This is a genomic window from Paenibacillus sp. SJS-P3 (genome assembly GCF_056711585.1).
The window spans coordinates 1497844-1555022 of sequence record NZ_CM160043.1; the positions used below are offsets into that span (position 1 = coordinate 1497844).

General features: G+C 60.3%; 54 protein-coding genes (2 of these 54 only partly in view). 41 read left to right on the forward strand and 13 right to left on the reverse strand.

Translation table 11 applies throughout. The features are described from left to right. The 4 genes from ilvB to AC06G8_RS06850 form a co-directional block, all read left to right on the forward strand. On the forward strand, positions 1–137 hold the 3' portion of the coding sequence (gene ilvB, locus AC06G8_RS06835; RefSeq protein WP_447664950.1) for a biosynthetic-type acetolactate synthase large subunit. Its footprint begins 1612 nt before the window's first position; only the last 137 of its 1749 coding nucleotides appear in the window; its start codon lies beyond the left edge, outside the window; the stop codon is at positions 135–137. Next, positions 134–625, forward strand: a complete 492-nt coding sequence (gene ilvN, locus AC06G8_RS06840; protein WP_480284809.1) for an acetolactate synthase small subunit — start codon at positions 134–136, stop codon at positions 623–625. The genes ilvB and ilvN overlap by 4 nt, the downstream gene beginning before the upstream one ends. Positions 626–858: 233 nt before the next feature. After that, positions 859–1851, forward strand: a complete 993-nt coding sequence (ilvC, locus tag AC06G8_RS06845; RefSeq protein ID WP_447664915.1) for a ketol-acid reductoisomerase — start codon at positions 859–861, stop codon at positions 1849–1851. A 157-nt stretch (positions 1852–2008) separates the two neighbouring features. After that, on the forward strand, positions 2009–3553 hold the full coding sequence (locus tag AC06G8_RS06850) for a 2-isopropylmalate synthase (RefSeq protein WP_447664916.1): 1545 nt from the start codon (positions 2009–2011) through the stop codon (positions 3551–3553). 119 nt (positions 3554–3672) lie between these two features. Here the strand turns inward: AC06G8_RS06850 and AC06G8_RS06855 are convergent, their stop codons facing one another. Further along, the gene (locus AC06G8_RS06855; protein WP_480285397.1) at positions 3673–3933 is read right to left on the reverse strand and encodes a GNAT family N-acetyltransferase; all 261 of its coding nucleotides are present in this window, start codon (positions 3931–3933) and stop codon (positions 3673–3675) included. A 114-nt stretch (positions 3934–4047) separates the two neighbouring features. Between AC06G8_RS06855 and leuB the strand changes: the two genes are divergently transcribed. From leuB to AC06G8_RS06960, 21 genes are all read left to right on the forward strand, one after another. Further along, a complete protein-coding gene (gene leuB, locus AC06G8_RS06860; RefSeq protein ID WP_447664917.1) occupies positions 4048–5124 on the forward strand; it encodes a 3-isopropylmalate dehydrogenase in 1077 nt (358 codons plus the stop codon). A gap of 257 nt (positions 5125–5381) precedes the next feature. Beyond that, positions 5382–5930: a peroxiredoxin gene (locus AC06G8_RS06865; protein ID WP_480284810.1), complete on the forward strand. Its 549-nt coding sequence runs from the start codon at positions 5382–5384 to the stop codon at positions 5928–5930. Positions 5931–6146: 216 nt separating this feature from the next. Continuing rightward, positions 6147–6617: a hypothetical protein gene (locus AC06G8_RS06870; protein WP_480284811.1), complete on the forward strand. Its 471-nt coding sequence runs from the start codon at positions 6147–6149 to the stop codon at positions 6615–6617. 5 nt (positions 6618–6622) lie between these two features. After that, on the forward strand, positions 6623–6838 hold the full coding sequence (locus tag AC06G8_RS06875) for a hypothetical protein (protein ID WP_447664920.1): 216 nt from the start codon (positions 6623–6625) through the stop codon (positions 6836–6838). A gap of 139 nt (positions 6839–6977) precedes the next feature. Next, the gene (locus AC06G8_RS06880) at positions 6978–7403 is read left to right on the forward strand and encodes a hypothetical protein (RefSeq protein ID WP_447664921.1); all 426 of its coding nucleotides are present in this window, start codon (positions 6978–6980) and stop codon (positions 7401–7403) included. A 117-nt stretch (positions 7404–7520) separates the two neighbouring features. Continuing rightward, the gene (gene sigI, locus AC06G8_RS06885) at positions 7521–8336 is read left to right on the forward strand and encodes an RNA polymerase sigma factor SigI (protein WP_480285398.1); all 816 of its coding nucleotides are present in this window, start codon (positions 7521–7523) and stop codon (positions 8334–8336) included. Beyond that, the gene (locus AC06G8_RS06890) at positions 8333–9592 is read left to right on the forward strand and encodes an anti-sigma factor domain-containing protein (RefSeq protein ID WP_480284812.1); all 1260 of its coding nucleotides are present in this window, start codon (positions 8333–8335) and stop codon (positions 9590–9592) included. The genes sigI and AC06G8_RS06890 overlap by 4 nt, the downstream gene beginning before the upstream one ends. Before the next feature lie 171 nt (positions 9593–9763). After that, entirely contained in the window at positions 9764–10183 is a 420-nt protein-coding gene (locus AC06G8_RS06895) for an ATP-binding protein (RefSeq protein WP_447664923.1), read from the forward strand. Then, complete coding sequence (locus AC06G8_RS06900; protein WP_447664924.1) at positions 10183–11556, forward strand: ATP-binding protein; 1374 nt, start codon at positions 10183–10185, stop codon at positions 11554–11556. The genes AC06G8_RS06895 and AC06G8_RS06900 overlap by 1 nt, the downstream gene beginning before the upstream one ends. Before the next feature lie 75 nt (positions 11557–11631). After that, on the forward strand, positions 11632–13161 hold the full coding sequence (locus AC06G8_RS06905) for a leucyl aminopeptidase (RefSeq protein WP_480284813.1): 1530 nt from the start codon (positions 11632–11634) through the stop codon (positions 13159–13161). A gap of 150 nt (positions 13162–13311) precedes the next feature. Beyond that, positions 13312–14274 (forward strand): aldolase catalytic domain-containing protein, encoded by a 963-nt coding sequence (locus AC06G8_RS06910; RefSeq protein ID WP_447664926.1) that lies wholly within the window; start codon positions 13312–13314, stop codon positions 14272–14274. A 316-nt stretch (positions 14275–14590) separates the two neighbouring features. Further along, complete coding sequence (locus AC06G8_RS06915) at positions 14591–16246, forward strand: response regulator (protein ID WP_480284814.1); 1656 nt, start codon at positions 14591–14593, stop codon at positions 16244–16246. Between the two features lie 8 nt (positions 16247–16254). Beyond that, positions 16255–18063, forward strand: coding sequence for a histidine kinase (locus AC06G8_RS06920; protein ID WP_480284815.1), 1809 nt, complete (start codon positions 16255–16257; stop codon positions 18061–18063). Next, positions 18056–19027, forward strand: coding sequence for a substrate-binding domain-containing protein (locus AC06G8_RS06925; RefSeq protein ID WP_480284816.1), 972 nt, complete (start codon positions 18056–18058; stop codon positions 19025–19027). The genes AC06G8_RS06920 and AC06G8_RS06925 overlap by 8 nt, the downstream gene beginning before the upstream one ends. Positions 19028–19267: 240 nt before the next feature. Continuing rightward, positions 19268–20314 (forward strand): galactose ABC transporter substrate-binding protein, encoded by a 1047-nt coding sequence (locus AC06G8_RS06930; protein WP_480284817.1) that lies wholly within the window; start codon positions 19268–19270, stop codon positions 20312–20314. 230 nt (positions 20315–20544) lie between these two features. Beyond that, positions 20545–22056 (forward strand): sugar ABC transporter ATP-binding protein, encoded by a 1512-nt coding sequence (locus AC06G8_RS06935; protein ID WP_480284818.1) that lies wholly within the window; start codon positions 20545–20547, stop codon positions 22054–22056. A gap of 31 nt (positions 22057–22087) precedes the next feature. Continuing rightward, positions 22088–23131, forward strand: coding sequence for a galactose/methyl galactoside ABC transporter permease MglC (gene mglC, locus AC06G8_RS06940; RefSeq protein ID WP_447664953.1), 1044 nt, complete (start codon positions 22088–22090; stop codon positions 23129–23131). A gap of 811 nt (positions 23132–23942) precedes the next feature. After that, positions 23943–24872, forward strand: a complete 930-nt coding sequence (locus tag AC06G8_RS06945; protein ID WP_480284819.1) for an amidoligase family protein — start codon at positions 23943–23945, stop codon at positions 24870–24872. Continuing rightward, positions 24842–25177, forward strand: a complete 336-nt coding sequence (locus tag AC06G8_RS06950; protein WP_480284820.1) for a hypothetical protein — start codon at positions 24842–24844, stop codon at positions 25175–25177. The genes AC06G8_RS06945 and AC06G8_RS06950 overlap by 31 nt, the downstream gene beginning before the upstream one ends. Before the next feature lie 82 nt (positions 25178–25259). Beyond that, on the forward strand, positions 25260–25862 hold the full coding sequence (locus tag AC06G8_RS06955; RefSeq protein WP_480284821.1) for a hypothetical protein: 603 nt from the start codon (positions 25260–25262) through the stop codon (positions 25860–25862). A gap of 28 nt (positions 25863–25890) precedes the next feature. Next, positions 25891–26016 (forward strand): hypothetical protein, encoded by a 126-nt coding sequence (locus AC06G8_RS06960; protein ID WP_480284822.1) that lies wholly within the window; start codon positions 25891–25893, stop codon positions 26014–26016. Between the two features lie 123 nt (positions 26017–26139). On the opposite strand, the gene AC06G8_RS06965 is transcribed toward AC06G8_RS06960, so the two are convergent. Beyond that, positions 26140–26451 carry a hypothetical protein gene (locus AC06G8_RS06965; RefSeq protein ID WP_480284823.1) on the reverse strand — a complete coding sequence of 104 codons (312 nt, stop codon included), beginning with the start codon at positions 26449–26451 and terminating at the stop codon, positions 26140–26142. A 191-nt stretch (positions 26452–26642) separates the two neighbouring features. Between AC06G8_RS06965 and AC06G8_RS06970 the strand changes: the two genes are divergently transcribed. Beyond that, positions 26643–28094 (forward strand): VWA domain-containing protein, encoded by a 1452-nt coding sequence (locus tag AC06G8_RS06970; RefSeq protein WP_480284824.1) that lies wholly within the window; start codon positions 26643–26645, stop codon positions 28092–28094. Here AC06G8_RS06970 and AC06G8_RS06975 read toward each other — a convergent pair. Genes AC06G8_RS06975 through AC06G8_RS06995 form a run of 5 tightly spaced genes read right to left on the reverse strand, consistent with a single transcriptional unit; the run spans position 28075 to position 33492 of the window. Further along, the gene (locus AC06G8_RS06975; protein WP_480284825.1) at positions 28075–28917 is read right to left on the reverse strand and encodes an ATP-binding cassette domain-containing protein; all 843 of its coding nucleotides are present in this window, start codon (positions 28915–28917) and stop codon (positions 28075–28077) included. The two genes, AC06G8_RS06970 and AC06G8_RS06975, sit on opposite strands and share 20 nt — an antisense overlap. Before the next feature lie 18 nt (positions 28918–28935). Further along, complete coding sequence (locus AC06G8_RS06980; protein ID WP_447664939.1) at positions 28936–29781, reverse strand: hypothetical protein; 846 nt, start codon at positions 29779–29781, stop codon at positions 28936–28938. Beyond that, the gene (locus tag AC06G8_RS06985; protein ID WP_083688442.1) at positions 29765–30352 is read right to left on the reverse strand and encodes an RNA polymerase sigma factor; all 588 of its coding nucleotides are present in this window, start codon (positions 30350–30352) and stop codon (positions 29765–29767) included. The genes AC06G8_RS06980 and AC06G8_RS06985 overlap by 17 nt, the downstream gene beginning before the upstream one ends. Before the next feature lie 3 nt (positions 30353–30355). Further along, positions 30356–32620: a hypothetical protein gene (locus AC06G8_RS06990; RefSeq protein ID WP_480284826.1), complete on the reverse strand. Its 2265-nt coding sequence runs from the start codon at positions 32618–32620 to the stop codon at positions 30356–30358. Then, on the reverse strand, positions 32611–33492 hold the full coding sequence (locus AC06G8_RS06995; RefSeq protein WP_480284827.1) for an ATP-binding cassette domain-containing protein: 882 nt from the start codon (positions 33490–33492) through the stop codon (positions 32611–32613). Before AC06G8_RS06995 ends, AC06G8_RS06990 begins: the two co-directional genes overlap by 10 nt. Before the next feature lie 518 nt (positions 33493–34010). Here AC06G8_RS06995 and pxpB point away from each other — a divergent pair. Beyond that, complete coding sequence (gene pxpB / locus AC06G8_RS07000) at positions 34011–34769, forward strand: 5-oxoprolinase subunit PxpB (RefSeq protein WP_480284828.1); 759 nt, start codon at positions 34011–34013, stop codon at positions 34767–34769. Between the two features lie 155 nt (positions 34770–34924). Here the strand turns inward: pxpB and fabF are convergent, their stop codons facing one another. Continuing rightward, entirely contained in the window at positions 34925–36253 is a 1329-nt protein-coding gene (fabF, locus tag AC06G8_RS07005; protein WP_480284829.1) for a beta-ketoacyl-ACP synthase II, read from the reverse strand. Between the two features lie 127 nt (positions 36254–36380). Here fabF and AC06G8_RS07010 point away from each other — a divergent pair, with 127 nt between their 5' ends. The 5 genes from AC06G8_RS07010 (at position 36381) to AC06G8_RS07030 (ending at position 40563) form a co-directional block, all read left to right on the forward strand. Next, the gene (locus AC06G8_RS07010; RefSeq protein WP_480284830.1) at positions 36381–37268 is read left to right on the forward strand and encodes a helix-turn-helix transcriptional regulator; all 888 of its coding nucleotides are present in this window, start codon (positions 36381–36383) and stop codon (positions 37266–37268) included. 302 nt (positions 37269–37570) lie between these two features. Then, positions 37571–38602: a 5-oxoprolinase subunit C family protein gene (locus AC06G8_RS07015; RefSeq protein ID WP_480284831.1), complete on the forward strand. Its 1032-nt coding sequence runs from the start codon at positions 37571–37573 to the stop codon at positions 38600–38602. A 29-nt stretch (positions 38603–38631) separates the two neighbouring features. Then, complete coding sequence (locus AC06G8_RS07020; protein ID WP_480284832.1) at positions 38632–39195, forward strand: MOSC domain-containing protein; 564 nt, start codon at positions 38632–38634, stop codon at positions 39193–39195. 113 nt (positions 39196–39308) lie between these two features. Further along, positions 39309–40127 (forward strand): LamB/YcsF family protein, encoded by an 819-nt coding sequence (locus tag AC06G8_RS07025; RefSeq protein ID WP_480284833.1) that lies wholly within the window; start codon positions 39309–39311, stop codon positions 40125–40127. Continuing rightward, entirely contained in the window at positions 40117–40563 is a 447-nt protein-coding gene (locus tag AC06G8_RS07030; RefSeq protein ID WP_480284834.1) for a gamma-glutamylcyclotransferase family protein, read from the forward strand. The genes AC06G8_RS07025 and AC06G8_RS07030 overlap by 11 nt, the downstream gene beginning before the upstream one ends. A gap of 49 nt (positions 40564–40612) precedes the next feature. Here the strand turns inward: AC06G8_RS07030 and AC06G8_RS07035 are convergent, their stop codons facing one another. After that, positions 40613–40771, reverse strand: coding sequence for a hypothetical protein (locus AC06G8_RS07035; protein WP_447665014.1), 159 nt, complete (start codon positions 40769–40771; stop codon positions 40613–40615). A gap of 29 nt (positions 40772–40800) precedes the next feature. Further along, on the reverse strand, positions 40801–41337 hold the full coding sequence (gene comJ, locus AC06G8_RS07040; RefSeq protein WP_480284835.1) for a competence protein ComJ: 537 nt from the start codon (positions 41335–41337) through the stop codon (positions 40801–40803). A 687-nt stretch (positions 41338–42024) separates the two neighbouring features. Between comJ and AC06G8_RS07045 the strand changes: the two genes are divergently transcribed. The 4 genes from AC06G8_RS07045 (at position 42025) to AC06G8_RS07060 (ending at position 46175) form a co-directional block, all read left to right on the forward strand. Then, positions 42025–43701 carry a copper resistance CopC/CopD family protein gene (locus AC06G8_RS07045; RefSeq protein ID WP_480284836.1) on the forward strand — a complete coding sequence of 559 codons (1677 nt, stop codon included), beginning with the start codon at positions 42025–42027 and terminating at the stop codon, positions 43699–43701. 18 nt (positions 43702–43719) lie between these two features. Next, positions 43720–44586, forward strand: a complete 867-nt coding sequence (locus AC06G8_RS07050; protein ID WP_480284837.1) for a sensor histidine kinase — start codon at positions 43720–43722, stop codon at positions 44584–44586. Between the two features lie 44 nt (positions 44587–44630). Continuing rightward, positions 44631–45368 carry a response regulator gene (locus AC06G8_RS07055; RefSeq protein WP_480284838.1) on the forward strand — a complete coding sequence of 246 codons (738 nt, stop codon included), beginning with the start codon at positions 44631–44633 and terminating at the stop codon, positions 45366–45368. A 120-nt stretch (positions 45369–45488) separates the two neighbouring features. Next, on the forward strand, positions 45489–46175 hold the full coding sequence (locus AC06G8_RS07060; protein WP_480284839.1) for a YcnI family copper-binding membrane protein: 687 nt from the start codon (positions 45489–45491) through the stop codon (positions 46173–46175). Positions 46176–46462: 287 nt separating this feature from the next. Here AC06G8_RS07060 and mraY read toward each other — a convergent pair whose 3' ends face one another. Next, the gene (gene mraY / locus AC06G8_RS07065; protein WP_480284840.1) at positions 46463–47413 is read right to left on the reverse strand and encodes a phospho-N-acetylmuramoyl-pentapeptide-transferase; all 951 of its coding nucleotides are present in this window, start codon (positions 47411–47413) and stop codon (positions 46463–46465) included. 722 nt (positions 47414–48135) lie between these two features. Between mraY and pheS the strand changes: the two genes are divergently transcribed. From pheS to zapA, 4 genes are all read left to right on the forward strand, one after another. Next, positions 48136–49170 (forward strand): phenylalanine--tRNA ligase subunit alpha, encoded by a 1035-nt coding sequence (pheS, locus tag AC06G8_RS07070; RefSeq protein WP_447662229.1) that lies wholly within the window; start codon positions 48136–48138, stop codon positions 49168–49170. Between the two features lie 13 nt (positions 49171–49183). Beyond that, positions 49184–51625 carry a phenylalanine--tRNA ligase subunit beta gene (gene pheT, locus AC06G8_RS07075; RefSeq protein WP_480284841.1) on the forward strand — a complete coding sequence of 814 codons (2442 nt, stop codon included), beginning with the start codon at positions 49184–49186 and terminating at the stop codon, positions 51623–51625. A 235-nt stretch (positions 51626–51860) separates the two neighbouring features. Then, positions 51861–52061 (forward strand): hypothetical protein, encoded by a 201-nt coding sequence (locus AC06G8_RS07080; RefSeq protein WP_480284842.1) that lies wholly within the window; start codon positions 51861–51863, stop codon positions 52059–52061. 148 nt (positions 52062–52209) lie between these two features. After that, complete coding sequence (zapA, locus tag AC06G8_RS07085) at positions 52210–55107, forward strand: cell division protein ZapA (protein WP_480284843.1); 2898 nt, start codon at positions 52210–52212, stop codon at positions 55105–55107. 151 nt (positions 55108–55258) lie between these two features. Here zapA and AC06G8_RS07090 read toward each other — a convergent pair whose 3' ends face one another. Both AC06G8_RS07090 and AC06G8_RS07095 read right to left on the reverse strand, forming a co-directional pair. Continuing rightward, positions 55259–55642, reverse strand: a complete 384-nt coding sequence (locus AC06G8_RS07090; protein WP_048747421.1) for a cupredoxin domain-containing protein — start codon at positions 55640–55642, stop codon at positions 55259–55261. A 151-nt stretch (positions 55643–55793) separates the two neighbouring features. Beyond that, the gene (locus AC06G8_RS07095) at positions 55794–56150 is read right to left on the reverse strand and encodes a phage holin family protein (RefSeq protein ID WP_447662225.1); all 357 of its coding nucleotides are present in this window, start codon (positions 56148–56150) and stop codon (positions 55794–55796) included. A gap of 152 nt (positions 56151–56302) precedes the next feature. On the opposite strand from AC06G8_RS07095, the gene AC06G8_RS07100 reads away from it, so the two are divergent. Beyond that, on the forward strand, positions 56303–57179 hold the 5' end (the start) of the coding sequence (locus tag AC06G8_RS07100; RefSeq protein WP_480284844.1) for an endonuclease MutS2. Its footprint extends 1487 nt past the window's final position; only the first 877 of its 2364 coding nucleotides appear in the window; it begins with the start codon at positions 56303–56305; the stop codon falls past the right edge of the window.

Here is a 57179-nt window from a genome sequence, read left to right on the forward strand (position 1 = left end):
AAGCGGCCTGGAAAGAAGCGCTCGCGCATCCCGGTCCTGCAGTCGTGGAATTCGTTGTCCGCAAGCATGAGAATGTATTCCCGATGGTAACCCAGGGCAACACCATTGACGTCATGCTCATGGGGGATGAAGAATGAACCGCAAATACACCATCGCCGTACTCGTCAACAACCAGCCTGGAGTCCTGCAGCGCGTATCCGGATTGTTCGGACGCCGCGGCTTCAATATCGAAAGCATTACGGTAGGCGCAAGCGAAGAGCCGGGACTGTCCCGCATGGTCATCGTCACCGGCGGAGACGACAAGCTGCTCGAGCAGGTATCCAAGCAGCTCTACAAGCTGATCGACGTCATCAAGGTCGTCGATGTGAGCTCCAATCCGATGGTTGAGCGGGAGCTGGCCTTGATCAAGGTCACCGCCGAGCCGTCCGCGAGACCGGAAATTCTCGGAGTGGTCGAGACATTCCGCGCTGCGGTCGTCGATATCGGACCGAGCACTCTCATCGTTCAAGCCGTCGGGGGACCCGACAAGATCGACGCGATGATCGAGCTGCTGCGCCCCTACGGCATCCGCGAGCTCAGCCGCACCGGCGTAACCGCAATGAATCGCGGAGCTGCCAGATCATAGTTTGAATTTTTTGATAAGTTCGACAATGAACCTATAATGCTATAACTTTTACCTATAAAGCCCGCTTTGAGCGGGAGTTTAGGGAGATCGACGACAAAGCATGTTCTGGCCCCTGCAACAGAGAGAACCTAAGACTCAGCATGAACTAGCTTTAGCAAAAGCCAGCTTTAATGCGTCATCTCTTTAAACACCCGCTCAAAGGGGTTTCAATCCAAAGGAGGCATCATCTCATCATGGCGGTTAAATTATTCTACGAAAACGACGCGGACCTCAGTGTTCTGCAAGGAAAAACGGTAGCGGTAATCGGATACGGCAGCCAAGGTCACGCTCAGGCCCAGAACCTGCGCGACAGCGGCGTCAAGGTCGTAATCGGCCTGCGCGAAGGCAAATCCGCCGACAAAGCCCGCAATGACGGCTTCGAAGTCGTACCCGTGGCTGACGCGACCCGCAAGGCGGACGTTGTCCAAATCCTGATGCCGGACGAAACGCAAGCCCAGGTTTACAACGACGAGATCGCTCCCAACCTCAAAAAAGGCGCGGCTCTGATGTTCTCCCACGGCTTCAACGTCCACTTCGGCCAAATCGTGCCGAGCAAGGACACCGACGTGCTGCTCGTCGCTCCTAAATCCCCGGGCCACATGGTTCGCCGGACGTACGTGGAAGGCTTCGGCGTTCCCGGACTCATCGCCGTCGAGCAAGACGCTACGGGCAACGCTCAAGCCATCGGCCTCGCTTACGCGAAGGGCATCGGCTGCACGCGCGCCGGAGTATTCGAGACTTCCTTCCGCGAAGAGACCGAGACCGACCTGTTCGGCGAGCAGGCCGTTCTCTGCGGCGGTACTTCCGCCCTGGTCAAAGCCGGATTCGAAACGCTGGTTGAAGCCGGCTACGCACCCGAGATGGCTTACTTCGAGTGTCTCCACGAGCTGAAGCTGATCGTCGACCTGATGTATGAAGGCGGCCTTGCGTCCATGCGCGATTCCATCTCCAACACGGCCGAATACGGCGACTACGTCACCGGACCCCGCATCGTGACCGACGAGACGAAAAAAGCGATGAAGGAAGTTCTCTCCGACATCCAGCAAGGCAAATTCGCACGCGACTTCATCCTTGAGAACAAATCCGGGCGCGCGATGCTGACGGCTACCCGCCGCAACGAATCGGAGCATGCGATCGAGAAGACAGGCGCGCAGCTCCGCGAGCTGATGCACTGGATCAAGAAGTAAGGAACGAGTATCAGAAGCGCCTCGCCCAGCGCAGGCGCATCCATAGAATCGGACTTGTCCGCTTCGCACAGGCCGCGCGCTTCTTCCCCAAGGAAAGAGGCGCGTTCGCTCTTAAAAGGAATAAGTCCGCATATAATCAAGAAACGGAGGTGCCGGCGTGCGCAAAATCTATATTTTCGATACGACGCTTCGCGATGGCGAGCAGTCGCCTGGAGTCAACCTGAATACCAAGGAAAAGGTGGAAATCGCCCTTCAGCTCGAAAAGCTGGGCGTGGACCGCATCGAGGCGGGTTTTCCGGCCGCGTCGCCAGGGGATCTGGCCGCCGTGCAGGCCGTGGCCGCAGCAGTCAGGCAGGCAACGGTCATCGGTCTTGCCCGCGCGGTGGAAAAGGATATCGACGCTGCCTGGGAAGCTCTCAAGGACGCGGCCGACCCTTGCATCCATATCTTCCTTGCGACCTCGCCGATCCACCGGAAGCATAAGCTGAAGATGGAGAAGGAGCAGGTGCTGGCAGCGGCGGACAAAGCGATCCGCTACGCGAAGCAGCGCTTCTCCAAGATTGAATTTTCGCCGGAGGATGCGGGCCGCACGGAGCTGGACTTCCTGTGCGAAGTGACCGAGATGGCGATCAAGGCGGGCGCTACCGTCGTGAACATTCCCGATACGGTCGGGTATATGACTCCTGCCGAGTTCGGCAATATCTTCAAGACGCTGAAGGAAACCGTACCTGGCATCGACGGCATCCAGCTCAGCGCCCACTGCCATGACGATCTCGGCATGGCGACGGCGAACGCTCTGGCTGCCATCCTGAATGGAGCCGACCAGATCGAGGGCACGATCAACGGCATCGGCGAGCGCGCCGGCAACACGGCGATCGAAGAGGTCGCGCTGGCGCTGGAGACGAGAGCGGCGCTGTTCGGCGCCAAGACCGGGCTGCAGCTCAAGGAAATCGCGCGCACCAGCCGTCTGGTCAGCAAGCTGACCGGCATGGTCGTTCCGGGCAACAAGGCGATCGTCGGAGCGAATGCTTTCGCGCATGAGTCGGGCATCCATCAGGACGGCATGCTGAAGGAGAAGACGACGTACGAGATTATTTCTCCGGATACGATCGGCGTGAAGGAGTCGAAGCTCGTCATGGGCAAGCACTCCGGCCGCCATGCGTTCCGGGAGAAGCTGATCGATCTCGGCTACGAGCTGGAGGACGAAGCCTTGAATGCGGCCTTCGCCAAATTCAAGGACCTCGCCGACCGCAAGAAGAACGTGACGGACGAGGATCTGCTGGCGATGCTCGAGGAGAAGCTGGTCGATACGCCGGAGATCTATGCCCTGGAGACGGTGGAGGTCCACTACGGCAACCGCTCTACGCCGAAGGGCACGGTCTCGATCAAGGTCGAGGAGCAGGGCGTGCAGACGCGCACGGCGGAAGGCAACGGCTCCGTCGACGCGCTGTTCAACGCGATCGACCTCTTGACCGGAGAATCGGTCGAGCTGGAGGACTACTCCATCAAGTCGGTTACCCATGGCAAGGACGCGCTCGGTGAAGTTCACGTCGTGCTGCTGCAGGATGGCGTGTCTGCCCAAGGGCGCGGAGTAAGCACGGATATTCTTGAAGCGAGCGCGCGCGCCTACGTGGATGCGCTGAACCGCCTTATCGAGAAACGCAAGGCGCCGGGCCGCCGCGACCGGATGAGCCTGATCTGACGTTTGCTGAACGGCAATTAGGCAAATAGCGCCTGCCCATCGGGGCAGGCGCTATTTTTGCGCGTGGCTTCAGAAGCTTTTTTGAAAAGAAGCCGTCAGCTGCTTTTGAAAATAAGCTCTCAGCTGCTTTTGTCCGCTTTCACCTTCGCGTAGACGCACATATCCCGCCATTCGCTCCTGTCCGCCGACAGCACGCTTTGCTGCAGGATGCCTTCGAGGCGGAAGCCGAGCTTCTTCGGAACCGCCCGGCTCCGCGCATTGAGTCTGTCGCAGCGGATCTCGAGGCGCCGGGCTTCCAGGTGGAGGAAGGCGAAGCCGCATATGGCGGCTACCGCTTCGGTCACGAACCTATTGCCGGCGCGGCGGCTGGCCGACCCTATAGGTTATGCCTATCAAACCGATAGCTATCATATCTTGGAGCCTAATAGCGCGATGTGGTACAACTGTTGATAGTGATTATCAATCGTTGATAAGAAGACGGGAGCGTGCCCACTATGGCAGAAGTAAAAAAAATCGCGGTGATCGCGGGCGACGGAATCGGACCGGAAGTCGTCGGCGAAGCCATCAAGGTGATCAAGAAAGTCGAAGAGCTGTACGAATACCGCTTTGAATTCGAGCATGGCCTGTTCGGAGGAATCGCCATCGACGAGAAAGGAACTCCGCTTCCTCAGGAAACGCTGGAAATCTGCCAGAAGGCGGATGCCGTCCTGCTGGGCGCGGTAGGCGGACCGAAATGGGACAACAACTCCAAGGAGCTCCGTCCGGAAACCGGACTTCTCGGCATCCGCAAGGCGCTCGGGCTCTTCTCCAACATCCGCCCGGCGACCGTGTTCGACTGCCTGAAGGATGCCTCGACCTTGAAGCCGGAAGTGCTGGAGGGAACCGACCTGATCGTCGTGCGCGAGCTGACGGGCGGCATCTACTTCGGCGAGAAGTTCCGCCGCGAAGGAGAGCATGGCCAGGAGGCGGTCGACACCTGCGTGTACAACGTGCAGGAGGTGGAGCGGATCGTGCGCCAGGCGTTCGATATCGCCATGACGCGCGGCAAGCGCCTTGCCTCCGTCGACAAAGCCAATGTGCTGGAGACTTCCCGCCTCTGGCGCGAGGTCGTGAACCGGATCGCGCCGGAGTATCCGGAGGTGGAGCTTGAGCATGTGCTCGTCGACAACTGCGCCATGCAGCTGCTTCGCCGTCCGTCGAGCTTCGACGTCATCGTGACGGAGAACATGTTCGGGGATATCCTGAGCGACGAGGCTGCCATGCTGACGGGTTCCATCGGCATGCTGAGCTCCGCTTCCCTCGGCGAAGGCAGCTTCGGCCTGTACGAGCCGGTCCACGGCTCGGCGCCTGATATTGCCGGACAAGGCATCTCGAACCCGATCGCGACCATTCTCTCCGTCGCGCTCATGTTCCGCCTGACATTCGGCTATGCGGACGCGGCGCAGGCGATCGAGGACGCCGTCAAGGAAGTTCTCGACGCCGGCCACCGCACAGGCGATATCGCTGTGGACAAATCCAAAGCGATCGGAACGGAAGAGATGGGACGCCTTATTGTAGAAGCGATCCGCTGATCCCGTCTTACAGCATGGTAGAAAGAAGATCCTCAGATCTTCCCCTGATGAGATGAATAGAAACAAAATTTCACAAGCATGTTTGCAAGATAGAAACGGATAGAAACAGGAATCATGAATTCTACCTTGCTATGTCAATTAAGTAATAATCATTTCAATCTAATATTGACTATGTTCTGATGGAATGATATCATCTTGTTTGGACATGACAAGAAACTACACCGCACGCTTTACGCGTCAAGGAGGAAATTAGACTTATGGCAGAACGTTTGGTTGGCCGCCCGGCCCCTGATTTCACGATGGAGACCGTTGACGGTCAAGGACAGCAATTCGGCAAGGTATCTCTTTCCGACTACCGCGGCAAATGGCTGGTATTCTTCTTTTACCCGCTTGACTTCACTTTCGTATGCCCGACTGAAATCACTGCTCTGAGCGATGCGGCTTCCGAATTCACGAAGCTGAACACCGAGGTCCTCGGTGTATCCATCGACAGCATCCATAGCCACAAAGCTTGGATCAACACGCCTAAGAACGACAACGGCCTGGGCAAGGTGAACTTCCCGCTTGCTGCCGATATCACGAAGCAAGTATCCCGTGACTACGGCGTCCTGATCGAAGAAGAAGGCGTCGCGCTGCGCGGTCTCTTCATCATCGATCCGGAAGGCGAACTGAAATACCAAGTCGTCAACCACAATGACGTAGGCCGCAGCGTAGAAGAAACGCTTCGCGTCCTTCAAGCGCTCCAATCCGGCGGTCTTTGCGCGATGAACTGGAAGCCAGGCGACAAGAACCTCGTCACGAACTAACTTTCAAAAGCAGACAAGCCAGGGCGGCCGCCCTGGCTTTTTTTATTTTCACTTACGTCCCGCCTCGCTCATTATAGAATTAGATTGCGCCTATATGGGTTAATATGGATATCGAGTGCTTATTTGAGTATAGTTGAAGATAGAACAGGTCATCCAATCGAGCCTTTTCAACGTCTTTCTATATATGAACCTTGTAATCAGGAGGAGGCGGGCAGCTTGCATTCAGAACCGGCCGAACCGAACGGCACCTATTCCGCTCGGCATGCCGATGGTACCGAAGCGGTCCGAAGCGGCTTGGAACGCGTCAGGGAAATGCTGGCCAAAACCGAACAGTTGAAGGAAGCAGCAGATGAAAGAACCCGCCGCATGGAGCAGTTGACCCAAAAAGCCTCGGAGCTGCTTGGAGCTTTGAGAGAGGGAGCGGAGACGTTGAAGGCTGCTGAAAAGGCTGCATCGGAAGAAGAGGTCATGCTGCCGGCCGGCGGAGCGGACAAGCCGGCCATGGGCATGGCTCCGAAAAGCGGCGGACTGGACGAAGCGGCAGGAATCGAGGAGCTCGTGCGGGCTATTACGGGTGAAATCCGCGAGCTTCAAAGGGAACGGATGCCTTTTTTGACCGAGGCTGCGTCCGGCGGGCGCCAGGCGGTTAAAGATAACCAATACAATGATTGGACAGGGAGGAAATGACTATCATGCCGGACTACAACCGAGAAGAACCGAAGCCGGAGATCGCCCCTCCGGCCTCGCCTGAAGTCGAACCGCCAAAAGAGCCGGAGATTCGGCCCGAGCCTTCCGCTCCGGAGATTCAACCCGGCACTCAGCCGGTTCCGGAGATTCCGGACTTGCCGTCCGAACCGGGACCGCTGCCGGATTCGCCGGCGGAAATCCCGCCGCCAAATCCGCTTTGAGCGGAATTAGCGGCAATGGATCAACGGGGGACGCAGGAATGATGCGGTGCCGCATCGAATACAATAATTTCCATACTTGTTGCGAAGAAACCGAAGCGAGGAAGGTATAGCCCAAAGGCAGTTCAAGGAGGGAAATAACATGAGTTTCTGCTGTGGAGCAAGCATGATTGGAACAAAAGGCACGCTCAGGCATTACCGGACTCACATCCATAACGTCCCTATTTTGTTCTGCCCGGTTTGCCATCGTGTGGATATTCATTATATGATAGAGAGTGAATATGAAATATTGGCTGAATATGCGCATGGCGACGGAGTGACGGAAGTCGACTTCCAGGATTACGTGGACCAGAAAGGAAAGTCCATCTTCGAGAACTGCGTCAACCATGATCATGAGGATCCGATGGACATGGTGGCCAGCCAGATCGATATGGCTCTGGACCTGCTCAGCTTTTCCAAGCAGCTCGGGGACCACGCATGGGAAGAAGAGCTGAAGAAGCGGCTGGCGATTTTGAATCTTCGCCGCAACAAGCTCAAAGCCAAGCGGGCTTCCGAAGGATTCTGCTGACCGATGCCATTCAATGCCTCCTGGATGCAGGAGGCATTTTTTATTTCAATCCACTCCCATTAACGGAGCGTTGCCTCCGAATGATATAGACAAAGCGAGGTGCAGCCCTTGCTGCTGATGCTGTTCAAAAGATGGCTTGGGCTTTCAGTCAGGCGCAAAGAGGAGTCCGGGCACAATGCGGACCCGCTGAACCGGCTGATCAAGCAAGCGCAGGATGGGGATAAGGCAACCCGGGAACGGCTGATTGCCGACTACCGGCCCTTTATCCTGAAGGTCACAAGCCGATTCTGCAAGCGATATATCGATCCTTCCCGGGATGACGAGTTCAGCATTTCGCTGATTGCATTCGATGAAGCGATCAGCCAGTTCTCGCCGGAATCCGGCCGTTCGTTCACGGGATTCGCTGAGACGGTCATCCGCCGCCGGCTCATCGATCATGTCCGCAAGGAACAGCGGCATATCCGCTCGCTGCCGGCAGGCTCCTTCCACATGGAGGAAGAAGAGGAGACGTTTTATTCCCATGCGTTCAACAGGCAGGCGGTTCTCCGCTTCAATCAGGATCAAGACGCAGAGGAGAGGCGCCAGGAAATCATGGAGTTCACGGCAGAGCTGGCCTCGTACGGAATCCGATTCGCGGATTTGGCGGAAACATCTCCGAAGCATGAGGATTCCCGGATTCTTCTGCAGGGAATCGCGGCGAAGCTGGCTAAGCAGGACCGTTTGTTCAGCATCCTGCTGAATACCCGGCGGCTGCCGGTCAAGGAGCTTACAGAAATATCCGGCGTGTCGCGCAAGACGATCGAGCGCAACCGGAAGTATTTGATTGCCGTATCGCTGCTCGTCCACGGGCGGTATCCCTATTTGAAGCATTATATCCATCTAGAAGCGCTCAAGGAGCAAATTAAGAAGAAGGCAGGAGGGACAAGGCTGTGAGCAGCAGAGGCATCGTCATGGAGGCCAGAGGCAACAAGCTGGTCGTGCTGACGCAAGAAGGCAGCTTCCGGAAAGTGAGGCGGCTCGGAGACGAGAGAATCGGCCAAGAGATCGTCCTTACGGCACAGCGGAAGCTGCTGAGAATGCCCAAGGCCGTCATTCCCGCTGCCGTCATTCTGATTCTGATCGCCCTGCCTGCCTTCTGGGCGGCGCGGGCCGAGGCTCATCCGGTGGTCGCTTACCTCAGCCTGGATGTGAATCCCAGCTTTGAAATCGGCGTGGACCGCGAACTGAACGTGCGCATGCTGGAGGCGATGAACGATGATGCCCTTCCATTCGTGAAAGGACTTCATTACGAGGGGCTTCCTGCCGCGAAGGTCATGGAGCTGCTTGCCGGAAGGCTGGCGGAATCTTCCTATCTGGGCAGCGGCGGCGGAGCGGAAGTCATACTGGCCGGAGTCAAGCTGGATGCGGGAGCGGGCAATGCGGTGGCGCTGCTGAGCCGGCAGGCCGAGCAGGCGCTGCTGAGCGCAGCCGGCTCCGCCCAAGCTTCCGGAATGCATGTCACCTCGCTGGAGTCCACCGAGGCGGTTCGGGAGGAAGCGGCGGCCAAAGGCTTGTCCACGGGCAGAATGACGGTGTATCTTCTGGCCAAGAGCCAAGGCTACAATGTCAGTCTGGATCAATTCCGCAGCGGGGCGATTCAGAAGGTTCTCTCTTGGGACGGAGGCGTGGACGCTTTGGTCAGCGACAGCCAAAAAATCGGCAGCGAGAAGCTGCAGGAGCAGCTTGAACGCGAGAAGAAGGCGGCTGAGACCGAGCTTCCTACCGCTTCTCCCGCACGAAAGGCATCTCCAGCCCCTCAGGAGCGGCCTGCCGGCGCAGCTGTCCGCCAGCATTCGGCCAAGCCAGCAGCGTCTCCTATGCCGTCAGCAAAGGCATTCAATCAGGATTCAGCCGGAGCAGGGGAGAGAGCGGGCGCCGAGCGGATTCGCGATCCAAAACAGCGGGCGGAGCATCGGCAGAGCGGAGAGCATAAATCGTACGGCGGCGATCTGGAACGGAAGCGCCTCGAGGCTGAAAAGCTGCTGAAGGAAAAAGCTGAAGCCGCTCGCGCAAGACTGGATGACAAGGCGCGCAAAGCATGGGAGAAACGAAAAGCGGAGATTGAGGAAGCCTTGAAGCGCCGGCATGAAGAAATGGATCGGCATGCCGGACAGCAGCGCGGCCATAAAGAGCAGCGCAAACCGAATTGACCCCGTGTTGGAAGCTTGCTCGACCACTATCCTAATGTTTCCGAAACTAGCAATATTCGACATTATTTCCGATTGACACTGATATTAGCGAAACCTATGATAAATGTACGAATACGACGGCTTGAACACGTATCCAAGCATCCAGAATGGAACGGGGGGCGGGACTCGTACATGGAGATGGAATTGTTCAACATCAACAATGTCAAGGATGCCATCAAGGCTCGCCAGAGAGGCAGAGAGCTTGCGAGGGATCTCGGTTTCGGGATCATCGACCAGACGCGGATCGCGTACGCCATATCGGAATTGTCAGGCTGTTTCGTGGAAATGCATCAAAGGAGCCAAATGCTGATGGGACGGGTAAGGGGCGATTCCGGAGAAACCGGAATGGAATGGTCCTTGATCGGCAGCAGCGATTTTTCCCCCGAGATGGAGGAAGAATGGAGATCGCTCTGGTCCGAGGAATGGGATATGGCCATTACCCGCCGAGTCGGCATCTGCATCACTTTCCGCAAGTGGCTGCCTCCCTCCTACTACATGGACTCTACGCCGGTGCAGCTTCAGCTGTTCGCCACAGGAGAGGAGCAGAGTTAATGCAGGCAATTCGAAAGCGCTATTTTCCGGCGCTTGCCGAATACATCCGCAGCGGTAGTGAGGCTTCGCTTTACCAGGCTACGGAACTTGGGAAGACCTTTCACAATATCGGCCCCGAAGAGGTCATAGCCGTCCATGAAGAATGCATGCGCAACATCGTCCTCAACGTGGAGTCGGAGGAAGCGCTGGAATTGTACAACCGGTCTTTTCTTTTTTTGATCGAGCTGATGGTCGCTTACCGATTCAGGCATCAGCAGGAGCGGACGCCGGATCAGAGGTACACGGAGATGCGGGAGATGCTCTCCCGCTCCTATCGTTCCTTCGAGAGGGTCAAGAGCAAGTATGAGAATGTCCTGCAGCATATGGACAGCGGAATCGCCTTGTTCGACAACGACAACATGCTGACGTTCATGAATCTGCAGATGGCGAGATTCCTGGATGTCCCCCGCAAAACCTTGATCGGCTGCAGCATCCTGGATATATTGAGGCATCAGCAGCTGAGCCGCACGACGAGGCGGCTGCTGGTGAGGCTCTACCGGGAAATCATCCTTCGCCGCAACAAATACTTCGAGTTCCAGGACAGCGGCGGACGGCATCTGCTGATCACGGCCACCTCCAGCGAGCAGCTGGACGGCGATTATCTGATCAGCATGAAGGACGTGTCCGAGTACAAGCAGATCGAGCAGACGGCATACCAGAACGACAAGCTGGCGATGCTCGGCAAGATCGCCGCATCCATCGCGCATGAAATACGCAATCCCCTGACCTCGATACGGGGATTCATCCAGCTGCTCCGGCCTCATCTGGTCGAGCTGGGCAAAGAAGAATACGCCAAGATCATGGTGGCCGAGATCGACCGGGCCAACGACATCATTTATGAGTTCCTCAACTCCTCCAAGCCTACGGCGCCGATGAAGCAAACCATATCCCTCACATCCTTGCTCAAAGAAGTAAGCCTGCTCAGCGAGAGCGAGGCGCTCCTGCACAATTGCGAGATTTACCTGGAATCGCATGAAGTCGACATGCTGGTCTCCATCGACGTCAAGCAGATCAAGCAGGTCGTTCTCAATATATTCAAGAATGCGATGGATGCCATCGGCGAACTGAACGGGGAGAGGCCCGGAAGGATCGACGTGGTGCTGCGAAGACAAGCCGGATTTGCCGAAATCACCGTCAAGGACAACGGCAAAGGAATGGATCGTTCGACGCTAAACCGTCTGTTCGATCCTTTTTTTACGACCAAGGAATCCGGTACGGGTCTCGGCTTGTCGGTCAGCTATCGAATCATCCGCAACCACGGCGGAACGATCCGCGTCACGAGCTCGGCCGGTGAAGGCACGGTGTTCACCGTTTATTTGCCAATCGCAGAGTAAGGGCTTAAAATCGGGAGGATACAAGCTCCCGGTTTTTTGCCGTCCGGCAGCCGGGTCAAGGAAAGGATGACAACAATGAAAATCAAGTTGAAATATACGGAGCATCAATCCAAACAGGATTGGGAGCTGATCATTCGGCCGGTGGATGCTGCCGGCCTGCAGGATGAGAATCACGCAACCGCCGCCCGGGAGGAAGCGGATCCGCTCTCGATTCCGGCCATTCAGCAAGCGGTTCAGGCACTGGCGTCCAAAGGCCTGCTCAAAAGCGGCCAGTCCGGGCAGACGATGCCTCTTCTCGGGCTGCATCCGGCAGACAGCGCGGCATTCATCGGCTTGTCCTCCGGCACTCTGGACGCGGACGACATCCGCCGCCTCGGAGCTCAGGCTTCCAAGGAAGTCCGTTCCAGCCGCGCCTCTGCCGCAAGGCTGCTCGTAACGGCCCAGCTGTACGGCGGAACAAGCGGCTGCACGACAGCCCTAGCCGGCCAGGCTCTGGCGGAGGGCATCCTGCTCGGGGCCTATGATCGGACCAAAACGACGGGAACTCCCAAGGAGCAGGCTTCAGCGGAGCTGGCTGTCTATCTTCCCGATGGCGTCGATTCCGGTCTGCGGAAGGAGTGGGAAGCGGGCGTCCAAAGGGGCATTGTCATGGCCGAAGCGGTCGCCGAGGCGAGGGATCTCGTGCATCTTCCGGCGAATGAGCTGATTCCGGAGGCGCTCGCCGAGCATGCTGAACGTCTTGCAGCCGAATACGGCCTGGACTGCGAAGTCATCGACGAGTGGAGCGCCCTCGAGCAAGGCATGGGAGGACTGCTCGCGGTAGGCAAGGGAAGCCAGCATCAGCCGCGAATGATCGTGCTCCATTATGAGGGCGATCCGGGCAGCGAGGAGAAATGGGGCCTCGTCGGCAAAGGGGTCACCTTCGATACGGGCGGCTACTCCTTGAAGCGGATAGCGGGAATGGAAGACATGATCATGGATATGGGCGGGGCTGCAGCCGTGCTCGGAGCGATGCGCATCATCGCGATCGAGAAGCCGAAGGTCAACGTGGTGGCGGTCATTCCGGCAGCGGAGAACATGATTTCCGACCGGGCTTTCAAGCCGGGAGACGTCGTGACGATGATGAACGGCATGACCGTAGAAATCGTCAATACCGATGCGGAAGGACGCATCGTGCTGGCGGACGGCCTTACGACAGCGATTCGGCGGGGAGCGACGAAGCTTGTGGATGTCGCGACGCTGACCGGCGCAGTCGTGGCCGCTTACGGCGATATCACCTCCGGCATCATGGGCAACGACGACGAGCTGCTGAGCGGCTTGCAGGAAGCCTCCAAGCGGTCCGGCGAGCGGGTATGGCCGCTGCCGGCCTATCCGGAGTACCGGAAGCAGCTCGATTCCGAGGCTGCCGACCTGAAGAACAAAGGCGGCAGCTACGCTGCGGCCAGCATCGCCGGCATGTTCATCGGGGCTTTCGCGGAAGAGAAGCCGTGGATTCACATCGACATTGCCGGTACGGCGTGGATCAGCCGCGCACGCGGCTGGGAAACCAAGGGCGCGACCGGAGTCATGACACGGACGCTTGCGGAGCTGCTGCTCCGAGCATAGTTCTGCACATCCGCATTGCACATCGATACGTGTCGGCGGTCGGAGTCGCCTCAATCGGGATGCCAAGAACGGGACGCGGTTTGCCTTTGCGTTCTTTACCGTTTTCCCGTATTATAGTAAGAAAGTTTATGATGAAGGAGTTCTGTGCCCATGTCTTCCAAAAACAGCATCAGCAAAATCGTCGACTGCACGGTTCGCGATGGAGGTCTTGTCAATAACTGGGATTTCAGCATTGAGTTTGTGCAAGATTTGTATCGCAGCCTGGATGAGGCCGGCGTTGAATATATGGAGATTGGATATAAGAATTCGCCCAAGCTGCTCAAGGGTGCCGACTCTGCCGGCCCTTGGCGCTTCCTGAATGATGAGTTCCTGCGCAAAGTCATCCCGAACAAAGGGAATACGAAGCTGTCGGCACTCGTGGATATCGGCCGAGTGGACGAAGCGGATATTCTGCCGCGCGTCGACAGCATGCTGGATCTGATCCGCGTCGCCTGCTACATCCAGGATGTGGACAAGGCTCTCGAGCTCGTGTCCTTGTTCCATGAACGCGGCTACGAGACGACGCTCAACATCATGGCGCTGTCGAACGTCATGGAAAATCAGCTGATCGAGGCATTCGACGCCATCCGCGAAAGCGTCGTCGATGTGGTCTACGTCGTGGATTCGTACGGCAGCCTCAAGCCGAACGACATGGCCTACCTGATCGACAAATTCAAGCAGCATTTGCCGAACAAGAAGCTGGGCGTGCATACGCACAACAATCAGCAGCTTGCTTTTGCCAACACGCTGCTCGCTGTCGACAAAGGCGTGGAATTCCTCGACACCTCCGTATACGGCATGGGCCGCGCCGCCGGCAACTGCAACACGGAGCTGCTCGTGTCGCATCTTCCGAATACGAAGTACGAAGTGCGCCCCGTGCTGGAAATGATCGAGAAGCATATGCTTCCTCTCCGCGAGAAGGAAGAGTGGGGCTACATCATGCCCTACATGATAACCGGCCTGCTCGATGAGCATCCGCGTTCCGCGATGGCGCTGCGCAACTCCGACAACAAGGACAACATCGTCGATTTCTACGATCAGCTTACAACGCCGGAGATTCTTCATTCCAAGTAATTTCCCGATAGGGCTATGCGATTTCCGTGCTGTTTGAGGAGGAAATGGCTGGCCCCGATGGATGAGGCAATGATTTGCAGGGGCAGCAGCCCGCTTGTGCTTTCATGACGAAAGCGCAAGCGGGTTTTTTTGTCTATCCTCCGCGCTAACACGACATATCCGAGCCTTGGCAGCGGCCTTCATGCCGAAAAAGAGGAGATTTACAGCCGTGGAATAACCTGATATCTTGATGAAGCTTCCCTGAGGAGCTTGCATAAGGAAAATGAGAGCGGCTTCATGACCTAAGGAGAGCCGCATGCCATAAGGAGGAATCAGGATGTACCGCGTATTGCTGGCCGATGACGAAGCCGACGTAAGGGAGGGCTTGCTGAGCGAGATCGATTGGGAGGCCTGCGGATTTACCGTAGCGGGGACGGCAGAGAACGGCCTGGAAGCGCTTGAGCTTGCTCAGCGCCTGGAGCCTGATGTCGTCATTACAGACATCCGGATGCCGTTCGTCGACGGGATGGAGCTGGTCCGCAGGCTGAAAACCGAATCGCCCCTTGTCAAAACGGTTATCCTGACCGGTTATGACGAGTTCGACTACGCCCGGCAGGCCGTCTCTCTCAGCGTAGACGAATATTTGCTCAAGCCGTTCTCGGCTGCGAGCTTGACCGAGCTTCTGCATAAGCTGCAAACGCGCATGGAGCTTGAAATCGCGGAGCGGGAAGACATGCGCAAGCTCAAGGAGCATTATCATACGAGCCTTCCCTTGCTGAAGGCCAACTTCCTCTCCTCCTTGCTGCACCGAAAGCTTCCGGAGCCGGTCATCCGGGATAAGGCCCGCCATTACGGCTTGAGCCTGGAAGGAGAGGGCTGCTCCGTTTCGGTCATCAGTCTGGACAGCGCCGGAGTGGAGGCGGAGCTGCCTGCTCCTGAGGTCCAATCGCTGCGAACCTCTCCTGATGTCGATCTCAAGCTGTTCGCCGTCCTCAATATTGCCGGGGAAATATGGGAGGGCAGGGAGTTCGGAACTGCGTTCATCCATCAGGACCATGTCGTTCTGCTTGGCTTCGGCAAGACGGACGAGTCCTGGAAAGAGAAGCTGCAGAACGCGCTGGAGCATATCGTCCGCAGCGTCGAGCACTATCTGCGCATGCCCGTCACGATCGGATCAGGAGCTGCCAAGGGCCGGCTGAGCGGCATCAAATCATCGTACGACGAGGCTCTGCTTGCTCTTGACTATCGGCTCGTGCCGGGCGCCGGCCGCCTTCTGTTCATCGAGGACGTGGAGAGGCGAGGCTCCTCTCCTCTGCTTCTCGATGAGCTGCGGCAGCAGGCGCTGTCCCGCTGCCTGAAGGTTGGAACCTCGGAGGAGCTGGAGGCCGTTCTCGAGACGATCTTCGGGGAAATCAAGGCGGAGCATACTTCGAGCGGCATCCAGCTCTACTTGAGCGAGGTGCTGACGACGGTCTGGCGCACCGCCCAGTCTTCCGACGTCGACATGGAGGATGTGCTCGGCGCCGGCTTCCAGCCCTATGCCGAGATCGTCCGGATGACCGGGCTGGCCGAAGCCCGGCGCTGGATAACGGAGATGTGCGGGGCCGTCATGGGCCGAATCTCCGGGAAGCGGCAGCATGCCTACCGCGATCTGATCGAAGAGGCGATGTCCTTTACACGGGAACGCATTCATGATTCGGATCTGTCGATTCCGATGGTATGCTCCCATCTTCATATCAGCGCCGGCTATTTCTGCGGCTTGTTCAAGAAGGAGGTCAAGCTGACCTTCCTCCAATACGTCATGCAGCTGCGCATGGACAGGGCACAGGAGCTGCTTCGCACGACGGAGCTCAAAGCGTTTGAGATCGCCGAGCGCATCGGCTTCTCCGAGCCGAATTACTTCAGCTTCTGCTTCAAGAAACATACCGGCAGCACGCCGAAGGAATACCGGAGCCGGATCAAGGACGCCAGTCCGTCCGGACAGGAAGGATGAGGGGCGGAATGTTCCGGCCGGAAATGCCGGGCTGGATCAAGCAGAAGCTGCGAAAATCGCGGGTAAGCAGCATCCAGTCCATCGTGATCTGGTCCTTCTCCATCATGATCGTGGTCGCGATTACGACCGTCGCCGTCCTTCTCCATGAGAAATTTTCGGCTTCGACCGAGCGAAGCGCCTTTCTTGCCGCCAGGCAGACGGTAGACCAGGTCAGCTACAACCTGGAGGACTATATCAGCGGCATGGCCAGCTTTTACAGAGCGATTGAGGTCAACATGCTGAAGAACGGAGAATGGGACGGCCAGCAGGTGGACAAGCAGCTGGACACGCTGATGGGCAGCCGCGACGACATCGTCTCGATCACGCTGTTCGACAGCGGCGGCAAGCTGCTCAAGAACCGTCCAGCTGCAGCTCTCAGGCCGAGCGCCAACGCGACCGGCCAGGGATGGTTCCAGGCGGCGATCCGGGTGCCGGATCATCTCAGCTTTTCGCTCCCCCATATCCAGAATCTATATAAAGGCTCCTACCAGTGGGTCGTATCCATGAGCAAGCGGATCACCGTCGTCCGCGACGGCCGGCCGCAGGAAGTGATCCTGCTCGTGGACATGAACTTCAAGCAGATCGACGAGCTGTGCAGCCGGATCAGCCTCGGCCATCGCGGATATGCCTATATCATCGACGAAGGCGCAGGCAACATCGTGTACCATCCCCAGCAGCAGCTCATCTATATGGGGCTCAAAAGCGAGAATGTCGAGCAGGCGCTCGTCGCTTCTTCGGACTATGTGGAGGATATGAACGGAAACAAGCGACTCATCACAGTCAAATCCGTCGCCAATATCGGCTGGAAAATCATCGGGGTATCGTACATGGACGACATCCTGACGAGCCGCGAGGAGGTCAACCGCTATCTCGTACGCGTCGTGGCCGGCGTTCTTGTTCTCGTCGTGCTCGTCAGCATGCTGCTCGCGATGTCCATCGTCCGTCCCATCAAGCGGATGGAGCGCACGATGCGGGCCGTGGAGAGGGGCAACTTCGACGTGGAGCTGCCGGTCGAGGGGCCGCTTGAGGTGGAGCGCCTGTCCCGCCGGTTCAACCTGATGATCCATAAAATCCGCCAGCTGATGAAGCAGATCGTCCAGGAGCAGGAATCCAAGCGCAAGCATGAGCTGGAGGCGCTGCAAGCCCAGATCAATCCCCATTTCCTGTACAATACGCTGAATTCCGTCGTCCGCATGGCCGCGATGAGCCGCGGAGAAGAAGTCGTCACGATGATCACCTCGCTCTCCAAGCTGTTCCGGATCAGCCTGAGCAAGGGGAAAAATGTCATTTCGGCTCGCGACGAGCTTGAGCACGCCCATCATTATCTGGTCATCCAGCAGATGCGTTTCGGCCGCAAGTTCCGGTTCTCCATTACCGCTTCCGAGGAAGCGGAAGCCTGCATGACGCCGAAGATCGTGCTGCAGCCCTTGATCGAGAACGCGATCGAGCATGGTCTGGAATATTCCGTAGAGGAGGGAACAATCGACATCTCCGCGGACGTCGAGGACGGGATGCTCGTGTTCAGGATCGAGGACAACGGAGCCGGGATGGATTCCGTCAAAGCAGCCTTGCTGCTGCACGGAGCTTCCGTGCCGGATGCAGGGCGCGAGCCTTCGGCGACGGGCAAAGGCTCCGGAGTGGCGGTGAGGAACATCCATGACCGCATCCGGCTGTATTATGGAGCGCCGTACGGCCTGGAATTCAAGAGCGAGCTGGAGGAAGGAACGGTCGTATGGGTCCGGATGCCGGCGATCAAGGAGGTCGATGATCATGAATAGACGTTTGGCAGCGGCGGGCGGGTGGCTGGCCATGCTCATGCTGACTGCCGCCGCCTCGGGCTGCGCGGGCGCCGCAAGCAAGGAGAAGCCTGCCGAAGCACATATCGCGCTCATCGCTCCGCAGAGAAGCGGGGCGCTTGCCGATTCCATCCGGCTTGGGGCGGAGGCGGCGGCGAAGGAATACGGCAGCCAGCTCCTGTATCTGGACGCCAACGTCAGCGACTCCGGCGAGGAGGGCCAGCTCAAGGCTGCGCAAAGGGCGATCGCCCAGGGCGCGTCGGTCCTTCTGCTTGACCCCGACAGCGAGCAGCAGCTCCGGCTCATTGCCGAGGAAGCGGGCAAGGCGGGGGCGTCGGTCGTGACGCTGAACGACACCTACCCGGTCGAGGGAGTCGCGAGCAGCATATCCATCAACAACCGCGAAGCGGGAAGGATGGCCGGCGAGGCGATGGCGGAGCTTCTGCATGGCAATGGAATCGTTTCGCTGCTCGGCTCGGATTCCGAGGCTCCGGGATATGAGCAGCGGGAGCTGGGGGTCGTGGAAGCTTTGAGCGGTCATAAAGGAATAACGGTGCATACCGGCTATTCCTGCGGAAATTCCCCGGACGGCTGCGCCGAAGCGGCGCGATTGCTGATGGAGCAGGCTGACGGCGTAGTGGCCCTGCAGGAGCAGGGAGTGCTCAGCACCGCGCAGGAAACAGTCAAGCGGGGGCTGGCCAGCCGCGTCAAGATCGTCGGCTTCGGCAGCGAGGTTCCTCAGCTGGAGCTGCTCCAGGACGGAATCATCGACATTCTTGTCGTGCAGAGCGGATTCAACGCCGGGTACCTCGGCATGCAGCAGGCGCATGAGCTGTCGGGAGGCGGCCATGTCGACCGCACCGTCACTCTGGATACGAAGGTCGTGAATCCGGACAGCATGTTCTGGATGGACAATCAGAAGCTTCTGTTCCCTTTCGTAAAGTGAAAGGAGAACTCCTGATCCGGATACGCCGCGATCGGAGGGCTCATCATCCTGCCGAGAAATCCATTCGGATCCGAGCCGAATCACATGAAGATTTTGATAAAACAGATGAAAATCTTCTATTCGAATCTTCTGCAAACCCTTTCATAATAAAGAGGAGAACAGCGGCCGCAAGGCATTCCTGCGGGAGGGAAGCGGACGCGAGCCTCAATCAAGCTTATTCGAACCGGGAGGTCAAAGGATATGAAAAAAAGAGCGACACTGGCCATAGTGATGGCTGCGGTCATGGTTACGGCTGCGGGCTGCGGCTCGAACAACAACAGCGGCAGCGACGCCGGAAGCGGCAACGGAGGCGGCGACAAGCCGAAAGTCGGCGTGGCGATCTATAAGTTCGACGATACCTTCATGACCGGCGTCCGCAACGCGATGACGAACGCGGCCAAGGACAAGGCGGAGCTGGATATCGTGGACAGCCAGAATGCCCAGGCGACGCAGAACGATAAAGTGGATCTGTTCATTTCCAAGAAATACAAGGCTCTGGCGATCAATCCGGTTGACCGCACGGCTGCCGGCGTCATCATCGACAAAGCCAAGCCGGCCAACATCCCGGTCGTCTTCCTGAACCGGGAGCCGGTCGCCGAAGACATGAACAAATGGGATAAAGTCTACTACGTCGGCGCCAAAGCCGAGGAATCGGGCACGCTGGAAGGCCAGCTCATCGTCGACTACTGGAAAGCCCATCCGGAAGCGGATAAGAACAAGGACGGCATTCTGCAGTACGTCATGCTGCAGGGCGAGCCTGGGCATCAGGATGCCGAGCTGCGCACGAAGTATTCCATCCAGGCTATCGAGGACGCGGGCATCAAGGTCGAGAAGCTGGAGCAGGATACGGCGATGTGGGACCGCACCAAAGGCCAGGATAAGATGCAGACTTGGCTCGCAGCCCGCGGCGACAAGATCGAAGCGGTTCTCGCGAACAATGACGACATGGCCCTGGGCGCGATCGAAGCCCTCAAAGCAGGCGGCTACTTCACAGGCAGCAAGTTCATGCCGGTCGTAGGCGTGGATGCGACGGCCCCGGCCATCCAGGCGCTGCAGGACGGCTCCTTGCTCGGCACGGTGCTCAACGACGCCAAAAACCAAGGCGCGGCTACGGTTGCGCTGGCGACGGCATTGGCCAAAGGCGAGACGCCTACGAAGGACAACACGGGCTACGACATTACGGACGGCAAATACGTCTGGATCGCCTACAAAAAGATCACCAAGGACAATGTAGCCGACGCTCAGTAATTACGCGTCTCCATGCAGGAAATAGAAACGCGAAGGGCTCGCGGCTTGAACAAGCGGAGCCCTTTTGCTCTCTTGACGGGAGGTTATCCCGAACGGCCGATTTCGGCGAGAAGACGTGGTCGTCCTTTGCCGTCTTGCTGGCGGAGCCGTTCGGAGCCGTCCCCACCAGGCTGGCTATGGCCGCTGCTGGCCCGCGCCAGAAACTAGAACGCAATCAAGGAGGTGCAGCGATGATCAGCTCACCCTATTTGCTCGAAATGAGAGGCATATCCAAAGCCTTCCCCGGCGTGCAGGCGCTCGACAAGGTCAACCTCAAGGTTCGGCCCGGCACGGTGCATGCGCTGATGGGAGAGAACGGAGCCGGCAAATCCACCCTGATGAAATGCCTGTTCGGCATCTACAAGCCGGATGAAGGAGAAATTCTCCTCGGCGGCGAGAGGGTGGATATTCCCAACTCCAAAGCTGCTCTCTCGCACGGAGTGTCCATGATCCACCAGGAGCTTCATCCCGTTCCGCATCGCGACGTCATGGAGAATATTTGGCTGGGCCGTTTTCCGATGCACTGGTTTTTCTTCGTGGACCACAGCCGCATGCTGCGCGACACGAAAGAGCTGCTGCAGGATTTGAACCTGGACATCGATCCCTATGCGTTGACCGGGTCGCTGTCCGTATCCAAAATCCAGTCGCTGGAAATCGCGAAAGCCGTCTCCTTCCATTCCAAGGTCATCGTCATGGACGAGCCGACCTCTTCCTTGACGGGCAACGAAGTCGAGCAGCTGTTCGAGATCATCAACAAGCTGAGGAGCCGCGGCGTTTCCATCATTTATATCTCGCATAAAATGGAGGAAATTTTGCGGATCTCGGATGAAGTCACCATTATGAGGGACGGCAAATACGTCGGCACCTGGGATGCCGGCGAACTGACGACGGATCTGATCATCAGCCGCATGGTCGGCCGCGATCTGAGCGAGCGGTTCCCGGAGAGGTCGAATACGCCATCGTCGGTCATTCTGAAGGCCGAAGGGCTGACCTCCTCCAATCCGATGTCGTTCAAGGATGTAAGCTTCGAGCTGCGCCGAGGGGAAATCCTCGGAGTCGGAGGCCTGGTCGGCGCCCAGCGCACGGAGCTGATCGAAGCGTTGTTCGGCCTGCGGCATCTCAAGACGGGCACGATCTCCATCGACGGCAAGAAAGTGGCCATCAAATCCCCGGCTGACGCCAAAAAGCATAAAATCGCGCTCCTCACCGAAGAGCGCCGCACGACCGGCATTTTCCCGGTGCTATCCGTCTACGAGAACACGATTGTCGCCAACATGGGGCGCTACCGCAACGCCTTCGGCCTCATCGACGAGAAGAAGGGACGCAGGGAGGCGGCTGAGAATGTCGCCCGATTCCGTACGAAAACGCCGAACGTGGACACGCAGATCCGCAACCTGTCCGGCGGCAACCAGCAGAAGGTGCTGCTCGCCAGATGGCTGCTTACCGATCCGGATATCCTGCTGCTCGATGAGCCTACCCGCGGCATCGACGTCGGGGCCAAATTCGAAATCTACACGATCATCGCCGAGCTCGCGAAGCAGGGCCGCAGCATCATCATGATCTCCTCGGAGATGCCGGAGCTGCTCGGAATGTCGGACCGGATCATGGTCATGAGCGAGGGCCGGATGACCGGCATTCTCGACGGCCGCAAGGCAACCGAACAGGAAATCATGCGCCTCGCCGCGCAGCAGCGGATGGCTTAGCAGAAAGGAATGAACGACTATGAGCACGCAAATGAATACTCCAGCCAAGAAACCGGCCGGTCGGGCCGTCCTTGACTACCTGAAATATCTCGTCACGCAGAGAGCGATCTTCCTCGTCCTGATCCTGCTGGTCGTGGCGATCGCGATCATGGACCCGAACTTCCTCGCCTACTCGACTCTGCGGGATATTCTGCAGCAGAATTCCACCCGGGCGATCATCGCTCTTGGAGCAGGCTTCATCCTCATTACAGGCGGCACCGACTTGTCGGCGGGACGGGTCGTCGGCCTCACGGCTGTCGTCTCGGCATCCATGCTGCAGATGGACAAATACGCGAGCAAGTTCTATCCGAACCTGCATGAAATTTGGGTCGGCTGGCCAATTCTCATCGGCATCCTGGCCGGCGTGCTCGTCGGCTGCGTCAACGGCTTCATCATCGCCAAGCTGAAGGTGCCGCCATTCATCGCTACCCTCGGCACCATGGTGGCGGTGTATGGACTCAACTCGCTGTATTTCGACAGCGATCCCAACAATTCGCAGCCTATCGCCGGCTTGCGGGATGACTTCAAGAAATTAGGCTCCGGTTATATCGACTTCGGAGGCGGCTACACGCTGCCGTACATTGTCCTGATCGCCATCGGGATCGGTGTCATCTGCTGGGTTCTGTTCAACAAAACACGGCTGGGCAAAAACATGTACGCCATCGGCGGCAACGTCCAGGCCGCGCATGTATCGGGCATCAACGTTGCCCGCAACCTGATTTTCATTTATGCGATCGCCGGCGCCTTGTATGGCGTAGGCGGCGTCCTTGAGGCGGCCCGCACCGGCGGAGCGACGAACAACACCGGCAACATGTACGAGCTGGACGCCATCGCGGCCTGCGTCGTCGGCGGCGTATCGACGGCCGGCGGCATCGGCACCGTGCCGGGCATCATGGCCGGCGTCCTCATCTTCGGCGTCATCAACTACGGCCTCACGTTCATCGGCGTCAGTCCGTACTGGCAGCTCATCATCAAAGGACTGATCATCGTTGCGGCGGTCGCTTTCGACATCCGCAAATATGTAGCGAAACGCTAATCGAAGTTCGACAATGGAGAACATGGAAACGGCAGCCCTCGGCTGCCGTTTTTGCATATGGAGATGAACAAGGACTTTACTCTTGCAGAGCAGGCTGGGACGAAAACACGATGGCCATGATAGGCGCTCCGAATGGTATAATAAGGGAAAAGGCGATTTCTGCGCAGCAGATCACCGCGGAGGGGAGCGATGAATTGCGAAGAGTAGAGAACTCAGCGGCTGTGTACAGCAGCAGATTCAAGAAAACAGGATCGCAGCTGCCCTTTTCTGCAGTCTTGCCCTATTTTTGCTTAGCGGTAGTATAGGGTTTAAGATTTGGAACGCTCATGAAAGGTATGCCTTCGAAAATGGACTCCGGTCGGAGTTATTCCGGGGGACAACGAAGGGTTTCCACAAAAGGAATCCTGGCTGGCGTCAGCCAAGATGGCGGCACGACGATGACTCATCCCAACCGCTCTGACATCTATTCGATTACGTCCCTCGTATGTTGATATTCATAGTTTTCCTTTTGCTGTCTCGGTTTTCTTTTGCTTGCTGATCTCCTTGTATGCGGGAATCATGGGAATCCGGAGCAAAAATAAACTTTTGCAGCTGGGACCGAAAACCGCGAGGAATTCAATTGGGACGCAAAGAATCCTTTAGGGATCACGACTTCACAAAGGGCTGGAAAGCTCGATAAAAAAAGACTGCTTCTTCATCCAGTCAGGAGGAACGATCGATGACTAGAGACAAAATCCCTCGTTAATCTCGAGGCCCGCCTTCTTTTTTGGTTCTCTTTTCTGCCGGAGGGTCAAAAAAGGAGGAGCATAGGATGAGAACGAACGAGGTCATTCATTGGAAGGATTTGCGCTTCGGAGTCGAAATCGAATTTGTCGGAGGCAGGCCGCAGGAGCTGGAGCTGCTTCCGGGCTGGATCATGTCGCTGGACGAGAAGCAGATCGACGAGACGGGCATGAAGTCGGGCAGCGAGCTGAAGCCGCCGCCGCTGCGCTGGGAGGACCGCGGCCAGATCCGCATCATGCTGGATCGGCTGGCCGCTCAAGGCGCCGCCGCGAACTGGAGCTGCGGACTCCATGTCCATGTGGAGCTGGCCGCATACGGCGAGAGCATCCTGCTGCCTCTTCTTGAAGCGGCGCTTCGATCCCAGGACGCGCTTGCCGGGCTGCTTGGGTCGAGTCCGCATCGAAGGCTGTACTGCCCACCCGTCACGGAAGCGATGGCCGAAGCGTTCCGATCGAGCCCTGGCCGCCTTGCCGTCAGGCATCATGGCAGACCGCAGTCCCATCGATGCGGCATCAATATCGCCTCCTGGTTCGATATCGGGACAGCTGAGTTCCGTTATGCCAACGGTTCGCTGCAGGAAGAAGAAATCATGACGACAGTGGAGCTTTGCCTCCGCTTCGTCGCAGCCGTAGGAGCGGGAGCGGCGCTCCCGGACGGACCTGCAGAGCTGGCTGCCGCGCTGGGCGCGCCTTCCGGCGGCTATCCTCCCCCTATCGAGCCGCCGCGCTGGTTCAAGGAGAGAATATGGCTGGAGGAAGCGATGATCCCCGTATTCGCTCCTTTGATCGCCATGCTGGCGCCAAGAGCGGAGCTTCATCACATCCTTCCCGTGCCGGGCGGATTGAGGACTGTCGTCGAGCATCCGGGAGGAGAGCAAAGGAAATACGATTGGCGTCCCGTATCTTCGGGATGGGAACGATTCGATTCGTGCGGATCGATTGTGCAATCGGAAGAATAGCAGTTTGGGAGGGACGGAAGATCAAGGTTCGTCATCTGGGGTATTTCCTCATCATCCTGCTGCTGATGGCGGCTTTTACCGTGCCGTCGGATGATGATTACCATCGTTATTTGAGCCAGGAGCACGGAGTCAAATGCCTGGTGTATGATCCGGCTTGCCTGCCGGGCTCCAAAAAGTCCAGCTCGGAGCAAATCGGCAACTATATTGCGTATATGCAGGCGCGGACGAAGCTTGAAGACGGCGGCGAGATCAGCATCTTAGGCCTGTTCGGCCATTTTTTCGTCCTCGAGAACAACTTGGATTAGTCGATGGATCAAGGGTTTCCGGCACATGGGAAGCGGTTGGGGAAGCAGCTTCCATTCAAGTACGAAAAAGGAGCGATTGAACATGGAGATCGGCAAGATGAAGGAAGAGCTGGCGTCGACATGGAAAGAGCTGCGCGGCCAGCGCAGCCGGCTCCCGCTGGCTCCGGACGGAGCCGGATGCAGCGGCGAGCTGGAAAGCCTGCTCGATCGTGCCGAGGCGGATCTGCTCGAACCGGAGGCCGCCGAATCGGGCGGAGAGGAACGGCTGAGCCTGCTGGCGCTTGTGTCCGGCCTGCATCTATGGAACGGCAGACTGGACCGTTCCCATGAGCTGGCGCAGAATCTGGATACAGCCGAAGGAAGCTATCTGCACGGGATGATGCACCGGATGGAAGGGGATTATGGCAACGCGAACTATTGGTTTCGCTTGGCCGGAGGCCATCCGGACTCGCAGCGGCTGCAGGCGGAGGCAGTCAAGCTGGCTGACAGCGGCGGCATCGCGGATGAAGCGCTTGTCCGCAAGCTGAAGAGGGGCGCGGAATGGAATGCAGCCCTGTTGACGGATTTATCGGCGGCTTCGGCGCTGACCGGCCATGCCAGTCCCGAGACGCAGGTGCTGGAGCAGCTTCAAGCGCTGGAGCTGTCGGCTTTGCTGGACCGTCTGGCCGGCATCGGGAGCAGGTAAGGCATAAGCTTGCATGGGAGGAAAGGATATGTATTCGACCGGGCAAATCATCTATACGGTATTCATACTGATCATATTGTATTCTCCGGTCTATAAGCTGACCCGAAGAGTGAGGGAGCTGGAGGACAAGGTCAGCGAGCTGGAACAACGCTGAGCCCTTGTTGAATTTCTCCTGAAGCATGGATGCATCCTGCTACTATCCATGTAGGCAGCTTAGAAGACATGCAGGCAGGCTTGGAAGACATGCAAACAGGCTTAGAAGAAAGCGCGCTTTCTCCTAAGAATCCTGCAGTCCATGGAGTTCACCATCCCCGCGCAGAGCGGCGGCATGGTGGGCTTTGTTGGCATGGAAATAAGCCGTGCCCCGGAGTGCCCTGCCATCGCCCGTCCATGCCGTTAGGCTGATCTGGATATCGGCAGCTGTATAGAAATAGTCCAGCAAGTCCTCGTCCCGGATTCCGTTCACATCTACATACCAAAGGCGGGATCCTGCTTCGGTCACGACGATCAAATCAGCCGACTCCATGTTCAGGCGGCGTGTCCACTCCCCATGTTCAATTTCAAGCGACAGCAGTCGGTAAGTTTCCATTGCGCGTTCTCTCCTAGGGATGGATTCAGATTCAGGTTTGTTTCTTCAGAGTGGATCCGCGATCCGATCTGTTTCCGATTGTAAGGACGGATAGTCCGCATTGCAACCTTTTGGCTGCCCGCGCCGTCTGGACGAAAACAGCGGATATGGATGTCGATTCCATTTTTCCGGCGTCAGGGGGATTCACGATAATGCTGAAGAGAGAAAAAAGCGCGAAAGGCAGCATGGCGGCAGGGCTTGCCGTCCTGCTCCTGCTGGCCGGATGCTCTGCGGAGGCTGGCGGGGAACGGGACTCGATATCCGCAGACACCGGCTCCCATAGCCGTGCGCCTGCGGCAGAAAGCCGAGATGCGGTCTCTCCGGCAATGGGCTCTTCGGCCGATGAGGGAGCCATGGAACTAGGTCCTTTAAAGGATTCTGAAGTTTCCAAGGACAAAAGCGTCGCCCAGTCGGAGCTGAGCGACCGTCTTCCGGAACAGAAGGAGAAGAGCAAGCCCCAGCCGCAGCCGGGCATGCTGACGGCCGGCGAATGGAACGATCATGCGGCTTGGAGCAGATGGACGGACTTGAGCAGCGGCGGAGAAGGGAGCGGATACATCCGGCTCTGGGGATTCGATACCCGATATCGGATGGTCGTCAGCGTCACACGGGACGGCTCGCCGGCCGTCGATGTTCCGGTCCTGCTCCAATGCGGACAGGATGACAGCTGGTCGGCCCGGACGGACAATCGGGGCAAAGCGTATCTGTTCGCGGCGATGGCTTCTTCGGGAGACTTGATCGGGCAGGAGGGCTTCGGCAATGAACCGGCCGCTCCGCAAGGCACAGGCGGACTGGAAGACAATGGACAGTCCAATGGCGGCTTCTCGCCGGAAGCTTCTTCCTGCCGGGTCGAGGCTGCGCCGGATGGCGGCAATTCCGCGTCCCGGCCGCTGAAGGACTCGGACTGGAAAGCTGGGACGGCGGCGATCAGCCTGGACGGAAGCGGCAAGCAGGCATCCGAGGTGCTCGATCTCATGCTCATGGTCGATGCGACCGGCTCGATGGCTGACGAGCTGAAGTATTTGTCGGAAGAGCTGAACAACGTCGTCCGTCAGGTGAAAAAGAAAAACGGGCAAACCCTCGAAATCAGGGTAAGCCCGAATTTTTACCGGGACCGGCACGATGAATACGTCGTAAGGCCGTTCCCGTTCACGACCGATATCGCCGAGGCCCAGGGAATCATCGCGGCCCAGAAAGCGGACGGCGGCCAGGACTACCCGGAGGCTGTGGACGAGGCGCTGGAGAACGCCGTCTCCGGCCATGATTGGAGCAAGAGCGCGAGGGCGCGCCTGCTTCTGCTCGTGCTCGACGCTCCGCCGCATCGGGAACAAGCGGCGGCGGAGAGAATCCGCCTGATGACGGCCAAGGCGGCGAAGCAAGGCATCCGCATCATTCCGGTCGCAGCCAGCGGGGCAGATCTGGAGACGGAGATGCTCATGCGCACGCTTGCCGTAGCGACCGGTGGAACCTATGTGTTCCTGACGGACGACAGCGGCATCGGCGACAGCCACAAGAAGCCGGAGGGCGTCACTCCGCAGATCATGCCGCTCAACGATCTGCTTGCGGATCTGATCGGCCGTTACGTCAGCGCCTCGATCGGATGAAATACGCATCCTCCAGAGTCGGCTCCATGGCCTCGAACTCCGGTCCGGGGGATTCCGCGGACATGATGCGGACCCGGCGGCAAGTTCCTTCGGGGCGTACCTGAAGCATGGATTCCGTAGGCAGCGAGGCATAGCGGGAGGCATCGACCGTGCCTTGCCAGACCGAGAGCGGAAGCCCTCCGGTCCACTCACGGGCGGAGCCGAGGAATCCCGGCTTGCCTTCATGGAGCCACAGCACGCGGGTGGCCCAGGCTTCCCATTCGTTCAGCTCATGGGTGGACACGACGACCGTTCTCTTTCGGGCATACAAGGCAAGGAAACGAATGAAGCGCAGCCTCTCCAGCGAATCCAGCGCATTGAGCGGCTCGTCCAGAAACAGATAATCCGGCGAGCCGATGACGGACTGGGCGAGCGCGATCCGCTGGCGGATGCCTTGCGGCAGCGTCTTGATGGCGCGGCGCCGGTAAGGCTCCAGCTGGAACTGGGCGATTACTTTGTCCGTCTCCGTCATTCCGGCTTCTCCCTTGAGCTCGGATAAATACTTGAGCAGACGCTCGGTTTTCATATCCTCGTACAGCTCCAGGCCGGTAGGAACATAGCCGATCGAAGCCCGGATGGAGGCAAGATCCCTGTCCGGAGTAAGCGTCCCGTAGCGGATGGAGCCCCGGTCGGGGAATTCGGCCGTCGCCAGCAGCTGGAGCAGGGAGGACTTGCCCGAACCGTTGGAGCCCGACAGCACGGTAATGCCCTCTTTCAGCACGAGACGCGGAACTTGAAGGACGAAGCTCCTCCTTTGCCAACGGATGCCGCTCAGTTCGATCATGGCGAAGTCACGGCCTCCCTATACGACCCTTTTGATGACGAGGCTGCGTCTGTAGGACAGCAGCGTCATGAGCGCTCCCGCTCCAAGGCAGCTCCAGTAGATGGCGTTGCGGATGACATCCGGAGCCGCATCGCCGGAGACGGGGGAGCGCAGGACATATTCCATCACATTCCAAGCCATCCAGAACACCGATCCCATGACGAATGCCATCTTCACGCCTGCGCGGAGCATGACGTAGGAAGCTCCTCCCGCGATAAGCAGGATCAGCGACATCCATTGCAGCATGAAAGGAAGGACGGGGAAGCTGTCCATTCTGGAAACCATGTACAGCGAGGCCGCGATTCCGAAGAGAACATTCAATCCGCCGACGATCATGACTCTGGCCATGAGCAGCAGAGCCGGCGGGTAGGGAGTGATGCTCTCGACCGTGCGCATTTCCTTGTTCCAGCTGCGGAAGCTGTACAGCAGTCCGGAGAGGAACATCATCGGCAGGAACAGCGACAGCTTGCTGCTGATGTCCGCCAGGCCGGACCAGCCTTCCTCCTCCATGCCTGCCGGGAGCACATACAGCAGCATCAGGAATACGCCGAGGCTCGCCAGCCAGTATGCCCTCGAGTAGGCGCTCAGCTGCGTGCGAAGCAGCTTGGCCAGAGACGGGCGCTTATGCGCCGAGGAGACGTCCGACCGCCAATCGGCCGCGGAGCCTCCGCCGAGCGACGGCTTCAGCCCGTCGAAGGCCGGCTGAAGCGCAGCGAGCAGGCGGGTCGTATCCTGGGCCGTCACGGGACGGACCGTCAGGGAAGACAGAGGTCCCCGCATTTCCTTCTCCAGCTCCATCCATTCCTTGTCATTCGGCAATTCCATCTTGCTTCCCTCCCTCTGCGCGCACCCGCGCGTTCTTGTCGCCCGCCAGCCTTGTCTTCAGCCTGCGAAGCGCTTTGTACAAATGGGTCTTGACCGATCCAAGCGGCAATTGAAGCACGTCGGCAATATCCTGCAGCTTCAAATCCTGATAGAAGCGCAGCATGACGACCTCCCGCTGAACTTGCGGCAGCTCCTCGAGCGATTGGCTGATTTCGCGGCGCGTTTCCTGCCGTTCGGCCAGCTCGACGACCGAAGGACGCTCGTCCTTGCGTTCCGGAGGCTCTCCGAAACGGTTGCGGTCGGTCTGGTAAGCGGAGCTCTTCCAATAGTCGCGGCATTGGTTCATCGCCACCCGATACAGCCATGCTTGCACGTTCTCGGGATTTCTCCGGTCCTTGAGCTGCCGGATCAGCTTGAGAAACGTTTCCTGCACGACATCCTCCGCCCTCCCGGGATCCTTCAGCTGGCGCTGCAGAAACCCGGACAATGGGGCGTGGTAGCGGTGCACCAAAGCTTCGAAACAGGCCTGGTCTCCGTCCATCATTCCCTGGACCAGCTCTTCGTCCGTCACGGTTCATTCCTCCTCGCCGGCATGATCGATTATGGTCGGCAGGCTGTCCTCCGGCATGAGCCGGTTCCATTCCTGCATGAATTCCTTCAATGTAATCTGGGGCGTGTACGAAGCCGCGGAACGTTCTCCCGCCGGCGTCCGAGCCGGCTCGGGCAAGGCGAGTCCGCGCTCGCGGAGTCGGGACAGCGTCTCTCGGATCAGCGAGGCATGGCCTCGTTCGTACGCGGCGTCGATCAGCTTGCGGATGGCTTCCCAGTATGGCGTGCCGGCCGCTTCCAGGCGGTAGGCGGGAGCCGAGCCTCGTTCCCGGTTGTACAGATAAGCATAAGCGGTCCGGATCTCAAGCGCCATGGATTCCTTTTCCTGCGGGACGTTGCCGCGCCTGTCGCGCACGGGCTCCGCTCCGCGGCCGGTATCGCCGAAGAGGAGCAGGGAGCTCATCGCGTCCTCCGCATAGCTGTCGAGATTGCGATGCTCCGTCTCGGGGATGAAGAAGGTGTCGTTCTCCGCATACCACGAGCGTGTCTTGATGGCGGATTCGGCGGGGGAGCCGATGAGATCCATCGGGAAGAAAAAGACTTGGCGCAGCGGCGTCAAGCTGCCGGCTGTCTCGGACAAGCCTTCCCGCCTCTGGCGGAAACGATCTAGAAACTTCTCCGCTTCCCGGATATTGCCGGGAGTCGTTATGATGGACAGCTCGGCTTCCGGATCCTGCACGACGGAGAAGCGGCCTCCGATGACGGTGATGCCGTCCCGGGCGCTTCCTTGGAACTGAAGCTTGCTGCCGCTGTCGCTGCCGCCGGCTGGCGGAATCGTCGCGAACAGGGAGCTCCGGAAGCCTTCCATGGTCAGCTCGTAGGCGATCGGCTTGACGAGCGAGGAGCCCGGCCGATCCATCAGGGCGCCGTCGGCATCCTTCGCAAGCAGGCTGTCGCCGCCGGGAAGCGGATACCATCCGATGCTTGCCGGCAGGTAGAGCCCGTCTCCCCGGGAGAAGGCGAGGAAGCTTTCGCTGCCGCTGCTGCCGATCAGCCATTCGTTCCAATCCCCTTCGTAGCCGACTTCCACGCTTTGGACGGGCAGAGCCGGGTCAAGCAGGCTTTCGCGAATTCGGAGCTGATCCCCGGTGCGTTCCCATGAGACGGGATTGCCGTTGATCCGGACCGACCGCACAGTCATCGAAGGATACAGCAGCAGGGTCATTTCGCCCGGATGCTTGTATTGAAGCTTGCTCCGGCCGTCCACCGCCGCGAGTCGGCCTTGGGGCGTCGGGACGGATAGCTCCGCATCGGCTTCCACGCTCCCTCCTGCCCGGCGAACGACATGAAGCTTCATGCTGTCGAGCCGGAAGCGGTATGCGTTCTGATCCTTCACCTGGCCGAGAGCGGGAGCGGCGGCTGCCAGCGATTTCATATGCACCGTCCGATCGGATACAAGCGAGGCATAGGGAATGAAGGCGGCTCCGGCCGCAAGCAGCATGGCGATGGAGACGAGCCATGGCTTTTTTGGGCGAAGGGGCGGCTTGGCTCTGCCGAGCATGGCGCTTGCCGCCGTCAGTAGGACCAGGGCGGAGAACCCCATGAACGGGGCCAGGCGGCGAAGCTCGGGTCCTGCCAGCACGGATGACCAGACCTCATGCCCGGCCAGATCGGAATCCAGCAGCGGCTGCAGGTAGAACGCCTTCAGCCATACCCACTGATATACCTTCACGACATAGGCTTGAAGGAACAGCGAGCCGAATACCCATGCGCAGAACGCGGCGGGAAGCGAGAACCGCAGCGGCAGCAGGGAACCGAGAAACAGCCCGAGGGCAAGCGAAATTCCGTAGGACTGCACATACAGCAGGGCGAACCTTCCCATCTCCGATGCCATGGACCCGAGCGGCAAGTCGTGGCGGAGTCCGGAAGCGGCGTATGCCGCGTTGATGGCGGCGATATAGAGAGACATGTAGAGGAAGCCGCCGATCCATTTGGCGCATATCCAGCCCCATGCGCTGAGCGGAAGCCGGAACAGCCACTCGCCGGAAGGATGCAGCAGGTCTCTGCGGACGAGCAGGACGCCGAGCAGCAGCGGAATCGCGGTGGTCAGCGTCAGCAGCATCGCATGCGTGGAGGAGGCGTACAGATTGACGTCCTGCGACGACAACGGATTGGGCGAATACGTATGCAGGAGCATCCACATGCCGGCTCCGAACGGAAGCAGCAGCGTCCAGCGCAGCAGCAGCAGAGACTTCAGTTCCAATGCGGCTTGCCTGAGGATCACAGCCATGAGGCGTCCGGGTCCTCCTTGCTGCGGCTGACAAGCGCAAGATAGCCTTCCTCCAGCGTCGGCGCCACCCGCTCCGCGAACGGAGACGGAGGGCGGTCGCATAGCGCCCGGCAGCGGATGCCTTCCTCGGTGCGTCTCGCGGACAACAAGCCTTCGAGCGGCATCCGGCGCCATTCCGTCTCGGAAGCTTCCCAGGACCAGGTCCGGTCCTCCGCGAATCCGGCCAGCCCTTCCGTGCTTCCATGATGCAGGAGCTTGCCCTCGCCGAGCACAATGACCTCGCGGCAGCTTGCTCCGATGTCGCCGAGGACATGGGTGGAGAGCAGCACGACCCGGGTCGCGGCCGCATCGGCCAGCACCCGTCTCAGCCGGATCCGCTCCTCGGGATCGAGCCCTGCCGTCGGTTCGTCCACGATCAGCAGATCCTTGGAGCCGAGCAGCGCCTGGGCGACGCCCAGCCGCTTGATCATTCCGTACGAATAGGAGCGCGCCGGCTCGTCTGCTTCCTGACGGAGGTTGACCTGCTCCAGCACCTCTTCCACCCGCCGCATCCTCTCGGCGCGGCTGCCTCCCTGAAGAGAGGCTGCATGGGCAAGCCACTTGCGGGCGGAGAACTGCGGGAGCATGCGCACCGTCTGCGGCAAATAGCCGATCCTGTTTCCGTTGACCTTGAAATCGCGCACGGAGCTTCCTCCGAGCATCGCGTCGCCGGTCGTCGGCGGCAGCAGTCCCGCAAGCAGGCGCATGAGCGTCGACTTGCCGGCGCCATTCGGTCCGAGCAGGCCGTGCATGCCTTTGCCGAGCTCAAGGGACAAGGGCCGAAGAGCCCACCGGTCTTTATATTGTTTTCCAAGCGTATGGACGGAAAGCATAGTGTTGATCCTCCTGCGCAAATGACGACTGTCCGGGCCAAAAAGTTTCTTTGTCATCCATTATAACATTCCGCCGTCCGGCGTTCCTGCATTCGACAGCACCCAGCCTTCGGCTCCCGCTCCTGCCGAGCATGGTTGAGCCGATGCCGGCCGTTCCCAGATGAAGGATTTGGCCAAGGCAAGGATTAATATAAGAATAGAAGACAGAGGAGCTGACTTTGACGAGCAGGGAATAAAGGAGCAGGTCCAGAACGGAGCGGTCCGCCAAAACGGCCATCTGCATGCGCAGCGGGAGCGGATGATTCCCTTCCAGCGGAACCCCGGGTGCAAAGGAGGCTCGCGAGGAGGATCCGAACCTGATCTGCGAGGTGCTGGAGGTGCCGGGGGCGAAATGGTCGTTTCCGGTCATAGCCCGGCTGTGCTCCGGACCAAGACCTGTTCAATCAGCTGCAGCCGACGTCTCGAAAGGAAATGGGAAGAGGCGGTAGGATGAACTGAAGCTGCGGGGAGGATAGGAAATGGACGAAAAACAGAAGAGGAACCGAATCGGCAAGCGAAGTCCGGTTCCTTGCGCCTATAAGGTCGAGCCGGCGGGCGACCGCGCGATGATGATCAGCCTCGATCAGTCAGATCTCGATGGAGCGCCGCTGCAGGATCGCCTGGCTGTCGCCGCCCGCTGGCTGGAGGAGGCGGGATGGAGCTGGCTGCTCGACGCCGTTCCTGCCTACGATACTCTGCTTGCCGTGTACGATCCCGTTCTGCTCATGAAAAGCATGAAGACCGGCCCGGAGTATCCAGGCACGGGCTTGCTTCTCCCTCATGAGCTTGCCGGCGAGAGGATGAGGAAACGATTGGAGGCGCAGCCCTCAAGAGGAATTCAGGAGGAGGCCGCCGTCGTCCGGATTCCGGTCCGCTACGGCGGCGCAGCCGGTCCCGATCTGGAGGAAGCGGCGTCCCGCAGCGGCCTCGGGGCGGAGGAATTCGTCCGTCTTCACTCCGCTCCTCTTTACCGGGTCGTCATGATCGGCTTCCTGCCGGGCTTCGCTTATTTGGACGGGCTGCCGCCGGAGCTGGCCCAGCCGCGCAGAAGCTCGCCCCGCTCGCTGGTGCCGGCAGGGTCGGTCGGCATCGGCGGCGGGCAGACGGGCGTGTACCCGTCGGCATCCCCCGGCGGCTGGCAGCTGATCGGACGCACAGAAGCCGAGCTCGCGGATTTTGGAAGGGAAAGACCTTCGCTTCTGCAAGCGGGCGACCGCGTGCGGTTCGTACCGGAATAAGCTGCTGGCGAAAGCCGTTCGGCCGCCTCGTTATGAGCCTCCGTATTTAGGTATTATAGAGCCGGTGTAAACCTCACAGGAGCGGTCGGCAGTCTGTATTCAGAGGAAAACGACTGTTCCGAACGCGTCCCGGCTAGCCGATACCGGACAAGCGGCTACTCCTTGTATCTCGACAGGGCAATGACCGCATTATGTCCGCCGAAGCCGAAGGAATTGGACAGGCCGGCATGAAGCTCCGCCTTGCGGGCATGAAGAGGCACATAGTCGAGATCGCATTCGGGATCGGGGTGGGTCCGGTTCGCGGTGGGGGTGATGACGCCTTGGCGCAGCATCTGGACCAGGGCGATGGCTTCCACGCCGCCTGCCGCTCCGAGCATATGCCCGGTCATGGATTTGTTGGCCGTAACGGGAATCCGGTAAGCGTCGTCTCCGAAGACGCTCCTGATGGCTGCGGTCTCGGAGAGATCGCCGACGCCGGTGCCGGTGGCATGGGCGCTGATGACGCCGACGTCCGCAGGGGCCAGGCCGGCTTCGGCCATCGCGAGCCTCATGGCGGAGGCGGCTCCGCGGCCGGCGGGCTCCGTAGCCACGATATGGTAGGCATCGGAGGTGGCGCCGTATCCGATCACCTCGGCCAGCGGCTCCGCTCCGCGCGCCAAGGCATGCTCCAGCGGCTCCATGACGACGATGCCGGCTCCTTCGGCCATGACGAAGCCGGTGCGGAGCGCATCGAAGGGACGGCTGGCCGCGGCCGGATCGCCTTCAGGAGAGGCAAGAGCAGTCGCGTTGCCGAAGCTGGCGAGCGCGACGGGCGTCAGCGCTGCTTCGGCGCCGCCGGCAAGCACGATGTCCGCTCCGCCATAGCGGATCAGGCGGAAGGCTTCGCCGATCGCCGTATTGCCGATCGAGCAGGCGGTTACGGGAGCGAGCGACGGGCCGAGCGTCCCGTAGCGGATGCTGATCATGGCCGCCGCCATATTGGCGATCATCATCGGAACGAGCGTCGGGCTGACGCGGCCGGGACCTCTCTCCCCCAGGATGCGGGCCTGCTCGATCAGCGTGCCGATGCCTCCGATGCCCGAGCCGACGTACACTCCTGCCCGCTCCGATGACAGTTGCTCCGCCGATAGGCCTGCCTGGCGGACCGCTTCTTCGGCTGCGGCCAAGGCGAACTGGACGAACCGGTCCATTTTCCGGGCTTCCTTGCGGCCGAAGCGGGCTTCGCCGTCCCACTCCGGGATGATTCCGGCAATGGCATCGCGGCCGGTATCCGGCAGGAAAGCTTCGATTCGCCGAATGCCGGAGCGTCCGGCAGACAAGCCTTCCCAGAGCGCCGGCACGCTGCAGCCGAGCGGGCTTACCGCTCCCATGCCGGTAATGACGACACGGCGGCCGCCCGGCGCCGTTCCGCGCTGATGCTCCGCAGGTCGGGATGGCGATTCCGCGACCCCATGTTCACGGTTTTCGGATGTAGCTGGCTTCATGTGAAATTCCTCCTCGGCTCTGCTTTACATGCAGTTTGGCATAGCAGTTATCCTAGTACAAGTTGTGGTTTATACTAGAATAAACACTACCCGGATAAGGCACATGGAGGGCGAAAGGAGATCGGCTATGAACCGGAAAGCAAGGCTGGAGGCATTATCGGCTTTTTTGAAATCGCGGCGGATGGCGGTCTCGCCCGAGGCGGCAGGACTTCCGGCAGGCGGCCGCAGGCGCACGCCTGGATTGAGAAGGGAAGAGGTGGCGCAGCTGGCGGACGTCAGCGCGACCTGGTACACCTGGCTTGAGCAAGGACGGGATATCCGCGTCTCGGCTTCGGTGCTGGATGCGGTCGCCAAGGCGCTGCGCCTGAATGCCGACGAGCGGCGGTATCTGGCCGCGCTGGCGATGGAGGGAGCAGCGGAGGGCGAAGAGCTCGCCCCCGAATCCCGCCCGCAGGAGCTGTCGCCCGCGCTGCGGCTGATCGCGGACCAGCTCGTCAGCTGCCCGGCTGTCTTTTCGGACCGGAGATGCCGGATCGTCGGCTGGAACGAAGCCGCCTCCAAAGTATTTCTCGACTTCGGCATTATCCCGCCCGACGAGAGGAACATGATTCAACTGCTGTTCAGCCGTCCGGAGCTGCAGCGGCTGGCCGTCAACTGGGATGAGTTCGTGCGCGGATACTTGGCTATCTTCCGCTCCTATTACGGGCAGTATGCGGATGACGACTGGTATGAGGGCTTCATTCGCGAGATGGAGGCCAAGCATCCCCGGTTCGGGGAGCTGTGGGAGGAGAGCCGGGTCAGCACCGCGCCAGAGGTCATCCTGGAATTCCGGCATGCCAAGGCGGGACGCATGCAGTTCCAGCTGACGAGCTTGCGCGTTCAAGGCGAGCAGGATCTTCGCTGCAGCATTTATACGCCGGCTCCGGATACGGGGACGGACCGCAAGATGGCTCGGCTGATGGAGACAGACAGGATCATGGCGAGCGTGGGGACGGGACTGCAAGCCTCCGATTGAGAGGCAAGATTGCTGCGGAGGGTGGCGCAGGTTCCGGAGCGGCGCCGGGATGGAGCTGCGGGCAGCCGCACAGGCGATCGGCCGCCGCCTTGGATAGCTTATCCGGAGGGGCTGAGCTACACTGGGAAGGTGGAATCTATTGCCATCCAAGGCGGGCAGAGTGCAGGCGAGCGGATAACTGTCCGCTGACGCAGCTGCAGCCGCCTGGACCGGCGAGCCCGGAGGCTGACGAACTGAACAGCCGGCGGAGTTTCCGGGGTCAGGCTGCTTGGGCTGTCGAACAATTGCAGGAGGTGGGGGCTGTGCGAACGGAGCTTGAAATCGTCAAGGCGGGCATGCTGCTCGAAGTGCAGGATCGGGGAAGGCCGGGCTGGCGCTCTCAGGGAGTGCCGGCTGGAGGCGCGATGGATTGCTGGTCGCTGCAGGTCGCCAATCTGCTGGCCGGCAACCGAAGGGATGCCGCGGCGCTCGAGATGACGATGTCGGGACCTGCGCTCCGGGCAGGCAAGGACGGCCTGCTCTGCGCTCTTGCCGGCGCCGGGATGGAGGCCAGCGTGGACGGCGTTCCGCTGCCGCCGTGGCGAACCGTCTATGTGATGCCCGGCCGGCTCCTGGAGATCGGCCGGGCGTCCCGCGGCTGCCGCGCCTATCTCGCCGTCGCCGGAGGCATCGCCGAGCCGCAGGTGCTCGGCAGCCGGAGCGCCGATGCTCGCGCCGGCATCGGCCGCCGGCTTGCCGCCGGCGACGCCCTTGCTTGCGGGGCGATGCCGCCGCAAGCGGCCGCCTGGGCGGCTGAGCTGGCGCGCCGCGCCGCCGCCGCAGGCTCCGCCGGCGGAGCTCCGCTCGCCGCGGCGCCATGGTTCGCGCGCCCGCTGCCGGGCGCGGCTGCCGCCTCCGGCACCGTGCTGCGCGCGGTGCCGGGCTCCGCGTACGGGCAGCTCACGGAGGCTGCCCGTACGCGGCTGTGGCGGGAGCGCTTCCACGCAGCTCCCGCGAGCGACCGGATGGGCGTCCGCTTGCAGCCGGACGCCCATCCGGTCGAGCTGATCCGCCATGCGGAGATCCGCTCGCATGGCGTCACGCCCGGCGCGGTGCAGCTGCCGCCTGGAGGCGCGCCGGTCATCCTCGGCGCCGGGTGCGGCACGACCGGCGGTTACCCGGTCATCCTGCACGTCGCCGCGGCGGACCTGCCCTTGCTGGCGCAGCTCCGTCCCGGCGACAGCGTATCCTTCTCCGAGATCGGGCTCGAGGAGGCGCAGCTGCTGGATCTCGGCCAGGAGCTGGATTTGGCTATGCTGGACCATGCTCTCCGGCTCAAAACCATTTCCCGATAACTACAAGCGAAAGAAGGCTCGAACCGATCATGTCCTCTTCCAGGAAAAACAGCCGTACAGCCCGGGTTGTCGGCTTATATACCGCAGATGCGCCGAATTCCTTCGTCTCCCGCCCTCTCGCCGAAGCCGAGCTGGAATTCGGAGGCATCCGCGGCGACCGCCACTTTGGCCTGACGGCCAAGGCGGATGCCCGCCAGCCGATGTACCCAAGGGGCACCGAGATATTGAACCGCCGCCAGATCAGCCTATTGTCGGCTGAGGAGATGGAAGCTGTGCGCGCCGATATGGCCGTGGAGGCGCTGGAGCCGGAATGGATCGGCGCCAACCTGATGCTTGCCGGATTGCCGGAACTTACGAAGCTTCTTCCAGGCACGCGCCTTCTGTTTCCAAGCGGCGCCGGGCTTGTATGCGAAGGGGAGAATCATCCCTGCATGCAGGCAGGCAAGGAAGTCCAGAACCATGTCGCGCCAAGGGAACGGCTGCCTCAAAGCTTCGTCAAGGCTGCGGCCGGACGGAGGGGAATTCTCTGCTCCGTCGAACGTCCGGGGCGGGTGTGCCACGGCGACGAAATCCGGATTCTAGATCCTATCTGACAACTCGCTTCTCCGCGGGATTCATCATGCCGGCAACTGACATGGCCGAATACGCGGCTTATGGAGATTGAGCGGCAATCGGTAAAATATATTCGTTCAGGAGGTTTTGGGGCATGGCAAGCATCGATCTCAACGCCGATCTGGGCGAAGGTTACGGAGCATGGTCGTTCGGGCAGGATGAAGCCCTGATGCGCAGCATTACGAGCGCCAACATCGCCTGCGGATGGCATGCGGGAGATCCCGCCACGATGCGGGCTTCCGTCATTGGCTGCCTGAGAGCCGGCGTCGCCATCGGGGCGCATCCGGGCCTGCCGGACCGGCTCGGCTTCGGTCGCCGGGAAATGGCGCTGAGCCCGGATGAAATCTATGACGGGGTGTTGTACCAGCTTGGGGCGCTGGAGGCTTTCGTCCGCGCAAGCGGGGGACGGCTGCGCCATATGAAGCCTCACGGGGCGCTGTACCATATGTGCAATCGAAGCGAAGCGGCCGCCGAAGCTGTCGCCCGGGCGGCTGCGGACCTCCGCTGCGGCTTGGCCGTTTTCGCGCAGGCGGGAAGCTTGCTGCTCGAAGCGGCAGCCAGGCATGGTTTGCCGGCGATCGCGGAAGCTTTTGCCGACCGTGCCTATACCGCATCCGGCAAGCTGGCCGAGCGGTCGCTGCCTGGAGCGGTGCTGCACGATCCGGATGCAGTGCTCGCGCAGGCTCTGCGAATCGCTTCCCGCGGCGAAGCCGGAACGCTGGAAGGACCGGTCCTCTCTCTATCCGCTGCCACGATATGCCTGCACGGGGACCGTCCTGGAGCCGCCGAAGCAGCGATGCTGCTGCGCCGGGGGCTGGAGGAAGCCGGCGTACGCGTTGCGGCTCCGGATATCGGCGAGCTCGCAGGAGACGGGCTTGATAGCGGAGGGACGGGAAAACTCGATGAAGGATGAGGCATGGCTGTTCGTCTACGGAACTCTGCAGCCGGGGACGTCCAATTATGACGTTATCGAGGCATGGGTACGGGAAGCGGTGAGGGGCCGAATAAGAGGCTGCTTGGTGGACGCGGCCGCAGGGCAATACCCGGCTCTAGTCATGGACAAGGCCAGCCGGACTGCCAGCAAATCCGTCTTCCCAGCAGCTTCGGCCAGCGGCCCGATCGCGGAAAGCGACGCCGTATCCGGCTGGTGGCTGCGGATCGGCATCGGCGGCCTTGCCGAAACGGACAGGCTGGAAGAGTACTGCGGACCGGAAGAAAGCAACGACTACGAGCGGATCTGGACGGCCGATCTCGATGCTCCTTCCAGGCAAGGTTGGGTCTATGTATGGCCGACCAGCCGAGGCTGCCCGGCGATCGGAAGCAGCAAATGGCCGCCTTCACCGGATTGACGGGGAAAGCGGCCTTTTGGCTTTGTCACGTTTTCGCTAGTGTCGTGTTTTATCGGTCTTCCTCAGCCGTTTCCGGCTGAAAGGCGATGAGCGTGACGGGAACGCCTCGCTGCTCGGTAAGCCGACGCTCCAGTTCCCGGATCTGCTGCACGGCTTCATCGGATCCGCTCAGATCGGCGAACCGGTAAGGCTCGAACGGCTGCTGCATGGATATATCCACCTCCAATAGTAGCGTGGTCAGTCCGGAGGAGCGTTATGCATGGCGGCCTTCGACAGTCCGTTTTTCATACCGGCCAACAGGAGCGGGGAAGGGGGTTCGAGCGCCTCATCCTGGACCAGGAGCGCCGCCTTGCCTTCATATCCGGGATACAAGGCGAAGATATAGGTCCATGGCTGCTCCTCGGCATCGCCATCGGCGCCCGGTACAGCATTGAAGACGAGCCCGCAGCTGCCGGGCGGAACGTCTGCCTCGACCGTGCTCGACAGAATGCTGGCAATGCTCAGCTTGCCGTCTGCGGGAACTTCGAATGGAACCAATATGGACCGCACGGAGCCCGCGGCAGCTTCCGGTTCGCCTTCCTCGACCGCGACCGCCACGTTGCAGCGCGAATCATCCATCGCTTCGAAGCTTGAGATGCTCCTGTTTTTCCAGGCAAAGCCTTGCCCGACTTCTTCATCCGTCCACTCCGGGAACGGTTCCTTGGTCCCTGCCGGATAGACGCATACCTGGGAATAGGAGACGACGATTTCCTTTGATTGGGCCACTATGTTCATGCACGAGCACCTTCCTTCCATCCGTTTCTTTACGCATTCGCTGCGAGCCTTCGTTCGTCCTGCTTGATGGCGGGCTGAATCCATAGACTAAGACGGCGAGCAATCGAAATGCCCCCTCAAGCTGGGAGGCCGCTGAAAATTTGTCGCTGCAGACAGAAATCATTCTTCCGATCGCTGTTGTCCCCAGATTTCTCAGATTTCTGCCGCTTTTAACGGTTGAAATCCGGGGACAAAGGCGACCACATCCGTTTCTCCAGAACGATTTCGCGCCTTACGCTACTTTTTCAGTGGCCTCACGCAGGCCGGCTGCTTCCCTATGCCGATCTCAAGCGAATCCTAGTCTCTGCCGCGTGACCGTCTCTGCTGTGTGACCGTCTCTGCCGCGTGACCGTCTCTGCCGCGTGACCGTCTCTGCTGTGTGACCGTCTCTGCTGTGTGACCGTCTCTGCCGCGTGACCGTCTCTGCTGTGTGACCGTCTCTGCTGCGTGACCGTCTCTGCCGTGTGACCGTCTCTGCTGTGTGACCGTCTCTGCTGTGTGACCGTCTCTGCCGCGTGACCGTCTCTTCAGCCGTTCCAGCGCGCATCTGTCAGCGAGTGTTGGACAACGTTCACACTTCCGCTTGGTCAGTCCGGCCTCCTTCTTGTAAACTAAGGCTGACATACGGAAAGGACGTGTTCAGGCATCATGCAAGTAAATTCTTATCTTCGGCCGTCGCGGCGGCGCCCGCAGCCGATCTATATGAGCTTCCGCTGCCTGATGGCGCTGGCGGCAGCCGCGGCGATCTGGCTCAGCCTGCTGCCCGGCCTCGCCTCGGCGCACGCCTCGCTGCAGGAGGCGTCTCCGGCCGCCGGCACCCGCGTGGAAGCGGCTCCGTCCGAAGTGAGGCTCGTCTTCAACGAGAGGATCGAGGAAGCGGTAGGAGCGCTCCAGGTGCTGGACGGCAAGTCGGCCAGCGTCACATCCGGGAAAGCCGTCCTCAGCAGCGACCATCGGGCGCTGACGCTCGCGCTGCCCAAGCTGGACGAAGGCGTCTACACCGTTTCTTACCGGATCATATCCGAGGACGGCCATCCGGTGGGAGGCTCTTACGTGTTCGTAGTGGGCAATCCTCCCGCGGCCAAGGACGCCTCCGCCTTCGATCTGCACGCGCAGCTCGGCCATGCCGGGCATGAAGCGGAAGGGGCGCTCACGACCGCTGCCTTGCTGCTCTATGCGGTGAGGTTCCTCTATTACGCCGCCTTGATGTTCGCGGCGGGAGCGGCGATCTGGTTCTTCCTGTACCGGCCTCTTGCGGGGCTGGCCGAGCCGCTGCGCTCCCGGCTGGAGAGACTGCCGGGTCAAGGGCTGATGCTGGCTGCGCTGCTCTATGTGTTCATGGAATCGACGCAGCTGATGGAAGGGCAGGCCGGATCCGAATGGATCAAGCTGTTCACCCGGACATCGGTCGGCATCACATGGCTGTCGCTGCTCGTCCTGGCGGCTGCAGGACTGATGGTGCCCGCCCGCCTGGCGAAGACGCGGGCTCTATGGGCGCTGCTGCTGCTCGCCCAGGAGGCGTGGAGCGGGCATGCGGCCGCGCTGGAGCCGATGGCGGTCAATCTGGCGCTCGACTATATCCATCTGATTGGAGCCGCATTGTGGGCAGGCGGCCTCATGCTGCTGCTGTCGCTGTGGGCGGGAGACCGCAAGGAAGCCGGACGCTTTGCCGCCAGCTTCACCCGGGCGGCATGGATCAGCATCGCGGTGCTGACTCTTTCCGGCATCGCCATGACGCTGTTGTGGCTGACGGATCTCTCTTATCTGTTCATTACTCCATGGGGAGTCATGCTGCTCGTCAAGACCGGCCTCGTCGTGCTCGTCGCCGTCACGGGAGCCTTCATCCGGCGCCGGATGAAGCGTTCCGGCTTTCCGTCCGGAGCCATGCTCAAAGCCGACGGCATCCTCATGAGCCTGATCCTGATCGTCGTCGGCGCCTTCACTTATTTGAGCCCGCTGCCGGCCAACGAGCCGGTGGCATGGCATCAGATGGGCAGCGCCCTCCATGTGTCGATCCGCATCGCCCCGAACGTGCCGGGAGACAATGAATTCACGACGAGGGTGTGGATGTTCAACAAGCTCGGAGCGCCCAAGTCGGTGAAGCTGCGGCTGATCTCCGAGGACAAGCCCGACATGGGCCCGATCGAGGTGCCGGTGGAGCCGTTCAAGGATGACGAGATCAGCACGTTTGACGGATATACGAAGTTCGCTTACAAGGTAAAAGGCCCTTATCTTCCGTTTGCCGGGAAATGGACGGTCGAGGTCAGGGTGCTGGATTCCAACGACGACGAGCATGTCGAGCGGACCAGCTTCCGCAATTATTGACGGAGGGCGGGAAGACGGATGAAGGCTGTTGCGATCAAGCGCCTGATCCTATGGACGCCGACTGTGGTCACGGCCGCATGGGAATACTCCAGGCATACGTTCCTGCTTCCTTATTTGTCCATGGATACCGGCAATCTGATCAGTCCGGTGCTTGTTTTTCTCGTCACGGTCACTCTGCTGTACCGGCTCTTCGAGATGCTGGAAAATGTCCAGGAGCAGCTGAGGCGGGAGCAGGCGGTCAAAGCCGCCTTTCAGGAGCGGGATCAGCTGGCGCGCGAGCTTCATGACGGCATCTCCCAGTCGCTGTTCCTGCTGTCGGTCAAGCTGGACCGGCTTGAACGGTCGGCTGGCGCAGGGGATGTGAAGGAGGCGACCGACGAGATCCGCCGCACGGTGCGGCATGTCTATGACGACGTGAGGGAATCGATCGCCAATCTGCGCAGCGCGCCCGAGCCCGAGGAGATTCCGTGGCTGAAGTCGCTGAAGGATGCGGCTTCGGAGCTGGAAGCATCCGGCACCCGCGTCGCGATCGACTGGCGCATCCCCGAAGCCCAGCTGACGAGTCGGGAAAAGGTGGAGCTGCTGGCGATCATCCGCGAGGCGCTGATGAACGTGCGCAAGCACGCCTCGGCTTCGCTTGTGGAAGTGAGCGGGCGCACCGATGGGGCGGGCGGATTCCGCTGCCGCATCGTGGACGACGGGGGCGGAGCCGCTCCAGGCGCCGCCGAAGCCAAGGACCGGTATGGCGTGCGCATGATGAAGGACCGGGCTGCCGGCGCGGGCTGGACCTTCCGCTTCTCCAGTCCGGCGGATTCGCAAGGGGGCGGGGGGACGGCCGTAGAGGTGGCGAGGATGCCGTCTGCGGCAAAGGAAGCTGATGACTGAGCGGATTCCAGGCCGATGGCCGGAATCGGAAAGGAAGTGCGCATATGGAAGAGCCTCAAAGCGCGGAAGAGATTCAAGGCGCAGCAGCGGATCGCTGCAGGGTGCTGCTTGTCGACGACCATCCGCATGGCCGCGAAGGCATGCGGATCATCCTTTCGGAGGATGACTACTTTCAGATCGCAGGAGAAGCATCCGGGGGCGAAGAAGCGGTGCGGCTCGCCGGGGAGCTTGAACCCGATCTGATCCTGATGGATATCCGGATGCCGGATCTCGGAGGACTGGAAGCCACCTCGCGGATCAAGGCGGCGCAGCCCGGAATCAAGATCGTCATGGTGACCGTATCGGATGATATTGCCGATCTGTTCGAGGCGATCAAGCGAGGGGCTCAAGGCTACTTGCTCAAAAACCTCTCTCCATCGGCTTGGCTGGATTATTTGCGGGCGGTGTCGCTGGATCAGGCGCCCATGAGCAGAGAGCTTGCGACCCGCATTCTGCATGAATTCCTGCCTGCCGGCGGCGGAGCGGCGGCTCCGTCCGCCTATCGGGCCAAGCCGGCCAAGCGGGCGGCTTCCTCGTCCCTCACTCCGCTCACCGAGCGGGAAAAAGGAATTCTGGAGCGGGTAGCGCATGGCGAGTCCAACAAAGAAATCGGGGCTGTGCTCGGCATTTCGGAGCATACGGTGAAGAACCATCTCAAAAATATTTTGCAGAAGCTGCATCTGGACAACCGGGTCCAGCTTACCCGATACGCCTTCGAGCAGGGAATGATGGACCGGGGCTGAACGTTCGACGGATGTTCACATCCTTTTGCTTCTGGTAGCTCTTTGGAGTCATGTCCTTTATTGGGAGCAGGACTATACTTTGAAGCAGAGTTATTCAGACCATAAGGAATGGACGGGTGCATGATGAAAGCAAAAGGCATGAAAAAGATGTTCCCTGCGGCGGGAGCCGCGATTCTGATGATGCTCCTGATGAGCAGCATCGCGAGCGCGCATGTGACCGTATGGCCGAAGGCGACGACACAGGGCTCCTACGAGGTGTTCACGGTCCGAGTACCGAGCGAGAAGGCGGATGTCACGACGTCGGCGGTCAAGGTCCGCGTTCCGGACGGGGTGGAAGTATCCCGCACGCAGCCGCTTCCGGGCTGGAAGACGACGCTCGAGACGACGGCGGACGGCAAGATCGAGTCCATCACCTGGACGGCGGATGAAGGAAAAGGCCTCACGCAGCAGGAATTCAACGAATTCAAGGTTTCCGGAAAAGTTGCCGCCGACGCCAAGGAGCTGAGCTGGAAAGCCTACCAGACGTACAGCGACAGCAGCGTCGTGGAGTGGGTCGGAGCGGCCGACGCCGAATATCCCGCTTCCGTCACGACGGTAGCTGCGGGAACCGGCGAAGGCGACGGCCATGGACATGGCGCCGCTGCCGGCACAGAGCCTGCCGCTTCTCCGGCACCGGCTGACGCCGATCATGCGGCAGCTCCGGCGGAGAAGGAGAGCAGCTTGCCGCTCTACTTGTCGATCGCCGCTCTCGTTCTCGGCGCGGTAGCGGTCATTGCCGCATTTGCCCGCCGGGGCGCGAAAGGGTAAGAGCCGGAATCGGGCATCGCCGCTTGCGGCTGTGCATGAGGACTAGACTTAGAAAAAAAGCGAGCCGGATTCCATGAGGCCACTGAAAAAGTAGCGTAAGGCGCGAAATCGTTCTGGAGAAACGGATGTGGTCGCCTTTGTCCCCGGATTTCAACCGCTAAAAGCGGCAGAAATCAGAGAAATCTGGGGACAACAGCGATCGGAAGAATGATTTCCGTCTGCGGCGACACATTTTCAGTGGCCTCGGATTCCATCCGGCTCGCTTTTTTTGATTAATCCAGAGGCAGCTACAGGACGAATTTCCACAGCAGCAAGCTGACCAGAGCCGACAGCCAGGAGATCAAGCCGAACAAGATGACGATCCGGTTCTCGCTCCAGCCGTATTTCAGGCTGAAGTGGTAGTGGATCGGGGTCATGCGGAACAGGCGGAGCTTGGTGCGCTTGTAATGCCATACTTGCAGGATGACGGAGAGCTGCTCGGCCAGGTAGACCGAGAACAGGATCGGAATCAGGATCTCGACTTTTTCGAGAACGGCCAGAAACGATAGAGAGCCGCCGATCGCGAGCGATCCCGTATCCCCCATGAACGCTCTGGCCGGGTGGATGTTATAGAGAAGCAGCCCGAGCAGGCAGGCGATCATGATGAGGGAGAAAGCCTGGACTTCCAGCCGTTCTGAAATGGCAAAGAAGAAAAAAAACGTCGGGATCGCAGCATTGATCAGCAGGCCGTCCAGTCCGTCCGTGAAGTTGATCGCATTGGCCGATCCAACGATGAAGAGCAGCATGACGGCGACATATGCGGCAGCGGGCAAATGCAGAGCGAAGCCTTGGAACAGCGCGATCTCGCTTGTCAGAGAAAAATAACGGAACAGGACATAGAGCAGCATTCCGGCGAAAGCGAATTGCAGCACGAGCTTGGCGCGGCCGGAAATGCCTCCAGGATCCTGGCAAGCCGCCTTGCGGTAATCGTCCATGAAGCCGATGGAGCTGAACAGCAGGAAGGCCGAGCAGAGGAAGAGCATCAGCGGCGTCGCATTGAATTGCATGGACATGACGATGCCGACGAGGAGGACGAGACCTGCCATCAGCGGAGTCCCGCGCTTGGCCTGATGATCCGGGGGCAGCTCAGCCCGGATCGGCTGCGTCAGCTTCAGGCTCTGCAGCATCCGGATCAGCAGCGGAGAGCCTGCCGCGACCAGCAGGAAGGTCAATCCCGAAACTACCAGCATTCCATTCATTCTCCGCACGCTCTTTCTTCCGGCGGCGATCCGCCTTTTTAAATTCCAGCAAGCTGGACAACTAGTTCCTATGTATGCCGCCATGGCGATGGATATGCTCGTAGTTCATGTCTTTGACGCGCTCCCGCCGCCGCTTGTTTCACCGGCTGTGCCCAATTTTTCCATCTTTATAGAAGGAACATCACGAAAACGGCTGTAAGCCAAAAACGATGCCAGCCTCGACGGGCTGCCGGCGCCGCTCGCGGCCAGCTCGCTCGCGCACGGCCGCCTCAAGCCGCGCTCCTGAGCGGAGGAGGCGTGAGCCCGGGTTGCAACCGCGGCTGAACCCGGATATAATGGGACATAATTGTCTTATTCAATCACATTGCGATGAGGGAGACCAGTAAGCCAGGCCTGATCCACAGGGAGGGAACGCCGCAGATTGAGAGCGTCCCCGGGTTATCAGCATGGCCGAATTCACTCCGGAGCGGAGCTCTGAACGCACGGCCCCGGCCGCGCCTGTAGGAGGCTACGGTCAGCCGGCCGTTATCCGGCAAGAGCAGCCGGGCGCATGATGCGCCAGGGCGGCATGGCTCCTATCCTCGGGTAGGGCGGCCATTTCGTCAAGCAGGCTGGAATCAGGGTGGTACCACGGTCCTTTCGTCCCTTTGCGGAGAGAGGGCCTTTTTGTATTTTTTTATTGAGGTTTCTACGAGGAGTTTAATCAGGGAGGCATGTGAGCCATGAAGGAACGGTTGGAGGCGCTGCGCGCCGAAGCGCTGCAGGAGCTGGAGAAGGTAGCCGGCCCGCAGGAGCTGGGAGATCTCAGAATCAAGTATTTGGGCAAAAAAGGCGCGCTGACGGAAATTCTGCGCGGGATGGGCGCGCTGAGCGCCGAGGAGCGTCCGGTCATCGGCGAGCTCGCGAACAATGTGCGCGGCGCGATCGAGGCCGTGCTGGAAGAGAAAGGCGCCGCTTACCGCCGCGCCGAGACGGATGCGCGGCTGCGCACGGAGACGATCGATGTGTCGCTGCCGGGCAACGTGCTGCCGACGGGCGCGATCCATCCGCTCGTGAAGGTGCAGCAGGAAATCGAGGATATTTTCATCGGCCTCGGTTATTCCATCGCGGAAGGACCTGAAGTCGAAACCGACTATTACAACTTCGAGGCGCTCAACCTGCCGAAAAACCATCCGGCGCGCGATATGCAGGACTCTTTCTATGTGACCGAAGACATACTCATGCGAACGCAGACATCCCCGGTGCAGATCCGCGCGATGAAGGCCAGCGGCGGCAAAACTCCGCTCAAGGTCATCTGCCCCGGCAAAGTATACCGCCGCGACGACGACGACGCGACGCACAGCTTCCAGTTCAACCAGGTGGAAGGCCTTGTCGTCGCCAAAGGCATCCGCATGAGCGATCTGAAGGGAACGCTGCTCCAGTTCGTGCAGGAGATGTTCGGCCGCCAGGCCCGCATCCGTCTGCGCCCGAGCTTCTTCCCGTTCACCGAGCCGAGCGCCGAGGTCGACGTCACCTGCTCGCAGTGCGGCGGCAGCGGCTGCCGGATGTGCAAGCAGACGGGCTGGCTCGAGATTCTCGGCTGCGGCATGGTGCATCCGAAGGTGCTTGAAGCGGGCGGTTACGATCCGGAGGAAGTCAGCGGCTTCGCCTTCGGCATGGGCATCGAGCGCATCGCGCTGCTGAAGTACGGCATTGACGACATTCGTCATTTCTATACCAATGATCTGCGCTTCCTGAGCCAGTTCGCGAGAATGTAAGGGGGAACGAGCGATGAAAGTATCTACGAGCTGGCTGAAGGATTACGTCGACCTGAGCGGCATCACGCCGCAGGAGCTTGCCGAGAAAATGACGGACGGCGGCATCGAGATCGATGCGGTCGAACCGATGGACAAGGGCGTGACCGGAGTTGTCGTCGGTTATGTCAAAGAAAAGACGAAGCATCCCGATGCCGACAAGCTGAATGTATGCAAGGTCGATGTCGGCACCGGAGAGGATCTGCAGATCGTCTGCGGCGCGCCGAACGTCGACGCCGGCCAGCATGTGCCGGTCGCCACGGTCGGAGCCAGGCTGCCGGGCGGACTGAACATCAAGCGCGCGAAGCTGCGCGGCGTGGAATCGCAGGGCATGATCTGCTCCGCCCGCGAGCTCGGCCTGAACGACAAGCTGCTGCCCAAGGAGCTGCAGGAAGGCATTCTCGTACTGCCCAAGCTGGAGCTGGGCCGTCCGATCGGCGAGGTTCTCGACCTCGACACACATGTGCTTGAGCTTGACCTGACGCCCAACCGCTCCGATGCGCTGAGCATGCTCGGCGTCGCATACGAGGTCGGCGCGCTGACCGGCCGTCCGGTCAAGCTGCCTGAGCAGGACGTCTTCGCAACGGCAGAGAAGGCGGCCGACCATCTGTCCGTCAGCGTCGAGGCTGCGGAGCTATGCTCCCATTACAGCGCCCGCTACATCAAAGGCGTCAAGGTCGCTCCGTCCCCGCTCTGGCTGCAGAACCGCCTCATGGCGGCCGGCGTGCGGCCGATCAACAACATCGTCGACGTGACGAATTACGTCATGCTGGAATACGGCCAGCCGCTGCATGCCTTCGACGCGGATCAAATGGCGGGCGGCAGCATTGTCGTGCGCCTGGCCCGCGAAGGCGAGACGCTGGAAACGCTCGACGGCCAGCAGCGGACGCTGCAGCCCCATATGCTCGTCATCGCGGACCGCGACAAGCCGGTCGCGCTTGCGGGCGTCATGGGCGGTGCGAACTCCGAAGTGACGGAGGATACGGTCAACATCGTGCTGGAATCGGCGAAGTTCGACGGCTCGACCGTGCGCCGCACTTCCCGCCAGCTCGGCCTGCGCTCCGAATCGAGCCTGCGCTTCGAGAAGGAAGTGGATCCGGCCCGAGTCATCCCGGCGCTTGACCGGGCGGCGTCGCTGATCGCCCGCCTCGGCCAGGGACTCGTAGCGGACGGCGTCGTGCAGGAGGTTGCCAAGGCTGTGGAACCGGCTGTCATTACGGTCGGCCTGGAGCGGATCAACACCTATCTTGGAACGGAGCTTGCGAAGCTGGAAATCCAGACGATCTTCGGCCGCCTCGGCTTCGGCTCCGAAATTTCGGCGGACGGCTCCGCCGTCAAGGTGGAAGTGCCGACCCGCCGCGGCGATATTTCCCGCGATGTGGACTTGATCGAGGAAGTCGCGCGCCTGTACGGCTACGACAACATTCCGACGACGCCGATCCACGGGGACACGACGCCGGGCGCTTTGACGGCTTCCCAGGCGGTCCGCCGCGAGCTGCGGCGCCGGCTCTCCGACGCAGGACTGAGCGAGGTGATCAACTATTCGTTCACATCCCCGTCCCGCACGGAGCTGTTCCCTGCGCTTGGAGGGGGCTCTCGTCCGATCCGGCTGGCGATGCCGATGAGCGAGGAGCGGAGCGTCCTGCGCACTTCGCTGCTGCCTCAGCTGCTGGAGACGGCGACATACAACCGGAACCGCAAAAATCCGGATCTCGCCGTATTCGAGATCGGGACGGTATTCCATACTGACGAAGAGGCGCTGACGACTCTTCCTCACGAGAAGCATCGTCTGGCCGTGCTGCTTACAGGCGCCCTGCGCGGCGCTTCCTGGAACCGCAAAGCGGAAAAGGCCGACTTCTACGATGCTAAAGGCGTGCTTGAATCGGTATTCGCCGCGCTCGGCCTGAGCGGTTCCGTCACCTACGAAGCGGACGCGCCGGAGCATCTGCATCCGGGCCGGACAGCTGCCGTCAAGCTGCATACGGAACTCGGCGAGCAGACGATCGGGTTCGTCGGCCAGCTTCATCCGGAAGCCCAGCGGGCGGAGGATCTGGACGATACCTTCGTCGCCGAGATCGATCTCGGCGTTCTGTACGACGCTGCGGACCGCTCTATCGTCTACCGCACGCTGCCGAGGTATCCGGCCGCGGAGCGCGACATCGCCGTCACGGTAGATGCCGGCGTCGCGGCGGCCGCTCTCACGGCAGCGGTGAAGGAAGCTGCCGGCGAGCTGCTTGAGTCCGTACGTGTCTTCGACGTCTATACGGGCGAGAAGCTCGGCGCCGGACGCAAGAGCGTCGCGCTGTCGCTCGTCTACCGCCATCCGGAGCGCACGATGACGGACGAAGAGGTCGCTGGCCTGCATGCCAAGGCCGTCGCCGAATTGGAACAATCTTTCTCCGCTGAATTGCGAAAATAGGCAGGAAACGCGTAAAGCCGCATCGAAGTAGTCCCCAAAGAGGACTGCGGATGCGGTTTTTCCTTTTGAGTACCGGACTCGGAAGCCTTTTGGGGCTTTTGCTCGTCGTAAGGAAATAGGGTTTTCACGATAGGTGCATATGGATCGGGCAATCGCTACATAACGAGCAAAACGGAACGGATCGACCCCTAGGGAACCTAGGGACTATATAGATCCAAAGGAACACGTGAACGACATGAACCATATAAACCATATGAACCATATGATCAACATGAACCATATAAACCACATGAACCATATGAACCACATGAACCACATGAACCACATGAACCACATGAACCACGTGAACCACATGAACCACATGAACCACATGAACCACATGAACCACATGAACCACATGAACCACATGAACCACATGAACCACATGAACTTCTGAACCATCGCCCGTCACCGGGCCTTAATATAGAGGCTTGCACCGATGCCCGGCACCGCCGAAGACAGGGAGCGCTTGTTCCCCGGGAGCGGTTTCATCGCCGCTGGCAGCCATCGGGAGCACAGCCGTACAACAACGGGAGGATACCGCCTTGAAGGAAGCCGATCGCTTGAAAGTAACGGTTGATATATACGGACATCAATATAAACTCACAGGCCACTCCAGCATCGACTATATCCGCCGGGTGGCGGCTCTCGTCGACGAGAACATGCATAAGCTGGCGAAAGGCTATCCGAGACTGGACATGCCGAGGCTGGCTGTACTGGCGGCGGTGCATATGGCGGAGGATGTGTTCCGGCTGCGCAGCGACAGCGACCTGCTGAAGGAAGAGCAGAGCCTGCGCAAGACGCTTGTCGGAGAGCTTGAGAAAGCTCAGGCTTCGGTCGAGGGCATGCAAAAGGAAATGAAGCGGCGCGAGGAAGAGTCCAGGGCACGGCTCGATCAGCTGCTGAACGAACGGGAAGAAGCCGAGCGGGCCATGCGCAGCGAAGCGGAAGAAAGGCTTGGAGCCGTGCAGGCCGCCGTAAAGGAAGAGACGCTGCGTCTGGAGCGCGAAGGCTCCGAAGCCGCCGCGCGGCTTGAGGAGCGTTGGCTGGCTGAGCGCGAGGAGCTCGTAAGGGCGCATCGCAGCGAGATCGAGGAGCGCGAGCGGCAGCATGAGAGCGAACGCGGCGAAGCGGCCCGCTTGCTGGAGTCGGAGCGCAAGGAATGGGAGCGGATGTACGAGGAGGAGTCCCGGGAGCGCGAAGAAGCTCACGCTGCGGCGCTGGAGCAGTCGGCGAGCCGGTATGCGGCGGAAAGCTCGGCGCTGAAGGATGGCTTGGAGCGCGAGCGCGAGCTTCTTCAGACACAGCTTGAGGAATCCAGGCGGGAGCTCGAGGAACTGCTGGAAAGCGAGCGGGCAGCGGCTGCGGCACGCTTCGAGGAGCAGCGCCGCGAGCTCGACGAGGCTCATGCCGCACAGATCGAGGAGCGGGAAGCCAGGTTCGCCTCCGAGATGAAGAGCCTCGAAAGCTCCTTGCAGCAAAGAGTCGCAGAGCTGCAGGAGCTGTACGACCGGGAGGCGGATGCCCGCGCCGTGGAGCGCGCCGAGCTTGAACAGCTCTATGAAGCGGAGTGCCGCGAGCGCGAGCAGGAGAGGGAAGCTCTGCTTCAGCAGCATCAGGAGGAGCTGGCTGCGCGCGAGAAGCTGTATCGCGAGCAGGTGAGCGCTCTGGAAGAGAAGCTGCTCGCCGAGCGCAAGGGCAAGGAAAGCGAGCTGGAGCAGCTGCGCGTGCGATTGAGAGCGGAGATGGAAGGCGCGCTTGCCGGCCGCGAGGCCGATTGGCGGAGCGAGGCTGCGAAGCTGGAGGAGCGCCATGAGACGCTTCTCGCAGAAGCGGCGGCCGCTGCGGAAGCGGTTATGCAGGAACGCGAGGCGCAGCTGCGGCTGGAGCTTGAGAGCCGGCATAGCGATGCGGCAGCCGCTGCGGAAGCGTCCTGGCAGGCGCGTGAAGCTGAGCTGCGCAAGCGGCATGAGAGTGAGCGCAGCCAGGCGGCGGCCGCTGCACAAGCGGCCTTGCAGGCGCGTGAAGCTGAGCTGCGCAAGCAGCATGAGAGCGATCGCAGCCAGGTGTCAGCAGCGGCGGAAGCGGCTTTGCAGGCGCGTGAGGCAGAGCTGCGCAAGCAGCATGAGAGCGAGCTTGGCGAGGCGTTGGCCGCTGCCGAAGCTTTGCTGCAGGAGGCGGAGCAGGCCCGTATCGACGCTGAAGCGCGGCTGCGCGAGCGGACGGCCTCTCTCGAGGCCGAGCTGGAACGACTGCGTCTGGCGTCTTCGGCCGAGCGGGAAGCTGCGGCAAGCGAGCTTAGGGAGTCGCTGGAGCGCGCAGCGCGGGAGATCGAGCATGTGAAGGAAGCCGCAGAGCGCAGGGAGCTGGAGCGCTCGAAGGACGCCGAGGCGGAGCTGGAGCGCGTGAGAGAAGAAGCGGCAGCCGAGGCGGAGCGGATCCGCGAGGAAATGAGGCTGTCGGCCGCAGCTGCGGCCGAGAAGCTTGCCTCGGCGGAAGCGGCAGCCGCGAGTTCGGAAGAAATCGCGGCCAAGGCGGAAGCCAAGGCCGCCAAGCTGGAGGAGAGCCATTCCCGGAACCGCGACCAATGGCAGTCGGAGCTTAAGAAGCTGGAAGATGCCCATCAAGGGGAGCTTCTTCGCAGCGCAGACGGCTGGGCGGAGGAACGAAGCGGGCTGGAACAGCGGCTTAGAGAGGCGGCGGCCACCAATGCCGCGCTGCAGGAGGAATGGAGCAAGCGGATAAGCGACGCCGAGGAGCATCTCTACTCCGTGCTGGAGCAGGAGGAGGCGCGCGGCCGGCTGCTTGAGGCATCGCAAGCCCAGCTCCGCGGCACCCAGCAGGATCTGGATCTTGCCCGCGGTCGGCTGGAGGAGCTGCAAGCCAAGCTGGCGGCAGCCGAAGATCGCCTTGCGCAAGTCGAGCAAGGCCATCAGGGCCGCGTAAGCGGATTGCTTGAGGAGCTCCGGAGCGCCCAAGCGCGCGCCGAATCGTTGGAGCGGCAGGCCGCGGAGCGGTCGGCCCAGGCGGAAGCGGAGCGGGAAGCTTCCGAGCGTGCAGCCGGGGAGCGGATGCTCCAGCTGGAGGACAAGCTTCGGGAGCTGCAGCAGCTGGCGGCTCAGCGTGAAGATCAGCTTAGACAGCTGGCTGAAGAGCAGGAGGAGCAATCCGGCACGGAAGCCGAGCTGCGGCGGGAGATGGAGCGTGCCCGCCAGGAGGCTGCGGCATCGGGAACAGCTCTTGAGCGGCTGGAGAGCGTCCTGCAGGAGCTGGAAGCGGAGCGTTCGGACAATCGCGACGGCATCAGCCATCTCCATACGGAAAACGAGCGGCTGGCCGAATCCCATGAACGGCTTAAGATCGAGCATGAAAAGCTCCGCAGCGAATATTCCAAGCTGCAGACGGAGTACAACGAATGGATCGAGCTGATCGAACAGAGCTGACAGGCTTTGCGACGACTGCGCGCTCTTCACTGAAGCTCAAAAAAAACCGTCTCTTTGCCGCTTGCGGCAACCGAGACGGTTTTTTATCATGCCGGCACACTTCATGCCCGCTGCATAATTAGGGAGCGGAGCTCCCTGGAAGAACTCAACCTTACTGGACTTTGAGAACCGCGCGCATTTTTTCGTGGCCGGGTCCGCACGGGATGCTGCAGACAATTTCATATTCGCCGGCATCATTGATGGTGTATACCTTCGATTGTCCGGCTTTCAAGGCAATATCCGTATTGGCGACCTTGATGCCGTGGATGCCGTCGGTTTCGACCTTGATCCGCACCGGCTCGCCTTTTTTCACTTCGTATGTCTGCTGGTCGAACTTGTAATTGGTGGCTTTCACGACAACCTCCTGGGAGGCTGGAGTCGAATCCTCCGTCGTGGAGGCGGAATTGCTCGCGCCGGACCCGCATGCGGTAAGAGCCACGAGAAGTACGGCCATGGCGGCCGCGAGCGGCAGCTTTCTTCCCCATTTATGCAACATGACAGTGTTTGTCCCCTTTCGGATTATCTTCTATCTATCATAACGAATTTGGATGAGGGATGAAACGAGTATGCCGGACAGGGTTTGAACAAAAAATGACATATGTAGAGGCACGAAAGGAGCGGTTTACTGCTCCGTTTCGTGCCTTCGTTCAATGCTCTTTCTTGCTGCGGCCGGCATCGAAAGGCGTCGGAATGAAGAGATCGATGATCCCGATGACAAGCGCGGCCAGAATGGCGCCGAGCCAGGTCGCGTGTACTCCTCCGACGATGAATTGGGCCAGCCAGATGACGACGACGCTCGCGATGAAGCCGACGATGCCGCGTCCAAAGGGGGACACTCTTTTGCCGAAAATGCCTTCGATGACCCATCCAAGCAGAGCAATGACCAGAGCCAGCATCAAAGCGCTCCAGAATCCTCCTACGGCAAACTGGGGAACGATATAACCCACCAGCATCAGAACGATGGCCGCGACGATAAAACGAACGACATGTCCTAAAAAGCTCATGCGGGTACCTCCTTAGTGAATTGAAGTTTGAACTCAGCCTTCGCTTCCTAGTGTGGATGTTTTCGGGCTATTTCATGTATAGCCGATTTGACCTGCGTGCGCGGATTCCCCGCTTCCGGTATAATGACGTTGAAAGGAGCTGCATGACGCTCGTGGACAGCAAAATCCTGCATACACTCGAATATGCCAAAATCATCGATCAGCTGCTTCAACATACATCGACCCCGATGGGGCGCCGTCTGGCCGAAGAGCTCGCTCCCTCTTCGGATCTTCACGATGTCGACCGTTCTCTTCAAGCTACCGAGGAAGCGGCGGCGGCATACCGTCTGAAGGGTATCGGCCCGTTCCGCGGCATTGCCGACATCCGCGCCCATCTCAAGCGGGCGGTCATCGGAGGAACGCTGAGCTCGGCGGAGCTGCTGGAAACGGCGCTTACCGCCCGAGGAGCCCGCAGGGTCCGAAGCCATATCCTGCATTTGCATGAAGATCATCCGATTCCTCTGCTGGAGCATATCGCCGAAGGCATTTATCCGCGGAAGGAGCTCGAGGACGCGATCTTCGCCTGCATCGACGAGGACGGCCATGTCCTCGACAGCGCCAGCAGCGAGCTGGCCCAGATCCGCCGGGAACTCCGACAGGGCGAGGGCAAGGTAAGGGAGAAGCTCGAATCGATGCTGCGCTCTTCCTCCGTCCAGAAGATGCTTCAGGACAGCCTGATCACGCTGCGGGGAGACCGTTATGTCATCCCGGTGAAGCAGGAGTACCGCTCTCACTTCGGCGGCATCGTCCATGACCAGTCCAATTCCGGCGCGACGCTGTTCATCGAGCCGGAGGCAGTCGTCGCGATGAACAACAAGCTGCGGGAGGTCAAGGCTGCGGAAGCGCGGGAGATCGAGCGCATCCTTCAGAAGCTGACCGCCGAGGCGGCCGAAGCGGCCGAGGATCTGGCCATCAACCACGATCTGCTTGCACAGCTGGATTTCGCCTTCGCCAAAGCCGTGCTTGCGCATGGCATGCGAGCCGAGCGCC

What these genes read in the sequence shown, in the direction of transcription:
- ilvN (WP_480284809.1), top strand. Translation starts at nt 134, where the DNA reads ATGAACCGCAAATACACCATCGCCGTACTCGTCAACAACCAGCCTGGA.
- ilvC (WP_447664915.1), top strand. Translation starts at nt 859, where the DNA reads ATGGCGGTTAAATTATTCTACGAAAACGACGCGGACCTCAGTGTTCTG.
- leuB (WP_447664917.1), top strand. Translation starts at nt 4,048, where the DNA reads ATGGCAGAAGTAAAAAAAATCGCGGTGATCGCGGGCGACGGAATCGGA.
- AC06G8_RS06865 (WP_480284810.1), top strand. Translation starts at nt 5,382, where the DNA reads ATGGCAGAACGTTTGGTTGGCCGCCCGGCCCCTGATTTCACGATGGAG.
- AC06G8_RS06875 (WP_447664920.1), top strand. Translation starts at nt 6,623, where the DNA reads ATGCCGGACTACAACCGAGAAGAACCGAAGCCGGAGATCGCCCCTCCG.
- AC06G8_RS06880 (WP_447664921.1), top strand. Translation starts at nt 6,978, where the DNA reads ATGAGTTTCTGCTGTGGAGCAAGCATGATTGGAACAAAAGGCACGCTC.
- sigI (WP_480285398.1), top strand. Translation starts at nt 7,521, where the DNA reads ATGCTGTTCAAAAGATGGCTTGGGCTTTCAGTCAGGCGCAAAGAGGAG.
- AC06G8_RS06895 (WP_447664923.1), top strand. Translation starts at nt 9,764, where the DNA reads ATGGAGATGGAATTGTTCAACATCAACAATGTCAAGGATGCCATCAAG.
- AC06G8_RS06900 (WP_447664924.1), top strand. Translation starts at nt 10,183, where the DNA reads ATGCAGGCAATTCGAAAGCGCTATTTTCCGGCGCTTGCCGAATACATC.
- AC06G8_RS06905 (WP_480284813.1), top strand. Translation starts at nt 11,632, where the DNA reads ATGAAAATCAAGTTGAAATATACGGAGCATCAATCCAAACAGGATTGG.
- AC06G8_RS06910 (WP_447664926.1), top strand. Translation starts at nt 13,312, where the DNA reads ATGTCTTCCAAAAACAGCATCAGCAAAATCGTCGACTGCACGGTTCGC.
- AC06G8_RS06915 (WP_480284814.1), top strand. Translation starts at nt 14,591, where the DNA reads ATGTACCGCGTATTGCTGGCCGATGACGAAGCCGACGTAAGGGAGGGC.
- AC06G8_RS06920 (WP_480284815.1), top strand. Translation starts at nt 16,255, where the DNA reads ATGTTCCGGCCGGAAATGCCGGGCTGGATCAAGCAGAAGCTGCGAAAA.
- AC06G8_RS06925 (WP_480284816.1), top strand. Translation starts at nt 18,056, where the DNA reads ATGAATAGACGTTTGGCAGCGGCGGGCGGGTGGCTGGCCATGCTCATG.
- AC06G8_RS06930 (WP_480284817.1), top strand. Translation starts at nt 19,268, where the DNA reads ATGAAAAAAAGAGCGACACTGGCCATAGTGATGGCTGCGGTCATGGTT.
- AC06G8_RS06935 (WP_480284818.1), top strand. Translation starts at nt 20,545, where the DNA reads ATGATCAGCTCACCCTATTTGCTCGAAATGAGAGGCATATCCAAAGCC.
- mglC (WP_447664953.1), top strand. Translation starts at nt 22,088, where the DNA reads ATGAATACTCCAGCCAAGAAACCGGCCGGTCGGGCCGTCCTTGACTAC.
- AC06G8_RS06945 (WP_480284819.1), top strand. Translation starts at nt 23,943, where the DNA reads ATGAGAACGAACGAGGTCATTCATTGGAAGGATTTGCGCTTCGGAGTC.
- AC06G8_RS06955 (WP_480284821.1), top strand. Translation starts at nt 25,260, where the DNA reads ATGGAGATCGGCAAGATGAAGGAAGAGCTGGCGTCGACATGGAAAGAG.
- AC06G8_RS06960 (WP_480284822.1), top strand. Translation starts at nt 25,891, where the DNA reads ATGTATTCGACCGGGCAAATCATCTATACGGTATTCATACTGATCATA.
- AC06G8_RS06965 (WP_480284823.1), bottom strand. Translation starts at nt 26,451, where the DNA reads ATGGAAACTTACCGACTGCTGTCGCTTGAAATTGAACATGGGGAGTGG.
- AC06G8_RS06970 (WP_480284824.1), top strand. Translation starts at nt 26,643, where the DNA reads ATGCTGAAGAGAGAAAAAAGCGCGAAAGGCAGCATGGCGGCAGGGCTT.
- AC06G8_RS06975 (WP_480284825.1), bottom strand. Translation starts at nt 28,917, where the DNA reads ATGATCGAACTGAGCGGCATCCGTTGGCAAAGGAGGAGCTTCGTCCTT.
- AC06G8_RS06980 (WP_447664939.1), bottom strand. Translation starts at nt 29,781, where the DNA reads ATGGAATTGCCGAATGACAAGGAATGGATGGAGCTGGAGAAGGAAATG.
- AC06G8_RS06990 (WP_480284826.1), bottom strand. Translation starts at nt 32,620, where the DNA reads ATGGCTGTGATCCTCAGGCAAGCCGCATTGGAACTGAAGTCTCTGCTG.
- AC06G8_RS06995 (WP_480284827.1), bottom strand. Translation starts at nt 33,492, where the DNA reads ATGCTTTCCGTCCATACGCTTGGAAAACAATATAAAGACCGGTGGGCT.
- pxpB (WP_480284828.1), top strand. Translation starts at nt 34,011, where the DNA reads ATGGACGAAAAACAGAAGAGGAACCGAATCGGCAAGCGAAGTCCGGTT.
- fabF (WP_480284829.1), bottom strand. Translation starts at nt 36,253, where the DNA reads ATGAAGCCAGCTACATCCGAAAACCGTGAACATGGGGTCGCGGAATCG.
- AC06G8_RS07010 (WP_480284830.1), top strand. Translation starts at nt 36,381, where the DNA reads ATGAACCGGAAAGCAAGGCTGGAGGCATTATCGGCTTTTTTGAAATCG.
- AC06G8_RS07020 (WP_480284832.1), top strand. Translation starts at nt 38,632, where the DNA reads ATGTCCTCTTCCAGGAAAAACAGCCGTACAGCCCGGGTTGTCGGCTTA.
- AC06G8_RS07025 (WP_480284833.1), top strand. Translation starts at nt 39,309, where the DNA reads ATGGCAAGCATCGATCTCAACGCCGATCTGGGCGAAGGTTACGGAGCA.
- AC06G8_RS07030 (WP_480284834.1), top strand. Translation starts at nt 40,117, where the DNA reads ATGAAGGATGAGGCATGGCTGTTCGTCTACGGAACTCTGCAGCCGGGG.
- AC06G8_RS07035 (WP_447665014.1), bottom strand. Translation starts at nt 40,771, where the DNA reads ATGCAGCAGCCGTTCGAGCCTTACCGGTTCGCCGATCTGAGCGGATCC.
- comJ (WP_480284835.1), bottom strand. Translation starts at nt 41,337, where the DNA reads ATGAACATAGTGGCCCAATCAAAGGAAATCGTCGTCTCCTATTCCCAG.
- AC06G8_RS07045 (WP_480284836.1), top strand. Translation starts at nt 42,025, where the DNA reads ATGCAAGTAAATTCTTATCTTCGGCCGTCGCGGCGGCGCCCGCAGCCG.
- AC06G8_RS07050 (WP_480284837.1), top strand. Translation starts at nt 43,720, where the DNA reads ATGAAGGCTGTTGCGATCAAGCGCCTGATCCTATGGACGCCGACTGTG.
- AC06G8_RS07055 (WP_480284838.1), top strand. Translation starts at nt 44,631, where the DNA reads ATGGAAGAGCCTCAAAGCGCGGAAGAGATTCAAGGCGCAGCAGCGGAT.
- AC06G8_RS07060 (WP_480284839.1), top strand. Translation starts at nt 45,489, where the DNA reads ATGATGAAAGCAAAAGGCATGAAAAAGATGTTCCCTGCGGCGGGAGCC.
- mraY (WP_480284840.1), bottom strand. Translation starts at nt 47,413, where the DNA reads ATGAATGGAATGCTGGTAGTTTCGGGATTGACCTTCCTGCTGGTCGCG.
- pheS (WP_447662229.1), top strand. Translation starts at nt 48,136, where the DNA reads ATGAAGGAACGGTTGGAGGCGCTGCGCGCCGAAGCGCTGCAGGAGCTG.
- pheT (WP_480284841.1), top strand. Translation starts at nt 49,184, where the DNA reads ATGAAAGTATCTACGAGCTGGCTGAAGGATTACGTCGACCTGAGCGGC.
- AC06G8_RS07080 (WP_480284842.1), top strand. Translation starts at nt 51,861, where the DNA reads ATGAACCATATAAACCATATGAACCATATGATCAACATGAACCATATA.
- AC06G8_RS07090 (WP_048747421.1), bottom strand. Translation starts at nt 55,642, where the DNA reads ATGTTGCATAAATGGGGAAGAAAGCTGCCGCTCGCGGCCGCCATGGCC.
- AC06G8_RS07095 (WP_447662225.1), bottom strand. Translation starts at nt 56,150, where the DNA reads ATGAGCTTTTTAGGACATGTCGTTCGTTTTATCGTCGCGGCCATCGTT.